Annotated in this window: 50 protein-coding genes (2 of these 50 cut by a window edge); 17 read left to right on the top strand and 33 right to left on the bottom strand. The window is 63.8% G+C overall.

The window, feature by feature from the left end; translation table 11 throughout:
• The 3 genes from QCM77_RS02950 to QCM77_RS02940 form a co-directional block, all read left to right on the top strand.
• A protein-coding gene (locus tag QCM77_RS02950; protein WP_279681921.1) for an NAD-dependent epimerase/dehydratase family protein crosses the window boundary here: on the top strand, nucleotides 1-99 show its 3' end. The gene continues 834 nt to the left of window position 1, outside the view; only the last 99 of its 933 coding nucleotides appear in the window; the start codon falls outside the window, past its left edge; the stop codon is at nucleotides 97-99.
• Nucleotides 92-1267 carry a glycosyltransferase family 4 protein gene (locus QCM77_RS02945; RefSeq protein ID WP_279681920.1) on the top strand — a complete coding sequence of 392 codons (1176 nt, stop codon included), beginning with the start codon at nucleotides 92-94 and terminating at the stop codon, nucleotides 1265-1267. Before QCM77_RS02950 ends, QCM77_RS02945 begins: the two co-directional genes overlap by 8 nt.
• A 294-nt stretch (nucleotides 1268-1561) precedes the next feature.
• Entirely contained in the window at nucleotides 1562-2731 is a 1170-nt protein-coding gene (locus QCM77_RS02940) for a hypothetical protein (RefSeq protein ID WP_279681919.1), read from the top strand.
• Between the two features lie 94 nt (nucleotides 2732-2825).
• On the opposite strand, the gene QCM77_RS02935 is transcribed toward QCM77_RS02940, so the two are convergent.
• From QCM77_RS02935 to QCM77_RS02885, 11 genes are all read right to left on the bottom strand, one after another.
• Entirely contained in the window at nucleotides 2826-3788 is a 963-nt protein-coding gene (locus QCM77_RS02935) for a UDP-glucuronic acid decarboxylase family protein (RefSeq protein ID WP_279663030.1), read from the bottom strand.
• 150 nt (nucleotides 3789-3938) lie between these two features.
• Complete coding sequence (locus QCM77_RS02930) at nucleotides 3939-4688, bottom strand: glycosyltransferase family 2 protein (RefSeq protein ID WP_279681917.1); 750 nt, start codon at nucleotides 4686-4688, stop codon at nucleotides 3939-3941.
• 11 nt (nucleotides 4689-4699) lie between these two features.
• Entirely contained in the window at nucleotides 4700-6103 is a 1404-nt protein-coding gene (locus QCM77_RS02925; RefSeq protein ID WP_279681915.1) for a capsular polysaccharide export protein, LipB/KpsS family, read from the bottom strand.
• Between the two features lie 4 nt (nucleotides 6104-6107).
• Nucleotides 6108-7496: a surface carbohydrate biosynthesis protein gene (locus QCM77_RS02920; RefSeq protein WP_279681914.1), complete on the bottom strand. Its 1389-nt coding sequence runs from the start codon at nucleotides 7494-7496 to the stop codon at nucleotides 6108-6110.
• 25 nt (nucleotides 7497-7521) lie between these two features.
• Nucleotides 7522-8454 (bottom strand): phytanoyl-CoA dioxygenase family protein, encoded by a 933-nt coding sequence (locus QCM77_RS02915; RefSeq protein ID WP_279681912.1) that lies wholly within the window; start codon nucleotides 8452-8454, stop codon nucleotides 7522-7524.
• Complete coding sequence (locus QCM77_RS02910; protein ID WP_279681910.1) at nucleotides 8451-9341, bottom strand: class I SAM-dependent methyltransferase; 891 nt, start codon at nucleotides 9339-9341, stop codon at nucleotides 8451-8453. The genes QCM77_RS02915 and QCM77_RS02910 overlap by 4 nt, the downstream gene beginning before the upstream one ends.
• Nucleotides 9342-10865 carry an MATE family efflux transporter gene (locus QCM77_RS02905; protein WP_279663036.1) on the bottom strand — a complete coding sequence of 508 codons (1524 nt, stop codon included), beginning with the start codon at nucleotides 10863-10865 and terminating at the stop codon, nucleotides 9342-9344. It lies immediately after the preceding gene.
• A gap of 10 nt (nucleotides 10866-10875) precedes the next feature.
• Nucleotides 10876-11697, bottom strand: coding sequence for an SDR family oxidoreductase (locus QCM77_RS02900; RefSeq protein WP_279663037.1), 822 nt, complete (start codon nucleotides 11695-11697; stop codon nucleotides 10876-10878).
• A gap of 13 nt (nucleotides 11698-11710) precedes the next feature.
• Nucleotides 11711-12412 carry an acylneuraminate cytidylyltransferase family protein gene (locus QCM77_RS02895; RefSeq protein ID WP_279681909.1) on the bottom strand — a complete coding sequence of 234 codons (702 nt, stop codon included), beginning with the start codon at nucleotides 12410-12412 and terminating at the stop codon, nucleotides 11711-11713.
• Nucleotides 12409-13317 carry a Gfo/Idh/MocA family protein gene (locus QCM77_RS02890; RefSeq protein WP_279681908.1) on the bottom strand — a complete coding sequence of 303 codons (909 nt, stop codon included), beginning with the start codon at nucleotides 13315-13317 and terminating at the stop codon, nucleotides 12409-12411. Before QCM77_RS02890 ends, QCM77_RS02895 begins: the two co-directional genes overlap by 4 nt.
• On the bottom strand, nucleotides 13314-14363 hold the full coding sequence (locus QCM77_RS02885; protein WP_279681907.1) for a nucleotidyltransferase family protein: 1050 nt from the start codon (nucleotides 14361-14363) through the stop codon (nucleotides 13314-13316). Before QCM77_RS02885 ends, QCM77_RS02890 begins: the two co-directional genes overlap by 4 nt.
• Before the next feature lie 198 nt (nucleotides 14364-14561).
• On the opposite strand from QCM77_RS02885, the gene QCM77_RS02880 reads away from it, so the two are divergent.
• The gene (locus QCM77_RS02880) at nucleotides 14562-15173 is read left to right on the top strand and encodes an acetyltransferase (protein ID WP_279681905.1); all 612 of its coding nucleotides are present in this window, start codon (nucleotides 14562-14564) and stop codon (nucleotides 15171-15173) included.
• On the opposite strand, the gene neuB is transcribed toward QCM77_RS02880, so the two are convergent.
• From neuB to QCM77_RS02850, 6 genes are all read right to left on the bottom strand, one after another.
• Nucleotides 15170-16240, bottom strand: a complete 1071-nt coding sequence (gene neuB / locus QCM77_RS02875; protein ID WP_279681904.1) for an N-acetylneuraminate synthase — start codon at nucleotides 16238-16240, stop codon at nucleotides 15170-15172. The genes QCM77_RS02880 and neuB overlap by 4 nt on opposite strands.
• Nucleotides 16237-17415, bottom strand: coding sequence for a UDP-N-acetylglucosamine 2-epimerase (gene neuC, locus QCM77_RS02870; protein WP_279681903.1), 1179 nt, complete (start codon nucleotides 17413-17415; stop codon nucleotides 16237-16239). Before neuC ends, neuB begins: the two co-directional genes overlap by 4 nt.
• A complete protein-coding gene (locus QCM77_RS02865; protein ID WP_279681902.1) occupies nucleotides 17408-18592 on the bottom strand; it encodes a LegC family aminotransferase in 1185 nt (394 codons plus the stop codon). The genes neuC and QCM77_RS02865 overlap by 8 nt, the downstream gene beginning before the upstream one ends.
• A gap of 19 nt (nucleotides 18593-18611) precedes the next feature.
• Entirely contained in the window at nucleotides 18612-19631 is a 1020-nt protein-coding gene (locus tag QCM77_RS02860; RefSeq protein ID WP_279681901.1) for an NAD-dependent 4,6-dehydratase LegB, read from the bottom strand.
• Between the two features lie 133 nt (nucleotides 19632-19764).
• The gene (locus QCM77_RS02855; protein ID WP_279681899.1) at nucleotides 19765-20967 is read right to left on the bottom strand and encodes an HAD-IIIA family hydrolase; all 1203 of its coding nucleotides are present in this window, start codon (nucleotides 20965-20967) and stop codon (nucleotides 19765-19767) included.
• 126 nt (nucleotides 20968-21093) lie between these two features.
• Nucleotides 21094-23592 carry a hypothetical protein gene (locus QCM77_RS02850; protein ID WP_279681897.1) on the bottom strand — a complete coding sequence of 833 codons (2499 nt, stop codon included), beginning with the start codon at nucleotides 23590-23592 and terminating at the stop codon, nucleotides 21094-21096.
• 287 nt (nucleotides 23593-23879) lie between these two features.
• Here QCM77_RS02850 and QCM77_RS02845 point away from each other — a divergent pair, with 287 nt between their 5' ends.
• Genes QCM77_RS02845 through QCM77_RS02835 form a run of 3 tightly spaced genes read left to right on the top strand, consistent with a single transcriptional unit; the run spans nucleotide 23880 to nucleotide 26782 of the window.
• Entirely contained in the window at nucleotides 23880-24620 is a 741-nt protein-coding gene (locus tag QCM77_RS02845) for a hypothetical protein (protein ID WP_279681896.1), read from the top strand.
• Nucleotides 24621-24679: 59 nt separating this feature from the next.
• The gene (locus tag QCM77_RS02840; protein WP_279681894.1) at nucleotides 24680-25555 is read left to right on the top strand and encodes a hypothetical protein; all 876 of its coding nucleotides are present in this window, start codon (nucleotides 24680-24682) and stop codon (nucleotides 25553-25555) included.
• Nucleotides 25556-25585: 30 nt separating this feature from the next.
• Nucleotides 25586-26782 carry a hypothetical protein gene (locus QCM77_RS02835; protein WP_279681893.1) on the top strand — a complete coding sequence of 399 codons (1197 nt, stop codon included), beginning with the start codon at nucleotides 25586-25588 and terminating at the stop codon, nucleotides 26780-26782.
• A 35-nt stretch (nucleotides 26783-26817) separates the two neighbouring features.
• Here QCM77_RS02835 and QCM77_RS02830 read toward each other — a convergent pair whose 3' ends face one another.
• On the bottom strand, nucleotides 26818-27756 hold the full coding sequence (locus QCM77_RS02830) for a glycosyltransferase family 2 protein (RefSeq protein ID WP_279681891.1): 939 nt from the start codon (nucleotides 27754-27756) through the stop codon (nucleotides 26818-26820).
• A 239-nt stretch (nucleotides 27757-27995) separates the two neighbouring features.
• On the opposite strand from QCM77_RS02830, the gene rfbF reads away from it, so the two are divergent.
• The 4 genes from rfbF (at nucleotide 27996) to QCM77_RS02810 (ending at nucleotide 32140) form a co-directional block, all read left to right on the top strand.
• Nucleotides 27996-28766: a glucose-1-phosphate cytidylyltransferase gene (gene rfbF, locus QCM77_RS02825; RefSeq protein ID WP_279681889.1), complete on the top strand. Its 771-nt coding sequence runs from the start codon at nucleotides 27996-27998 to the stop codon at nucleotides 28764-28766.
• Nucleotides 28763-29848 (top strand): CDP-glucose 4,6-dehydratase, encoded by a 1086-nt coding sequence (gene rfbG / locus QCM77_RS02820; protein ID WP_279681887.1) that lies wholly within the window; start codon nucleotides 28763-28765, stop codon nucleotides 29846-29848. Before rfbF ends, rfbG begins: the two co-directional genes overlap by 4 nt.
• Nucleotides 29849-29928: 80 nt before the next feature.
• Nucleotides 29929-31170: a class I SAM-dependent methyltransferase gene (locus tag QCM77_RS02815; protein WP_279681885.1), complete on the top strand. Its 1242-nt coding sequence runs from the start codon at nucleotides 29929-29931 to the stop codon at nucleotides 31168-31170.
• A complete protein-coding gene (locus tag QCM77_RS02810) occupies nucleotides 31163-32140 on the top strand; it encodes a Gfo/Idh/MocA family oxidoreductase (protein ID WP_279681883.1) in 978 nt (325 codons plus the stop codon). The genes QCM77_RS02815 and QCM77_RS02810 overlap by 8 nt, the downstream gene beginning before the upstream one ends.
• 10 nt (nucleotides 32141-32150) lie before the next feature.
• On the opposite strand, the gene QCM77_RS02805 is transcribed toward QCM77_RS02810, so the two are convergent.
• The 8 genes from QCM77_RS02805 to QCM77_RS02770 form a co-directional block, all read right to left on the bottom strand.
• A complete protein-coding gene (locus QCM77_RS02805; RefSeq protein WP_279663056.1) occupies nucleotides 32151-32990 on the bottom strand; it encodes an SDR family oxidoreductase in 840 nt (279 codons plus the stop codon).
• Nucleotides 32991-33003: 13 nt separating this feature from the next.
• On the bottom strand, nucleotides 33004-33765 hold the full coding sequence (locus QCM77_RS02800; RefSeq protein WP_279681881.1) for an SDR family NAD(P)-dependent oxidoreductase: 762 nt from the start codon (nucleotides 33763-33765) through the stop codon (nucleotides 33004-33006).
• Nucleotides 33762-34610, bottom strand: coding sequence for a sugar phosphate isomerase/epimerase family protein (locus QCM77_RS02795; RefSeq protein WP_279681879.1), 849 nt, complete (start codon nucleotides 34608-34610; stop codon nucleotides 33762-33764). Before QCM77_RS02795 ends, QCM77_RS02800 begins: the two co-directional genes overlap by 4 nt.
• The gene (locus tag QCM77_RS02790) at nucleotides 34607-35371 is read right to left on the bottom strand and encodes an SDR family oxidoreductase (RefSeq protein WP_279681877.1); all 765 of its coding nucleotides are present in this window, start codon (nucleotides 35369-35371) and stop codon (nucleotides 34607-34609) included. Before QCM77_RS02790 ends, QCM77_RS02795 begins: the two co-directional genes overlap by 4 nt.
• Nucleotides 35364-36053 (bottom strand): acylneuraminate cytidylyltransferase family protein, encoded by a 690-nt coding sequence (locus QCM77_RS02785; RefSeq protein ID WP_279681875.1) that lies wholly within the window; start codon nucleotides 36051-36053, stop codon nucleotides 35364-35366. Before QCM77_RS02785 ends, QCM77_RS02790 begins: the two co-directional genes overlap by 8 nt.
• Nucleotides 36053-37972 carry an N-acetylneuraminate synthase family protein gene (locus QCM77_RS02780; protein WP_279681873.1) on the bottom strand — a complete coding sequence of 640 codons (1920 nt, stop codon included), beginning with the start codon at nucleotides 37970-37972 and terminating at the stop codon, nucleotides 36053-36055. Before QCM77_RS02780 ends, QCM77_RS02785 begins: the two co-directional genes overlap by 1 nt.
• A gap of 21 nt (nucleotides 37973-37993) precedes the next feature.
• Nucleotides 37994-39370, bottom strand: a complete 1377-nt coding sequence (locus QCM77_RS02775; RefSeq protein ID WP_279663062.1) for a GHMP family kinase ATP-binding protein — start codon at nucleotides 39368-39370, stop codon at nucleotides 37994-37996.
• 248 nt (nucleotides 39371-39618) lie between these two features.
• Nucleotides 39619-40842 (bottom strand): phenylacetate--CoA ligase family protein, encoded by a 1224-nt coding sequence (locus QCM77_RS02770; protein ID WP_279681871.1) that lies wholly within the window; start codon nucleotides 40840-40842, stop codon nucleotides 39619-39621.
• Between the two features lie 86 nt (nucleotides 40843-40928).
• Here QCM77_RS02770 and QCM77_RS02765 point away from each other — a divergent pair, with 86 nt between their 5' ends.
• Nucleotides 40929-42080, top strand: a complete 1152-nt coding sequence (locus tag QCM77_RS02765) for an AGE family epimerase/isomerase (protein ID WP_279681869.1) — start codon at nucleotides 40929-40931, stop codon at nucleotides 42078-42080.
• Nucleotides 42081-42145: 65 nt separating this feature from the next.
• Here QCM77_RS02765 and QCM77_RS02760 read toward each other — a convergent pair whose 3' ends face one another.
• The 6 genes from QCM77_RS02760 to QCM77_RS02735 all read right to left on the bottom strand — a co-directional run bounded on the left by QCM77_RS02760 (nucleotide 42146) and on the right by QCM77_RS02735 (nucleotide 49264).
• On the bottom strand, nucleotides 42146-42985 hold the full coding sequence (locus tag QCM77_RS02760) for an ABC transporter ATP-binding protein (protein WP_279681868.1): 840 nt from the start codon (nucleotides 42983-42985) through the stop codon (nucleotides 42146-42148).
• Nucleotides 42986-43131: 146 nt separating this feature from the next.
• Complete coding sequence (locus tag QCM77_RS02755; RefSeq protein WP_279681866.1) at nucleotides 43132-44415, bottom strand: ABC transporter substrate-binding protein; 1284 nt, start codon at nucleotides 44413-44415, stop codon at nucleotides 43132-43134.
• A 46-nt stretch (nucleotides 44416-44461) separates the two neighbouring features.
• Entirely contained in the window at nucleotides 44462-45535 is a 1074-nt protein-coding gene (locus tag QCM77_RS02750) for a branched-chain amino acid ABC transporter permease (protein ID WP_279681864.1), read from the bottom strand.
• Between the two features lie 3 nt (nucleotides 45536-45538).
• Nucleotides 45539-46432: a branched-chain amino acid ABC transporter permease gene (locus tag QCM77_RS02745; protein ID WP_279663068.1), complete on the bottom strand. Its 894-nt coding sequence runs from the start codon at nucleotides 46430-46432 to the stop codon at nucleotides 45539-45541.
• Between the two features lie 82 nt (nucleotides 46433-46514).
• Complete coding sequence (locus tag QCM77_RS02740) at nucleotides 46515-48446, bottom strand: long-chain fatty acid--CoA ligase (protein ID WP_279681862.1); 1932 nt, start codon at nucleotides 48444-48446, stop codon at nucleotides 46515-46517.
• Nucleotides 48443-49264, bottom strand: a complete 822-nt coding sequence (locus QCM77_RS02735; RefSeq protein ID WP_027519023.1) for an ABC transporter ATP-binding protein — start codon at nucleotides 49262-49264, stop codon at nucleotides 48443-48445. Before QCM77_RS02735 ends, QCM77_RS02740 begins: the two co-directional genes overlap by 4 nt.
• A 334-nt stretch (nucleotides 49265-49598) precedes the next feature.
• On the opposite strand from QCM77_RS02735, the gene QCM77_RS02730 reads away from it, so the two are divergent.
• The 4 genes from QCM77_RS02730 to QCM77_RS02715 all read left to right on the top strand — a co-directional run bounded on the left by QCM77_RS02730 (nucleotide 49599) and on the right by QCM77_RS02715 (nucleotide 56061).
• A complete protein-coding gene (locus QCM77_RS02730) occupies nucleotides 49599-50276 on the top strand; it encodes a Crp/Fnr family transcriptional regulator (RefSeq protein WP_279682070.1) in 678 nt (225 codons plus the stop codon).
• Between the two features lie 143 nt (nucleotides 50277-50419).
• Entirely contained in the window at nucleotides 50420-53743 is a 3324-nt protein-coding gene (locus tag QCM77_RS02725; RefSeq protein WP_279682069.1) for an adenylate/guanylate cyclase domain-containing protein, read from the top strand.
• Between the two features lie 21 nt (nucleotides 53744-53764).
• Complete coding sequence (locus QCM77_RS02720) at nucleotides 53765-54445, top strand: redoxin domain-containing protein (RefSeq protein ID WP_279663073.1); 681 nt, start codon at nucleotides 53765-53767, stop codon at nucleotides 54443-54445.
• A gap of 170 nt (nucleotides 54446-54615) precedes the next feature.
• Complete coding sequence (locus QCM77_RS02715) at nucleotides 54616-56061, top strand: adenylate/guanylate cyclase domain-containing protein (RefSeq protein ID WP_279663074.1); 1446 nt, start codon at nucleotides 54616-54618, stop codon at nucleotides 56059-56061.
• Between the two features lie 33 nt (nucleotides 56062-56094).
• On the opposite strand, the gene QCM77_RS02710 is transcribed toward QCM77_RS02715, so the two are convergent.
• The gene (locus QCM77_RS02710; protein WP_279681861.1) at nucleotides 56095-56937 is read right to left on the bottom strand and encodes a uroporphyrinogen-III synthase; all 843 of its coding nucleotides are present in this window, start codon (nucleotides 56935-56937) and stop codon (nucleotides 56095-56097) included.
• Nucleotides 56938-57077: 140 nt separating this feature from the next.
• Between QCM77_RS02710 and purU the strand changes: the two genes are divergently transcribed.
• Nucleotides 57078-57435: the start of a formyltetrahydrofolate deformylase gene (gene purU, locus QCM77_RS02705; RefSeq protein ID WP_279681859.1), read on the top strand. It continues 506 nt past the right edge of the window; only the first 358 of its 864 coding nucleotides appear in the window; the start codon lies at nucleotides 57078-57080; its stop codon lies beyond the right edge, outside the window.

The following is a 57435-nucleotide window of genomic DNA, read 5'->3' as shown; positions in this document are numbered from 1 at the left end:
GACGGGCGCTTGCGCGAGATGAATTTCGATTGGCGCCTTCCGCTGGAACGCGGTCTCGCCGACTACGTCGAATGGTTCAGGAGCGTGGCCCGTGCCTGAGCGCGCGCCGCTGCGGATCGCATTCACCAACATCCCGCGTCGCCTGTGGGCGGGCGGTCACAACTATCAGCGCAATCTATTCGAGGTTCTGAACCGGTACAGTCCGGGGACGGTCACACCGGTGCTGTTCGCCGGAACGAAGGACGATCCCGAGGAGATCGCGGCGCTCGCCAGGATCCCGGCGGTGGAGCTCATTCAATCGCCTGCGTTCGATCGCTCCGGGACGGGACTCTTCGGTGCGCTCGCGCTCGGGCGCGATGGACCGGCAGTGGCCGAGTTCCGCGCGCGGCGAATCGACATGGTGTTCGAGTCCGCCCGCTTCTTTGGCTGGCGCCTTCCGTTTCCGGCCATCGCCTGGTTCCCGGATTTTCAGCACCGCCTGCTCCCGCATCTCTTCTCCAGGAGTGCATATTGGCGGCGCGATCTCGGCTTTCGGGTTCAGATCGCGTCCGGCCGGCACATCATGCTGAGCAGCGCCAGCGCGCTCGGCGATCTCAGGAGGTCTTTTCCGGGCATTTCGAACGGCGTTTCGGTCGTCCGGTTTGCGACGGAGCCTCCGGTCAGTCTGCTCGCCACGCAGCCGTTCGAGGTGACTGCACATTATGGCCTTCCGCCACGGTATTTCTACCTGCCAAACCAGTTCTGGCGGCATAAGAATCACCAGATCGTGGTCGATGCGCTTGATCTGCTGAAATGCCGGGGGCTCGACGTCGTCGTCGCGGCATCCGGAAGCACGCAGGACTTCCGTGAATCCGGCCTTTTCGAGAGGACCATGAGTGACGTCAGGTCGCGCGGTCTCGAGATGAACTTCAGGCATCTCGGAATGATTCCACTGGATCATGTCTACGCCCTCCTGCGCGCATCGATGGCTCTCATCAATCCTTCGGAGTGCGAGGGGTGGAGCACGACTGTCGAAGAAGCAAAGTCGTTTGATGTCCCGATGATCCTGTCCGACATCGATGTCCATCGCGAACAGACCGAGGGCAGCGCGCGATACTTCGGCATCCGGGACTCGAAGTCGCTGGCCGATCAGATGTTGCAGGTTGTGCAAACCGCCGGGCCTGCGACCGTCCGCGATTTGTTGCCGAACCTGGAGCAGCGCGTAGAGGCGTTCGTTGCGGATTTCATCCGACTGACTCGGGATGTGATGGCGTCACGGCGCGGCTAAGCCTGATTGGAAGCGTGGATGCGCGCGGCCTGGTCGCATGGCCACGATTGTCGGAGCGACCGAACCCTTCGGTGCTCGACGAACTCGCGCCGATCCAGGCCTGCTCGGTTGAGGTTTGGCAACGATATTTACAAGTTTATGCCGCAGTGCTAGCAGATACGCGCAGTAACGCGTCGGTGCTTGCTCAGTTGTAGTCATGATTGATATCGATGCCATTGGGCTTTTTGCACCTCTCGTCACAACGACAGGCTTATTGATCGTCTCGGCGGCGATCGGGTGTCAGCGATCAAACCGATGACGAAGACCTGGTTGACGAACGCAGCCATAGCGGTTTGGATCTCAACTAACTCAGTCCTTATCCTCTTGTATGGCATGAGTGGCACGAAGGGCCATGCAGCCATAACAGCGGCTGTCATGATCGCGCCGCTACTCGTCATATCGAGGAAATTTCGTCCGCTACCAGCAGACTATTTGTTCGCTGCATTGGCAGCGCTCATGGTGGCGTCGGTTGTGGTCAACGGTCGAACGACGAATGATCGCGACTATGCGCTGCTCGCCCTTTCGATGGCCGCCTATCCCGCGTTCCGGGCCGTGGGTCCTCGTTTTGATCTCTCGCGCTTCTCTTACATCACGGCAGCGCTCGTTTTGGTCGGGACCCTGTTGACGGCTTGGGCGGTGGTTTACGACCGGAGCGGCGAGTACAAGCCGCTGGTTCTGGGCTTCCACGAAGGTCCGACCGTGTTTTCGCTGACGTGGTGCTTCCTGGTCTTTGCTTTCCTTTCGATGAACTTATCGTCGCTGCAATGGCGTGTTGTCGGCGGATTGATCGCCTTGCCTGCGTTCGTGTTTGCCGCAGCAATGGTGCGGCACCCTTTCATCGCCCTGGCTCTCACGCTGGTTGCGACGGCCAGGATGGGCAGCCGGCGCCAGATTGCGGTAGCCGGCGTAGTGTGTCTGAGCATTGTCATTGGTTTGGCTGCTCGTCCCGCGATGTCCGGCAAGATCATCGGGCTTGTCCTGGAGAACGCGCAGAAGCCGGTCGTGGCGTGCGATACCGAGGATACCTTTGCGATTCGAATCATACTCACAAAGGAAGCCTTGAATCTGTTGCCGAAGGTTGGTCTTCTCGGCCAAGGTATCGGAACGTTCGCTCAACAATCTTGCTATAAGACGGAGCCGCACAACGTTGTACTGCAAGTCGCAGTCGAGGTTGGTGTTGCTGCAGCGCTGCTTTTGGCTGCTGCGTTTATTTCGGCTTTGATGTCGGTAGCAAAGCGTGCGCGCTCTGATGCCGCCGCGTCCTTTGTGTTTGCTGGCCTGGTATTCGTCGGGATTGAGTTTTTGATGAGCGGCTCGATGACGAACTCGGCGCTACTGTTTGGATTTATGGGCTGGGCGGTTGGGCTGCCGCAGAATGATGGGCACGAGATAAGCGGTCAACCGCATCCTCTCGCCGGCCCGTAGCCGATGCCCCGGCCGTAAATCAACTCCAGATCCGGACCTGGTGGTGCGCTCGTTGCGGACGCTCGCTTGCGGCCGACGAAAGGTGTGAGCGGGATCAGGCCAGCTCAAGCGTACGCTTGAAATAGGCGATCGTCTCCTTCAGCCCGTCCTCGAGCGCGACCTTCGGCTCCCAGTCCAGTGCGGCCCTTGCCTTGGTCAGGTCGGGCTGGCGCTGGCGCGGATCGTCCTGCGGCAGCGGCTGGAAGATCAGTTGCGAGCGCGAGCCGGTGAGCTTGATCACCTTCTCGGCGAGCTCGCGGATGGTGAACTCGGAATTGTTGCCGATGTTGATCGGTCCGGTGATGTCCTCGCCGGTCGCCATCAGCCGCATGATGGCCTCGACGAGATCGTCGACATAGCAGAACGAACGGGTCTGCCCGCCGTCGCCGAACACGGTGATCGGCTCGCCCTTGAGTGCCTGGACGATGAAGGACGACACCACGCGCCCGTCATTGGGCTGCATGCGTGGGCCGTAGGTGTTGAAGATGCGCGCGACCTTGATCGGTAGGCCGTGCTGGCGCCAATAGTCGAAGAACAGCGTTTCGGCGCAGCGCTTGCCTTCGTCGTAGCAGGAGCGGATGCCGATCGGGTTGACGTTGCCCCAATAGTCCTCGGTCTGGGGATGGATCAGCGGATCGCCATAGACCTCGCTGGTGGAGGCCTGGAAGATGCGCGCCTTGAGCCGCTTGGCGAGGCCGAGCATGTTGATGGCGCCGTGCACCGAGGTCTTGGTGGTCTGTACGGGATCGCGCTGGTAGTGGATCGGCGAGGCCGGGCAGGCCAGGTTGAAGATCGCGTCGACCTCGATGTAGAGCGGGAAGGTGACGTCGTGCCGGACCGCCTCGAACAGCGGATTTGCGATCAGATGGGCGATATTGCGCCGGCTGCCGGTGAAGTAATTGTCGGCGGACACCACCTCGGCCCCCGTATCGAGTAGCCTCTCGCAGAGGTGCGATCCGATGAAGCCGGCGCCTCCGGTCACGAGGATGCGGCTGTTCTTGTAGCTTTCAAACGGCATGATCGGTTCCAGATTATCCGCGGCGGAGCGCGCTGAGTGGTATCGGCAACGGCCGGACTCGCCAATAGCCAAATGGCTTGGTCCAAGGTATCTAAATACCTATACTGTGCATGGGGTTGTTTTCGCGATTTTTGTGGGGGGGGGCGCTGGCTAGAATTCCCGCCGTTTCAGCCAGGCGCGCGCACCCCAATGGGCAAAGCACCAGGCCGATCTGATCACGGAGAGGCGTTCGACATTGCGGTAGATCTGCCAGACCCATTTGGCGGAGCGCGCCGGGCGGCTGGAGACCGACGAGCCCCTGACGCGGTAGCGCGCAAGGTCCTCGTTGAGGCCGTATGCGGTATGGCCGCGCTTGAGGATCGAGAGCCACAGGCAGAAATCGTCGTAGCCCTCGTTCTTCATCGCGATGGGACCGACGATCTCGCGGTCGACCATCGCGGTCAGCGTCGCGATCGCGGTGTTCTCCAGGAGCTGGCCATAGGTGAGCGAGGCCGGCACCTCGATCAGCCGTCCCGTGACCGTGTTGCTCTCGTCGATGCGGCGGAACGCGGTGTAGCTGAGGGCGGCCTGCTTCTCCCGGGCGAAGGCGAGCTGGCGCTCGAGCTTCCCCGGCAGCCACAGATCGTCGCTGTCGAGGAAGGCCAGATAGCGGCCCTGCGCGGCGTCAATCGCGGCCTGGCGGGCGAGCGCCGGGCCGCCATTTTGGGCCTGCCGGAGCAGCTTGACGCGGGGATCGCGCTCGCCGATCGCCGCGATGATCGCCGGCGTCCCGTCGGTCGAGCAGTCGTCCGCGATCAAGAGCTCCCAATCGGCGAATGTCTGGTCCTGCACCGAGCGGATCGTCTCCTCGATCAGGCCTTCGACGTTCCAGGACGGTGTGATGATCGAGACGAGCGGCATGATGGGTCCGTTCAGTTCGTACCGGCGGGCTCGGCGATTGCCGCGCGCAAGGAGGCCGCAAACGTGTCGAGCAGATTGGGATCGCCGATATAAAGCTCGCCCGGATATGACCGGCGCCAGGCAGACTCGAAATAGGGCGCCCCCCTGGCCGGATCGAACGGCCCGGCGGAGAGCGCTTCGCGCAGCCGCGCCGGCACGTCGGCCAGTCGGTCGACCGCATATACCAGCGGGCAGGATCGGTAGAACGCATCGCCCATCACAACGACAGGCTTGCCGAGCAGCAGCGCTTCGGCGCCCGACTTGCTGTTGACGGAGATGACGGCGTCAGCGCGATTGAGCACGGTGTAATTGTTGGTCTGCGGCGGCAGCAGCACGAAATTGTCGAACCGGCGCGCGAGCTCGAACAGGCGCGAAGCCGCGATCGCGCCGATCTGGGCGGGATGTTCCTTGACCACGAGCACATGCGAATCCGGGATCGTGCGCAGCAGGAAGTCGACGGTGGCGACCTGGTCGAGATAATCCGGCGAGCGCAGCGTCAGCGCCATGTCGGCCGGGACGTGGAAGGGATAGTAGACGAAGGGCGTCTCAGGGAGCGGGCGATAGAGCTTGCGCAGCCGCGTCGCGTTGAGCGCCATTGCCGCATGAACACGCGCGTGGCGCAGATTGTGCCCGAACTCCTGGTGCTTGCCGAGCGCGAACTGGTCCCAGAGTTTTTCGGCAAGACGATGGGCATTGCGCAGGTTGACGACCTTCTTGAAGGCCGCCGAATAATGGTGCTGGTCCTTCTTGGGGATGACGATCGCACGCTGCGTCAGCGTGTCGTCCAGATAGGCGCGCACCTCTGATGATACCGTGTCTGCCGCCGCCGGCATCACGTCGGGAGCTGCGAGACTGTCGGGCGTAAAATACATCCGGCCGCGGAAGAACGACGGCTCGATGAACCAGTTGCGGATGTTGCGGCGCCTTGCGGCGTAGAAGCTCGCGATGACGGAGAGAAAGCCGCCGAGCTCCTGCACCAGCTCGACGCGCGTGCCTTGCGCCTCCAGCCGGTCGAGTAGCGCCTCCATGGCGTTGGCATAGATCATGAAGCGCCAGCGCAACGCAGCCGTGTCTCGGATGCCGAAAGTGAAACGCTCATGGCTAAACAGGAAATTTGTCCCGTCGAGCCCGTAGGCAGCAACGCGCGCGTCGAACGCCTTGCGGTTGTCGGGTGCAGGGCCGGCCTTGAGGCCGTCGCGGTACATGTTCGTGACCGGCACGCCCGCAGCGGCCGAAATCTCGGCGCTGCGATCGTCGAAGGCGAGCAACTCGACATCATGGCCTGCCGCGCGCAACCGCTGCGCGACCGGAATCCAGAACCGGGTCTGGTATTCGGCAAGCGTGGTGATGAGAATGGTCTTTGCAGATGTGGTCATGGCTCTATTGGACCTGTTCGATCGCAATGCTCGCGAGCGGCAAGCCCGTCGTCGCGCAATGCGCGCGTCGCGCCGCGAATTGCGACGGGCTCGTGCGATCATGAGCTGCGATCCGCTGAAGCAGGGTTTTGACGAAGGCCGGCTCGATCCGCTTGTCGCGCCGGGCTGGATTGAACCGGCTGCGCAACCGCTCGGTGACGGCCGAGCCGAGCGCGGCGCTCGCGGTGCCCTTGACGATCTGACCGAGGCTCGGATTGGCGCGCGTGCCCTTCACGGTCGCAAGCAGCGACACGTAAGGCCGGCGGGAGCCGGTCGCGCGGGTCAGGACGTCGGCTACTCGTTCAGCGGCCTGTCCATCGTTGCGATGGAAGAAAGCCTCGATGTCTGCGGCGTGAACGCCGGCGAAGTCGAAGGTCCCGGTCTCGCGCTCGACGTGGTCGATCGCACCAAGCAGCTCGTCGAACGAGGTCACCTGCCGGCTCACGCGCGCGGGCAGGCCGGCATGGCCCGCCGTGGTCGGTGTGTTCAAATATTCGAGCTGGAGCGGCAGCTTTCCGAGCAATACCGATTCGACGGCCGTCCCGCAGTTGAGATGGACGACCGCGGCCGCATTGCGGATGCGGTCGAGCACGCTGCCGGTGCCGTCGATCACGACGTTGGCATGGCGCGAGAGCGCATTGCGATAGACGTCGTCGCTCTCGAAGGGATGCGGACGGACGAGAATGTGCCGGTCCGGCCGCGCTGCGGCGAGCCGCTCGATCTCGGCGAGATAGTTCGTGAAGACCTGCTTCAGGTCCGCAATGAAGCGATCGACATAAGCGCCGTCCCAACCGGCCCGCACCATCGCCTCGCGCTCCCCGCCCGGCTTGCCGGTGAAGCGCGAATTGACCAGCGGAAAGTTGGCGTTGACGAGCAGATAGCCGTGCGGCTCGCCGTCGAGCAGCGCGCGCCAGCGTGGCGCCGCAAAATCGAAGCGCGGGCAACCGGTGAGGTGAAGCTGCTCAGGCGGCATGGTTCCGGCCGTCAGGAAGGCGTCGTGCAGCCGGCTGCCCCAGAAGAAATAGCCCGCCAGGATGTCGGCGTAGCCGCTGTCCTTGATGTGCGCGGCCATCGCCGGCGGCGAGTTGCCGCCCTTTTCCGCGAGCACGCCGCCTTCGGTATCGAGCACGTACAGTGCTAGGCCGGCCTTGGCGAAGCTGCGCATCAGGTCGAAATTGACCGGACGTGCGTAGTTGACCACCAGCGCGTCGAGCCCGAGCCGTGGCACATCGACCGCCTGCTCGTACATCGGTACCAGCACGACGGAAACGCCGCGCCGCGCGAGTTGATAACCGAGCATGACTGCGCCCGGCAGGTCACGCTTGGGGTGATCGACCACCAGGCCTATGCGCAAGATGTGAGCTCCCGGCAGGTCCGTGTCAGAGCCGCATCACGCTGCGCTCGAGGTCCGTCAGGGCGCCCGCCGCGCGGAAGCGCGCCGGCGGTTCGGGATAGATGCGCGGCTGCTGAATGTAGGTTGCCGTGTACAGCAGGCGGCTGCGATCCGACTGGATCCGGCTTCCCATGTGCAGGCAGCGGGCCGTGTTGACGATGAAGCACGACAGGCGCGGCGCGATCATTTCCTTGACCGCGTCGGGACCGGTCTTGGCGAACACCCGCGCGTCGCTCATGTGGCTCTTGAGCGTGTTGCGGAATGACTTCGACGGTCCGGCCGGAATGAAAGTGAACGGGCCGTCGGCGGTGTCCCTCACATCGGTCAGGTAGATGAAGAGCTTGCAGACGCGCTTGTCGTCGTGATCGAGATGCCACAACTGGGAGAAGCTCAACGCCTGGTTCGGACTCGGTTGCGACAACGTCAGCACCACGTCCGACAATTGCGGCAGGTCGTGCATGAAATCGCCGATGATGCGCAGCGCAGCCGGCTGCAGGGCGTTGCGCACGAAGGGATGGTCGGTCGCAAAGGCACCGTTGACGAGGTCCTCGTCCAGCAGGCTGACCCAGAACGATTTGTGCCGTTCCTTCTGCTGGCCGACGAGCTCGTTGAGGCGGTTCACCTTGCCGTCGGCGAACGACGCGACGGCTTCCGCCAGGCTGCGATCGACCAGCGCGGACACGTCGACGTAACCGTCCTCGTCGAGCTTGCGGCTCGCCTCGGCCCATTCGGGCTTGGTCGGAAGCTGCTTCAGGAGCGCGACACGCTTGGCGCGTGCCGGCAATTGCAGACTGGTCAGGGCCGCCTTGAGCACCCATCCGAGATCGGTGCGGTTGACGTGCCACAACAGGCGGCGGAACTGGCTGATCTTCGCCTTCTTCGGCGCAGGCCGATCAGCCGTCGTGTTGATGGTTGTCATGTGGGCTCCCAGCAATACAAAAAGCCATCATTGTGGATCGTCGGCGCGAACGGCATCCGTTCACGTGCCAAAATGCGGACGCGGCCCTGCCGCTCGTAATCGTCGAGCGTCGAGAACAGCTTCGTCTGGTAGTCAACTGAGCGGATGTAGAGGAAGCTGACGATATCGCGCGGACTCGACAGATTCAGCAGCTCCGTCGTCGGCTCGATGTTGATGATGCGCTTGGGCCTCGCCGCGATGATATTGTCCACCACCTTGCGCACGTCGTAAGGAATCTGCTCGATGCAGAAATAGGTGAAGACGACCTGATCCCTGACGGCGGAATAGTTTGCGTCGTTGCCGTCGGTCAGATCAATCCTGTCGAGCGATATCCGGTCTGACAGGCCATAATGCGCCGCGATCTCGCGGCCCGCGGCGATGCCGTTCGGTGCGATGTCGAAGCCGCGCAGCTTCCAGTCGGGATGGTTGAGGTGAAGCGACAGCAGATTGACGCCGCAGCCCGCGCCGAGCTCGACGATCTCCGTGGCGCCGCCGGTGTGCCGCGCGAGCAGTTCGCCGAGAGCTCTGGCGCGATAGCGGTAATAGTCATCGGCCGCGACCCTGCAGATCCGATTGTCGACCTTGCGAAGATCCCGCGCGCGATTGTTCGGGACCAGGAATTCGTCGATGCTTGCAGCCGTTGTCCAGGCCTTTTCCGACAGGGTTCGCTGCCAGTGCGTCAGATTGTACTCGGAATCAACGACGTCGGCAGTGCGCTTGATACGGCGCATTGCGAGACGGCCGATGCTCCTGGCCGCATCGAGCGCATAGGTCGCCGTCTTGTCCGACAACGACGCCGGAGCGAAACTTGTGATGACGGCTTTCGTGTCTGTCGCGTGGATGTTCATTCAACTGCTTTTGGATGTCAGTCCCATCAGTTGTCCGACCGCGGGAAATACAGTCCGGTGCCGCTTTTCGAGGACCAGGAAGTATTGGAGCGCCCAGGTGATCAGACAGAAAACCATGGAACCGAGCGCGAGCTTTAGCACGCTGTCGAACTGAATGTAACCTGCAATTATTGCTAGAGAAATGCTCGCCAGGACAAGAATTGCGAACTGGGTTCCGACCACCTTCGCGAAGCGATTGCGGTCGAGTTCGAGTGCACTGCGCAACTCCCCAATCTGCCAGGGCAGGATAGCGATGCTGCCGATGACCTGGCCAAGAATCAGGGCGCGTTCCGCGAACAGATGCAAGGTCGCGGCGGAGACTACCGCCCAGATCAGAAGCTGGACGGCCATCAGCCGGTTGAGCCGGGCTTGCACCTCGGGCCGCGTCAGGAAGATCAGGCTGCCGATCGCTACGTATTGGGCGCAGATCGGTACCAGGAAGCTCAGGCCCATCCAGAACGCATAGGGGGCAAGAAGAGGACCGATCCAGATGTTCATGATCTCGGGCGAGAGGATCGCGGTCGCGGCAAGCGGCGGCACTACGAACATGGGCATCATGACGAGGCCGAGGTCGCCCAGGCGCTGGAACGACGTTGCGCTGCCGCGCTCATCGAGACGGCTGGCAACGGGAAGCAAGGCGGATGTCAGAAGGCTGACAACGACTTTGGAGACCCGCGACAATCGCACCAGCGCGTCGTAGATGCCGACGGCTTTGGGCCCGAACAGCAATCCGATCAGGAACGGCTGAAGCGGCCCGGAGATGCCGCCCAACAGTTTGCCTTGCAGGAGCAGCAGGCAGCGATGCAGAATATCCTGCCGGATGTCCGGGGTCCACGGCAGCAGTCGCACATGCTTGTGCCGCAGGGCGGCGAACGCGGCAATTCCGATGACGACGGCGCGGGCCACCAGCGTGGCGAGATAGATGTAAGCCACCACTTCAAAGCCTGTCGCCGCCCACGAGGCCGCGAATGTCAGGCCGACATAGGCAGCCGTTGACGTGACCTCCGCGAAGCGGAGCAGGTTGTAGCGCTCGAAGCCTTTGACAATACCTTCCCACACCAGCGCCGGAACGAAGATCAGATTCGCGAGTGCCGTGTAGTGCATGATCCGGGTGAACGTCTCCAGATGTGCGGCGTCAATCCTCATCACGATGACGAGCAGCGGGGTCGCGAGCCAAATGGCGGCGCTCAGGATCAAGGTGAGCGCGATGGAGACCACTCCCAAAAAAGCGATCTGGCGGCTCGCCTGCGTCCAATTGCGGTGCTCTCGCGCGCGCGCGACGATTTGGGTGGCGACCTCGGACAGGCCGAGATCCAGCACCGCCATCATGCTGCCGGGCAGCAGCAGCCGCGAGATCACGATGAGGCCGAACTCGGTCACCCCCCAGGTTCGGATGATCAGTGGAATGACTGCCAGGCCCAGCAAGGCGGCCACGCCGAAGGCAAACGCCGAAATCACCGTATTCTGGATCAGGCGCTTGATCATCGAAGTTTTGCTACCAGGCGCTCAGGCCGCCGTCGACGGCGATGTTCTGACCAGTCACGTAGGACGCGGCATCCGACACCAGGAACAGCATCGTCCCCACCATCTCGTCCGCGCGGGCCATGCGGCCGAGCGGAATGCGGGCAGCATAGCGCGCCTTGAAGGTCTCGTTCTGCCCGCTCTCCACCCCTCCCGGGGTGAGAGTATTGACGCGAACGCCTTTCGCCGCCCAATAGGTCGAGAGGTGCTTGGTCAGTCCGATGACGCCGGCTTTGGAAGCCGTGTAGACCGCAGGCGTGTTGATGGCGCGGCCGAGATATTCGGAGCCTTCGTAGATACGCTGGTCGGGCGCCATCAGGCCGTAGATCGAGGCGGTCTGCACGATGGCGCCGTAGCCGCGCTCAGCCATTCGACCGCCGAAGGCCTGGGCGACGTTGAACATGCCGTCGAGATTGACCGCCATGATCTCCCGCCAGGTCGCCAATGAAAACTGCTCGACCGGCGCGAAGAAGGCGTCGACGTCGCGGGTCTTGCTCGCGGCGTTGTTGAGCAGGATCGAGACCGGTCCGAGGTCGGCTTCGATCGCATCGGCCGTGTTGCGGACGGAGCTGGGCTCGGTGATGTCGCAGCCATAACCCCTGGCGCGGACGGCATGGCGTGACGTGACGTCGGCTGCCGCCGCATCGGTCGCGGCCTGGTCGAGATCGACAATCGCGACATTGGCGCCGAACTCGGCGAGGCCTTCGGCGAAGCGACGGCCGAGGATGCCGCAGCCGCCGGTGACGACGGCCGTGCGGCCGGTGAGATCGAACAGAGCCTTGAAGCTCGTGGTCATTGTTTAAGCCCCCTCAGGCCGGCAGTCGCTGGCGCAGCAACAGCTCCACCAACGCAAAGTCGAGATCGGAATCGATGTCGATCGAGCGTTCTTCCGGCATCTCGAACAGGCGCGTGTCTGGATAGAATACCGCAGGCTGCGCCAGGAACGGCGCGACGCGCCAGACATAGATCGACGCGTTCATGTCGAAGCAACGCGGCGCATCCTGCCGGCGCGTGATTGGAGGATTGGCGGATTTGGAGAGGCCAACGCTGCCATCGGTGCGCTGCTCGACCAGGTTGAAATAGGGCGAGCGGCGCGCCGGCGCGCCGGTGATGACATTGCGGGTGCCGCTCTCGCGCAGCAGTGCCACCGCACCGGCGATGTCGGAGGCAAGCCTGAGCGGTGAGGTGACGTCGAGATCGACGAAGATCTCGGGCGTCTTGCCTGTTTGCGCGATGGCCTGCTCGAGACAATGGCGGATCGCCGGCAGCTTCGGTGCGGTATCGGTCGCCATCTCGTCCGGACGCTTCACGGCGATGTCGGCGCCGGCCTTCAGCGCCGCGTCGAGCAGAGCGTCAGAATCACTGCTGAAGGCGATCGCGTCGAACAGGCCGGTCTCGCGCGCCTGCTCGATGCTCCACGCGAGCACAGGCTTGCCCAGGAGATCGCGCGCATTCTTGCCGACAACCCCTTTCGAGCCACCTCGCGCGCAGATCGTGCAGAAGAGACTCATGGCGATATCCAGGTCTTGGTGCGCAGAGCGCGCTCGCTGGCATCGATCAGATGTACGACGCCGAGCGCCTCGGGCAGAGAGCAGGCCGGGCTCGCGCCACGCATCGCCGCGACATGCATGTCGCGATAGGTTTGGTCGCGCTCGCTGGGGATCTCCGTCGCCTTGCCGTTGACCGCAAGACGGTTGCCGACGAGATCGGCCTCGATGGTGTCGTCGTCGACGTTGACGCGAATGCGGCGGATTCCCTGACGGTCGAGATAGTCCATGTGGACGTGGACCGATGGCGCCCGCTGCATATCGAGCAGCAGGTCGAGGTGGTCGTCGACGTCGATATCGCGCGCGCCGGACGCGCCGCCGAGCGCTGCGACGCGATGCCACGGTCCGAACAGCCACAAGAGATAATCCAGTTCGTGGCTGAGATCCCGCAGCACGCCGCCCCCGGCGTCAGCCGTGGCGGATGCAGTCGCTCGATGATCGCGGCCGGGGCGCCAGTCCCTGATGTCCTGGCCGACATAGGCGGCGACCGTGATCACTTCGCGCCCACGTAATCTTTCGGCCAGCGCCGTCATCACGGGGTGAAAGCGCAGATTGTATCCAACGCTGACATGGGAAAACGGATATTTCGGCGGCGGTGCCGGTGTTGCGAATAGCGGTTTTTCGACAAGGACTTTGCCATGGAAGCCGGCCTGCGCGAGCTCTTGCAGATCGTCCGCATGGCGCGCCGTCTCGGTGGCGATCACTGTATAGTCCGGATGCGCGCCGGCGACGGCCTGCGCGATCGACCCGTAGTCGCCGCCTTCGCGGCGGCTGACGGTCGCGACCCGAAGGCCAAGCTCGCGCAGGACGCGTGCATGCCTTGTGCCGATCGAGCCGAGGCCAACCACGACGGCGCTAGTCGATGTCACGGGAAGACCTCGTGAAACTCCGCATGCGCTTGCTCGAAATCCTCCAGGCGGCCGATGTCGAGCCAGTATTCGCGGATCGGATAGACCGCGACGCGTCCCTTGCCGGCGATCACGCGCTCCAGCACGGTCGGCATATCGATCCTGACGCCGGGCGCGACATGGCTAAAGACGGAGCTGCCGATCACATAGATGCCGGCACTGACGAACCAGCTCTCGGTCGGCTTCTCGCGGATGGCATCGAGAAAGCCCTCCGACGTGGAAACCACGCCATAAGGTACGTGCACCTTGTGCTCGCGCACGGCCATCGTCGCTTCCGCCGGTGTTCCGTTGTGGAAGTCGAGAAGAGCCCGGTAGTTTATCGTCGTGAGAATGTCGCCGTTGGTGACGATCATCGGCAGAGCCGGCGGCGTCGGGAAGAGCCCGAGCGCGCCTGCGGTCCCCAGGCGTTCCGTTTCGTGCACGTACTGGATACTGGCGCCGAAGGCGGTGCCGTCGGCAAAGTAGTCTTTGATTGTCTCGGCCTTGTAGTTGACCGAGATGAAGATGTTGCCAAAACCCTGCTGCACGACGTTGCGGACGATCGTCTCGAGCAACGGCCGGCCGCCGACATTGAGCATCGGCTTCGGCACCTCGCGCGTCAGCGCGCCCAGGCGTTCGCCAAGGCCGCCCGCCATGATCAGGACCGGATTGGGATAATGGCTCGGTTCGAGCAATTCATCGAGCGTCTCGACCAAGACCAGATGGCCGCCCTCGTCGACGAGCGGAAGCTGCTTGATCGACTTCTGTCGCATCAGCTGCAGGCGATCCTCGCGCGGCAGCGTCGCAGGAGCCGACACCGGCGCACGGCTCATGATGTCGGTCGCAAGTCCGGCGAGCGGGATGCCGCGCAGCAGGCCGCGCCTCACGTCACCGTCGGTGACCACGCCGAGTAGGCGATTCTGGTCGTCGAGCACGAGCGCAATCTGAATGCTTCCGCTCTCGATGGCGGCAATGGCCTCGCCCACGGTCGCCTGCGTTCCAACGACGGCCTTACGCCAGGATTTCATGGCAATCTGCCTCGTATACGCCGGATGTCGGGGGCCGCCCACGGCTTAGGTCTGCTATATCGCGGCTGCGAGACGCGGCGTCAACCCCAACCGCGTTTCCTCGGGCAGCCCCGTTAACCTCAGCTTTTCGCGGTCCAAATCAACGGTTTGAAGACCCGCCCTCCGGCCGCTAAGATTGTCCCGCGCAGGGGAATCGGCATGGACGATCTCATCATCATAGGCGGCGGCGAGCATGCCTTCATGGTCTACGAGGCGGCGCTGTTGTCCGGCCAGTTCAAGGTTGTCGGCTTCCTCGATCGCCAGCCCGCAGCACTGGGCGGCATCAGCTATCTTGGAACCGACGACGCTGCGCCGAAGTATCCGGATGCGGCGTTCGTGATGGGGATCGGAACGATGCAGGCGGGGCCCGCGCGCCGGCAGATGATCGGTCGCATGCAGGTCAAGCGCTGGGCGTCCGTGATTCATCCGCGCGCGATCGTCTCGCCCTCAGCCGGGATCGGTGCAGGCACCGTCATCATGCCGGGCGCGATCGTCAATGCGCGAAGCCGGATCGGCAATCACTGCATCATCAATTCCGCCGTTGTCGTCGAGCATGACGTGCGGATCGGCGACTGCACGCATCTGTCGCCGGGAACGGTGGTCGGCGGCGGTGCAGAGATCGGCGCGAACTGCTTCCTCGGTCTCGGCAGCCGGGTCAGGGACCACATCGCGATCGGCGACGACACGCTGGTTGCGATGGGATCGGTGGTCACGGCCCGATGCCCGCCGGGGTCTGTCCTTCGCGGCATTCCGGCAAAGCCGAAAGGTTAGACCGGATCGTCCGGCTCGAGCGCGCGCGGCGCCGCCGTCCCGATCAGCGACCAGTAGTCGATCGGCGGCCGGCCCGCGCCGGGCCGCTTGGCGGTGATATCGGCCGGGCCGATGGTCTCGCCGGCCTTCAGCGCACGCGCCGCCACGATGCTCTTGCGCGCGACCGGAACGTTCCTGATCTCGGACTCCTTCGGCGCCTTCACGCCGTCGCCGAGTGCACGCTCCACGTTGCGGATGGCCGCAACCATTTGCTGGAAGTCGTCCGGTTCCAGCGAGGCCGCGTGGTCGGGGCCCGTGGCATTGCGGTCGAGCGTCAGGTGCTTTTCGATTGTTGTGGCACCGAGCGCGACCGCGGCCACTGAAACCTCGAAGCCGTCGGTGTGATCGGAATAGCCGACCGGGAGCAGGAACGCGGAGCGCATTGTCGCCAATGCGGCGAGGTTCACATCCGCGATGGGGCAGGGATATTCGGTCGTGCAATGGAGCAGGCTGACGTGCCGCGCGAGCGCTGTTCGTGCCGCCGGATCGCGCCAGGCCGCTCGGAAGGAGGCAATGCCGGGCGGATCATTGCGCTGGCCGTAGCCATGAGCCAGTACGCCGAGCGCTTCCTCGATCTCGCCGAGCGTCGCCATGCCGGTCGACAGGATCAGCGTCGCGCCGGCCTCCGCCGCCGCATGCAGCAGCGGCGCATTGGTGAGATCGCCAGATCCGATCTTGATGCGCGGCAGTTTCAGCGACAGCAGGAAAGCGAGCGAAGCGTCGTCGAACGGTGTCGACAGGAACTCGATGCCGCGCTCCTTGGCGCGCGCGATCAGCGTGTGGTGCGCGGCTTGCGGCAGCTCCAGCCGTTCCAGCATGGCAAGCTGGCTCTCCGCGGCGTTCGTCGTGCGCTGCTGATACTCGGCCTTCTTCGCCGCATCGCCCGCCAATGCCTTCGCATTGAAGGTCTGGAACTTGACGATGTCGGCGCCGGCGTCGGCGGCCGCGTCGACCAGCGCCAGCGCCTTTTCCAGGCTGCCGTCATGATTGACGCCGGCTTCCGCGATGATCAGCGTGTGCGTCGTCATGGCCGCGCTCCACTTGCCGGAAGTTCGTAAAAGCCCTTCGCCAGAAGCTGCCTGAAATCGGGGATGCCGGCGACGATGTCGGCAAATCGCCGGCTGGATTCGCCGTCGCCGTAAGGGTTGACGGTGGCTTGAGGGCCGCGCTGGAGCCCCGCCGAGATGGCGGCTTCTATCGAATCGCGCTTGGGCGCTGCGTGAAATACCGAGGCCGCACCTTCACGTCCCTTCTGACGATCGCCGATATCGATCGTGGGAACTCCGAAGGAGGGCGCTTCGAGCACGCCGCTCGAGGAATTGCCGATCACCAGGTCCACCTGGCTCATCAGGCTGAGATAGCGAAGCTGCCCGAGCGAGGCGACCGCGATCGTGTTCGGCCGGCCAGCCGCAAAAGCCTCGATCCGGGCGTTCAATGCGCGGCCCTCGGCATCGGCGTTGGCGAGGGTGAACACGAAACGAAAGGCGGGATCGAGCGTCGACAGTGCCGCGAACAACTCGTCCAGTTCGGCCACCGAGCGCCCGGCCTCGACCGTGACGGGGTGGAACGTGATCAGCGCATTGCGCTCGCCGAGCGGCATCCCGACCGCGCGGCCGATGCCGTCGCGGTCCATCAGGACGAGATGCTTGATGGCGTCGATGCCGACCGAGCCGATGGTGTGAATGCGCGACGGATGCTCGCCGAGCTGAATCAGCCGCTGCGTCGAGCCCCGATTGCTGGTGAAATGCAGATGCGACATCTTGCTGATGGCGTGACGAATGGACTCGTCGACTGCGCCCTCGGTAACGTCGCCGCCGAACAGATGCGCCATCGGCAGCCGCATGAACATCGCCGCCTGCGCGGCCGCGAACATCTCGAAGCGGTCGCCGAGGACGACCACGAGATCCGGTCCCAGCCGCGTGAAAGCATCGGCAAAGCCGATTACACCGAGCCCGACGGATTTCGCGACGCCGGCCCCGGTGTCGCTGCTGAGCAGCGTCTCGACACGCTCGTCGACCTCGAACCCCTCGTCGCGGATGGCGTTGAAGGTGTAGCCGAACTCCGGTGCGAGATGCATGCCGGTGGCGACGAGCTGAAGTGTCAACCCGGGCGTCTCGCGGATTGCTCGCATCGGCCAGACCAGCAGCCCGAAATCAGCGCGGCTGCCGGTGACGAAGCAGATTTTTCGCGCAACGCTACTCATCGCGGACCCTGATGCTGGCGCTGCTGGGCAGGTTGATCAACCGGCGTTCGATGGACTCGGCGGCTGAGAGGTCGCCGCGCGGATTTTGCGCGAACATCGGCAGCTTGTGCATCAAGGTCCAGGCCGGCCGCGCGCCGAAGCCGGCGTCGTTGAGCGCGGCGAGCAGGTCGTCGCGCCGACCGGAATGGGCTTCGTCAAGCAGGATTGCATTCAGCCAGTAGTTGCTCGTCGTGTCCTTCGGCTCGCGCGAGAATCGGATCCCGGGAATATCCGCGAAGGCGCGCTGATAGGCTGCAGCTAACTTGCGCTTGCTCGCAAGAAAGCCCTCGAGCTGCTCGAGCTGGGCGCAACCGAGCGCCGCGTTCAGGTTGGGCAGGCGATAGTTGAAGCCGATCTCGTCATGCACGAACGCCCATTTGTGCGGTAGCTTCGCGGTGGTGGTGAGATGCTTGGCGCGGCGTCCCAGTTCCTCGTCATTGGTGAGGATGGCGCCGCCGCCGCCGGTGGTGACGATCTTGTTGCCGTTGAAGCTCAGCGCCGCGAGCCGCGTCTGCGATCCGACCGCGTGCCCCTTGTAGGTCGAGCCTAGCGATTCTGCGGCGTCCTCCACCAGCGCAATGCCCCAGTCGCGGGCGGTCGCGGCAATCTCGTCGAGCTCGACCGGATGCCCGAACGTGTGCATCGGCGTGATCGCGGCGATGCGGCGTCCAGTCTCGCGATTGACCGCCCCCTTGGCGGTTCGCTCGGCGATCTCGTCGAGCCGCGTGGCGAGCGCGCGCGCATCCATGCCGAGCGTGACGAGCGAGCTATCGACGAAATGCGGCGTTGCGCCGCAATAGGCGATCGCATTGGTCGTCGCGATGAAAGTCAGCGCCGGCGAAATGACCTCGTCGCCGGGCTCGACGCCGGCGAGGCGGAAGCAGGCATGCAGTGCGGCCGTGCCGTTGACGACGGCCACTGCGCGCCTGGCGCCGGTGACCTCCTCCAGCATGCGCTCGAACCGATCGACGAACGGCCCGACCGAGGAGACGAAGGTGCTCTTGATGCATTCTTCGAGATAGGCGATCTCGTTGCCGGCAAACACCGGCTCGTGCAGGCCGAGGATTCCGTTGGGCGTTCCGACGGCGCGCTGTACGGCATCGACGATCGTCTTTGGTTCGAAGTCTGACCTGGTCACTGGACTGTCCACTATCGCCTCAGACGTTGTAGACGTCAGCCTTGTAGCGGCTGAGGTTTGCAGGATTGGTGAACCAGTCGACCGTCTTGATCATCCCGCGGCGCATGCCGTCGACACCGCCGAATTCAGGGCTCCAGCCGAGCTGCCGGCGTGCCTTGGAATTGTCGGCCCAGAGCCGTTCGACCTCGCTGTTGGCGGGACGCAGGCGCGCCTCGTCGGTCTCGATTTCGATGGTTGTCCCCATGACATCGGCGATCATCTGCGCGGTCGCGCCGACCGAAATCTCAAAACCGCTGCCGAGATTGATGGTCTGGCCGACGACCTGCTCCGCAGGCGCCGTAAGGCCCGCGATCAGGCCGCGCGCAGTGTCGGTGACGAACGAGAAATCGCGCGTCGGGCTGACGGCACCGAGGCGGATGTTCCGCTTGCCGGTCGCGATCTGGCTGATGATCGTCGGGATCACCGCGCGCGCCGACTGTCGCGGGCCGAAGGTGTTGAATGGGCGGATCACCACGACGGGCATGTCGAACGAGGCCTGGAACGACAGCGCCATCTGGTCGGAGGCGATCTTCGAGGCGGAGTAGGGGGACTGTCCGACCAGCGGATGGCTCTCCTTGATCGGAACGGTCTGCGCCGTGCCGTAGACCTCGCTGGTCGAGGTCTGCACGAAGCGGCGCACGCCGGCCATGCGCGCGGCCTGGAGCACGTTCACGGTGCCGCGCACGTTGGTTTCGACATAGGAGTCGGGCGCGACATAGGAGAACGGGATCGCGATCAGCGCCGCCAGATGCAGCACGTCGGTGCAGCCGCTCGCGGCCGCAATCATGAAGTGCGGATCGCGGATGTCGCCGGCCACGACCTCCACCGACGTCATGATGTCGGCCGGCACCGTGTCGAGCCAGCCCCAGGAGTTGAAGGAGTTGTAATAGACGATCGCCTTGACGCGGGCACCGGCTTTCACCAGTTCCTCGACGACATGCGAACCGATGAAGCCGTCGCTGCCCGTAACGAGGACGCGGGCGTCCCTCAGATCTGCCATGCCGGACCCCAAAGGGCGATTAAGCCAGTGTTCGCAACAAGATGGCGCTATAGCACACTGGCGCTCGCGTGCAACAGAGCACCGTTCGATATCCGCCAAATCCCCAGGGATGCTGCGCTTTTGGGATCTGCGCCTAGGCCTTCGGGGCTGGGGCCAGGCGTTGCTTCACGAATGCTTCCAGATTTCCGCCCTCGAACAGATGGCCCGCAAGGCCTGCGCCCAGCGCCGCCTCCATGTCGCTTTCCTTGTCTCCGATCACCATGCTGCGCGTCATGTCGACTGCGAAACGCTGCGCAAGATCGGTAATCATGCCGGGCGCCGGCTTGCGCCGGTCGCTCGTGCGGCAATAGTGCGCGACGGTGCCGTCGGGGTGATCGGGGCAATATTCGAACGCGTCGATATGTGCGCCGACCAGCGCCATTTGGTCTGCCATCCAGCGGTGCAGGGCGACGACATGATGCTCTTCGTAGTAGCCGCGCGCGACGCCGGATTGATTGGTGATGACGAAGGCGAAGTAGCCGGCGTCGTTGACGGCCTTCACGGCCTCGCGTGCGCCCTCGATCCATTCGAGCTTGTGCGCCTCGAAAGTGTATCCCGAATCGTGGTTGAGCACGCCGTCGCGGTCGAAGAACACGGCCGGCCGGCGCAGTTTCTCCCTCAATTCGCGATCGGCGCGCGCGAAATCATCGGGAATGCCGATGTCGATGAAGTAGCCGCGATAGGCCGTGCCGCGCAGCGCACCGGACTTGACGAGGCCGGGGAACACGTCCTGCTCGAGCGAGGCGGGAAGCGTCGTGATGTCGGCGAGAACGGACCTGTCCACGACGTAGATGCCGGCGTTGACCGGCCCCGTGGCGCCGGCACCCGGAGCGATGAAGTCACGCACCACGTCACCGTCGAGCACAACGCGCCCATAGCGATCGCCGACGACGCCGTCGCGCAGTGCCATATGAACGCGCCCACCCTGCGCGCGCGCGATCAAATCGAGCAGGTTAAAGTCGAACAGCGAGTCGCCGTTGAGCAGCAGGAACCGGTCGTGCAGCAGATCGCGCGCGTGCACGAGCGCGCCGCCGGTGCCGAGCGGCTCGGTCTCGCGCGACACGACGATTCGCGCCTGCCCCCTGGCAGCCGCAGCGTAGTGCGTCTCGACGATCTCCGCCTTGTGGCCCGCAAGCAGGAGAATTTCATCAAACACGCCATAGCGTACGAGCTCGTCGATCAGCGTGTCGAGAAACGGGCGTCCGCCGATATCGAGCATCGGCTTCGGCACCAGTCTGGTGCGGTCGCCGAGCCGGGTGCCGAGGCCGCCGACGAGGATGACGGCCTGTCTCAACATGGAGGGGTTGTTTTGCGACATCGGTCAAGCTGCCGGTGAAAAGCAAGTATCATTCCCAATGTCCATACCGCGACACCGATCCCGGCGCCAGATGCGCTTTCAGCGTGACGGATAATGCCGAAGAGGTCAGCGCTCGCATGGAATGCGAACGACAGCAGTCTGCTTGTTGGCGAACAGCACCTGGAATGGCCGCCCTGCGCGGAGCGACTGGACGAGGGCGGAATCGAGCGGCTCTGTTGGCGGAAAGTAGCTGAGCCGCTCACCGGCATCGAGATGAATCCATTCGATCGTACGAGGATTGATCACGGCGACGAGCTGCCAGGTATCAGTGCCGGTATGGAGCAGACCCTGGATCGTGTATTTATTCGATTCTTCCGTTGCCTCCCTGTCTTGCGGAGCCGTCGCCGATGGCGTCGTCGTCTCCGGCACTTTGGTGGTGCGGACAGGCCGTAGAATCCCACCCAGGACGTCGGCCCTCCGCATCTGGAAATACGTCTCCTGATTGATCTCTTGCAAGAGTGACCGGACGGAGGCGCAGGCTTCGGCAATCCGCTGCGGTCCGCCATTCGGCTCGACGATTGCGGAAATGACAACGCGCGCCTGTCGGGCGGTGCCCTCGTTCAAGGTATCCAGATTCGAGAACACATAGGCAGCCGGAGCACCTGTCAGGGACTGGATTATGCCGAGCGTGTAGGGATCGGACAGCAAGATGCCCTTCTTTAGGTTGCTGTGCACCCAGAGCGCGGCGTCGAGGTCGCTGGCATTATAGTGCGTGATGGCGGCGGCGCCGTTCGGAAGGGCTCCGTAGCTGTAACTCTTGAACATGCCAGCCAGTCCGGCGCGGTCGAGAGCGATGCCCAATCCGACGATCGCCGCGAGCGCGCAGACGTGAATCCATTTCGACCGGATGAGCGTCATCGGCACGAGTGCCACAAGGAGAACCGCTCCCGCGATCTCGGTGGGCCGAAGGAAGTCCTGGTACCGCGCAAAGGGCAGGTCGGGCCGCCAGGTGAAAGTATAGACCGACAGCACGAGGCCGGCAACGAGCAGAGCAACCGTGATTGCCGCCGAACCTCTCCGGCGGAAGGAAGCGGGGGAGGGGTCAATGAGCAACTGGCAGAACGCTTCGGTCGCCGTGACAGTGAGCAGGACCAAGACGATCATGGTGGTGCGATACAGGAACGGAAAGCCTGACAGCACTGCGACGATGAGCGTACAGCCGATCGTCCACGACCACAGCAATTTCGACACGCGTGGGGTTTGAGCAGGGTTGGAAGCAGTGTCGAAAGTAGCGGTGGAGCGATCGATCCACCACCAGGCCATTGCCAGCGCGAGGCAGACGGCGAATAACGGGCCCACGGCCCGTCCGAGTTCGATCACCGCGACTTGCGGGCCGGCGCCGAGGAACAGCTCTTCGCCACTTTCAATTTTTTTCCCAAGCACCAGCCCGGTGATGTGGGAGAACACGATGTTGGCGTTTGCCGCCTGTAGATAGCCGAGGCGCATCGCCACGATACCGCCGAGGATTCCTCCTATGACCAACGGCAGCGCGATGGACAGGGCGCGTAGAATCCTGAGGGTCTGCGCCGGCCGGCGTGATGTCTCGCGCAGGATGAGCAGGTAGCTCAACCAGGCGGCAAGCACGGCGGGGATGAACAGATAGGATCCACGGTGCGCCAGCAGCAGCGTCGCGGGCCATATGCAGCCGACGAAAACGATGCTTGCGCGCCGATTGGCCTTGCCCCGGACCCTGAGCACGAACAGCCCGCCCGCCAGGAGCGCAAGCACCAGCGCGTTGCTGTTGAGCACGAAGGCAACGAGAAGCGAGGTCGCCACGCTCAGGATCAGCAACGCGACCGAGCTCGCCCGGATATCCTCCTTCACATCCTGCCCGGCATTGCCGAGAAGGACACCCAGAAAAGCCACGCTTCCGGCAAGCGCCAGGCTCCCATTCGTCAGCAGCCCGACGCCGTTGCCTGCTGCGGCGAAGAAAAACGCGATCCATTTCCGCCACGGTTCCGCGTAGAGGCCTTCTGCGAAGGCGTAGAAGGCCAGAAGGAAAAACAGAAGCGAGAAGTAGCGGTAGGTCCAACCGAAATGCAGGAGATCGAGGCCTAACGTTCCAGACAACGCGCCTGCCAGCGCCGAGCGAAGGTCGACGTAGGATTGCGACGCGTAAGGGTTGATGACGCCACTGTCGGCGTATTCCTGCGCCGTCTTCATCCAGTGAACGTCGGCGCCGATGTCCGAGTAAGGGAAGTCGGAAAACGCACCGAACGTCCACCACCACGTCATGAGCGCGATCGGCAGTGACAACAGGCCCCACAGCACGATCTGTCCGGCGTCGTCGCTGCGCGGGCGCCAGACCGGCCAGGTCCACGCCAGTCCGAAGGCGGACAGCACAATCGCGATCGCCAGATGAAGCCGGATGTCACCAACCGCAACCGAGCAGATTCCGAGGAGAATGCCCACGGCGGAGGCGCCGATTGCATATCCCAGCACGACGAACTGGACCTTTGTCAGCCGGCTCGTCTTGATCAGTTCCATCGGTGCGATCGCCAAGATAGAGAGACCTGTGCCGAGCTGAATCAGGAAGAACACGAACGTCAGAAGAAATGTACTCATCCACATTGCAACATCTCTAAAGCTCTTCCGGCTCAGCCAGGCAGCTGTATAGGACAGGCCGGCCTCGACGCGACGAATGACTTCCGGTCATTTCGGATGGTGCGTTGTGCAGGGTTTCCGAAGGCCCGGCACAGCTCTATTCACAGTTGCTTCCGCGTGCGGCTGAGCGTAAACATCCGTCGAATTGTGCGGGGTTTTTAGCATGCGGGCGAGAACATCCGGGCGCAATTTCCACTATCCGCCGGCCAATCCGGCATGATTGTTGCCCTCCCGCCGAGTTTCGCCGCATGCCCGGTGAATTGCAGATTAGCGAGGTCGTCGCAAGGGGCTATCCGCCTGCGGTGCTCTACCTGCGTAACGACGAGACCGTCACGACGGAAGTCTGTGCGTTCAACTACTTCTCGGTTTTCCTGAAGGATAATCCGGAGGTGGATGCCCATGTCTGGTTCTTCGACGGGGCGGGAAAGCCGGTTGGATATTTCCACAAGGAACTCGGCGTCAACGGACAATTGCAATTGCAGACGTCGGAGCTGTGCCCGCACGTGTCGGGAACGGTGGCGATGTCACTAGTACCGAAACACGAGACCAAGCTCCGCCCCGGGCGGAAGGTGACCACCGGCTATTACGCACAATATTTCTCGCAGCATGGCGCGGTAACATTGTCGCACGAGCGCGAGCCGGTCGCGGCAGCGCCGTTCCCGACTTCCGCCTGGATGCAGTCCTATCTCACGCGCTTCCTGAAGGAGTCTGGCGCGGTGCTCGTGAACTCCTGCATGGCGTCCGAAGGCGCTTCGGTGGGGACGGCCAGACTCATGGCTCTGAACGGCACCGCATTGGGCGAGCGCGCGCTTCCGGAAATCGCGCCGATGGGCGCGGTCCGCATCAGCACGCTGGATCTCTTCCCCGAGGCCGAACGACTGGTCGGCGCGAGCGAGGGTTTTGCCCTGGAGTTCAAGGGCACGAACATCGCCAGTCCGTTCAGCTACTATGAATTTGCCAACGGCAAGTTCAGCTTGCACCATTTTTAGGGGCCGCGTCCGTGACACGTTTCTCGTCCAGTCCTTGGAAGCCTTACGAGCCCAGATTCATGTTTCCGACTTTTGCGGGTGTCGAGTCGCGCATGGGTTTCTCGATTCCCGCCTGGTATCGTCCGGTAGACATCAGGTATCTGCGCAGCCTCATCGCCGGCAGCCTGCGCAAGAACTTTCGCGAGACGGTCAAGGATCTCGTGCCCGAGCTTGCCAGCCTGGTCGCCTCGGGCTTCAGCAAGAGGCTCAGGTTCAAGCTGCACATCCTGTCGCGCCAGGGGGACTACCGGGCGACCTACGAGTTCCCGGAAAACTATGCTCCGGGCGCCACCGTCGAGGTCGAGCTGTCGCGTCTCTTCGCGACACTCAAGCTGCCGCAGGACGACTATGTGGTCATCGCCGTGATGTCGCGCGGACGCATGGACGGCTTCCGTTCCTCGCCTGCCAGCTATTCGATGACCTATGTCGATCAGGACAATGTCGCGATCTACCGCACCGGCGCGTTTGCCCGGCCCTTGAACGAGGGCAGGCTCAAGGCGCATGTCGGCTTCACCGGGATCAATCCGAAGATCATTGCGACCAGCGACATCGTCAGCAGCCTGATGCTGATCAATCACTCGTCCGATCCCGAATATGCTCATGCGGCGCGGCCGACGTCGAAGCTGATCCGCGAGGACGGCGAGCACATCGAGGGCGACTTCGGTGAGATTCCGCCGCTCGGTGCGCGCGAGATGTCGGTTGTCGACATGTTCGGCAGCGGCGTTTTCGATTTCCTCAAGCCGTTCGGCGGTCGGGGGACGACGGTCACCACCTGCACCGGGGTCACGCTCGCGAGCCTGCATTTGCAGCGCACGAACGACAACCGGCGGACGCTGCTGGGCATCGAGCACTCGCGCCCCGCGCACATGAACCTCGCCGGCATTTTGCAGCACTAGATGGACAATCAATTGTCGGAGCGTGGGTCAATGCTGTCATCGTCCGGCGGTCTTGGCCGATTGCTGAATTTCAACGATCGCATGAAGACCCCTTCCCTCGGCCTCGTGCTGGGGTTCTGGGGAATCTCGAACGTTTTGGTCATCGCCTGGTGGTGGGCAGACATATCCGACAGGTTTCTGCCGGGAGCGCTGCGGTATGCCGGAATAACCTTCTTCGTGGGCGCATCGCTCGCTCCGCTGGTGCTGCTCTTCAAGGTCAGAAGGAAGTTCTTCAATCCGGTCGTGCTGGGGTTGCTCGTCAGTTGTTGTCTCGCGCTGTCCATCACCGCGCACGAAGCCAATCTGCTGCGCGAGCGGCTGCAATTCAGCCTCGATCACGAGCGCGAGTTTGCCCATGTCGATGCCGTCGAAGGCGTCATCCGGCCGTTGATTGCCAGGATCACCGAGGCTTACGTCCAGATCCTCGGCGACGACCACACCCGAGGAGGCTCGACGTTCCATACCCATATCGTCGTCAACTACGTGTTCGATTCCCTGTCGTTTCTTGCGGTGTTCGCGCTGGCGACATTGCTGCTTTCGCCGACCGCGACGTGGCTATGTCTGCTAACCTTTGCGTTCTACACGCAGATCGCGATTTACCCGGGACGCATGGGCCCCGTCTTTATCGCGGGCGGATTGTTCTGGCAGCTCTTTCTGCTGGTGTCGCGTCGATATCCCGCGGCGATCATCTCAGGGCTGATCATCAGTTTCGGGCGGACCGATGTCGTGTTCGCCTCGGCGTTCGTCCTTCTGAGCCTCGCGGCTTTTGAGCGACGATGGCCAACGCCGAAGGAATGGGCCTTGTTCGGCCTGCTCGTCGGCATTTCGATGGCGGTGCCGAAGATGCTCATCTGGATGCATCCCGGTACGGATTTCAAATCATTCCTGATCACTCATGGCGACTACTTCAGCAAGCTCGTCGGTAACCTCTTGACCATGAAGCTTGCGGTTGCGATCGCCAGCCCCGTGCTTGCAATCGCGGTCGTGCGGACGTTTGCGCTGACCCGGACGATCGCCGTCGTCGTTCCGGCTGCCCTGGTCCACGTGGGAATCGTCTTTCTGATTGCCGATTTTTCCGAGACGCGACTGATCATACCTTCGCTGGGTGCGCTCGCTTTCGTCGCCAGCGAAGCACTCGGAAAGGCACTGGAAGCGGATGACGCTTGCCGGGACGAGACCTCCGCGTAGCACGCCTTTCGGCCACTCTGCCCCTAAGGACTCGGTCAAAAATTGACGCGTTCGCGCTCGACGACGATCGGCCGCCGCCGGACCTGGTTGAAGATCGCGACGATGTACTCGCCGAGCACGCCGAGGAAGAAGAGCTGCACGCCGCCGAAGAAGAACAGGCCGATGACGATCGTGGGGATGCCGCGCGGGCCGATGTCGAAGCCCGCGATCTTGAGCAGGAACACGATGAACGCGTAGGCGAAGCTCAGCGATGAGATGATCAGCCCGAAGAAGAATGCCGAGCGCAGCGGCACGGTGGAAAAGCTGATCGCGCCGAGCAGCCCCTGGTCAATCAGGCTCGACAGCCGGTTGCGTGATATGCCGTGCTTTCGTGCGAGCCAGGTGTAGGGCACGCCGATCGAGCGGAAGCCGCATTCGAACGGCATCATCCGCATGAAGGGCTGGACGTCCTCGAACTGCTTCATGGCGTCGAGCACCTTGCGGTCGACCAGCTGGTAGTCGCCGACGTCGGCAGGATAGTCGACATAGGACATCCGGCTGATCATCTTGTAGTACAAGTGCCGCGCCGTGCGGCTCAGGAACGGCTCCTCGCGCCGCGCCCGGATACCGAACACGATCTCGTAGCCGTCCTCCCAATGCTTCACGAAGGTCGGGATCAGCGCCGGCGGGTCCTGCAAATCGGCCGGCAGGAACAGCACCGTGGCGTCGCCGGTGGAGGCCAGCACCCCGTTGTAAGTGTTCCTGAGCACGCCGAAATTCCGGGCGTTCACGATGACCTTGACCGAGGGGTCCTGGGCCGCGATTTCCTTCAGGATCTCGACCGTCCGGTCGGTCGAGGCGTTGTCGCAGAAGATGTGCTCGCGCTCGTAGCCTGGAAGCTCCCGATCGAAGATGTCCTTGACCACGGCGTAGCACTCACGGATGCCCGCCTCCTCGTTGTAGCAGGGGGTCACAAGGCTGATCTTCTTCGGCATCACTCCTCCAGGCGTCCCATCGAAAGAGATCTGTCCCGCGCGGCTTGGAATCCGGCGGATGGCGGCCGCCCGAGGCGGGTTGGCGCGCCGGTGGTGGGGTTGCCATCTTTCAATCGTTTCTTTAGCAGGTAAGCCGACAACTTCAACCGCTCCCAGAGTGGGGCGGCACGGGCCAGATATTGTTGACAAGATTGGTCTATTCGTTCTGATGTGACGTTTTCTGCTGGATGGGTATGAGCATGAAGGCCGTGATTCTGGCGGGCGGCTTCGGGACACGCATCACCGAAGAGAGCCACGTCAAGCCGAAACCCATGATCGAGATCGGCGGCAAGCCGATCCTGTGGCACATCATGAAGATGTTCTCGTCGCATGGCATCGACGAGTTCATCATCTGCTGCGGCTACAAATCCTATGTCATCAAGGAATACTTCGCGAACTACTTCCTGCACATGGCGGACGTGACGTTCGACCTCGCCAACAATTCGATGGAAGTGCACAACAAGTTCGCCGAGCACTGGAAGGTGACGCTGGTCGACACCGGTCTCAACACCATGACCGGCGGACGGCTCAGGCGCGTCAGGGACTATGTCGGCAACGAGACGTTCTGCATGACCTATGGCGACGGCCTCGCGGACGTCGATATCGGCGCGCTGCGGGCGTTTCATCAGGCCCATGGGCGTCATGCGACGGTTACCGCGATCCAGCCGCCGGCGCGGTTTGGTGCGCTCGACATCGGCGACGACGTGGTCCGGCAGTTCGAGGAGAAGCCGCGTGGAGACGGCCGCTGGATCAATGGCGGCTTCTTCGTGCTGGAGCCCGCGATCTTCGACTATCTCGGCGACGACGCCACCATCTGGGAACAGGAGCCGCTCAGGCGCCTGTCGCAGGACGGGCAGCTTGCGGCCTACCGTCACGCCGGCTTCTGGGAGGCGATGGACACGCTGCGGGACAAGCTGCACCTCGAACAGCTCTGGGACAGTGGGCAGGCGCCCTGGAAGAGCTGGCCATGAACGCCGGTTTCTGGACGGGCAAGCGCGTTCTCGTCACCGGGCATACCGGTTTCAAGGGTGGCTGGCTGGTCGCGTGGCTGCGCCATCTCGGCGCCGAGGTCGCGGGTCTCGCGCTGCCGCCTGCGACCACACCGAACCTGTTCGATCTGGCGCAGACCGAGCGGGATATCGTATCGGTCTTCGCCGACATCCGCGACCCCGCTGCCGTCAAGGCGGCATTCGACCGATTCCAGCCCGAGATCGTCTTCCACATGGCGGCGCAGGCGATCGTGCGAGCGTCCTACGAGGATCCGGTCGGCACCTACGCCACCAACGTGATGGGCACGGTGCACGTGTTCGAGGCGGTGCGGAATTCGGGCGTGCGCGTGCTGGTCAACGTCACCAGCGACAAATGCTACGACAACAAGGAATGGGTGTGGGGCTACCGCGAGACCGATCCGCTCGGCGGCAAGGATCCCTATTCCAACAGCAAGGCCTGCGCGGAACTGGTGACGCAGGCCTACCGGTCGTCATTCTTTAGTGGAACCAGCCGGATAGGATTTGCCAGCGCCCGGGCCGGCAACGTGATCGGCGGCGGCGACTGGGCGCAGGACCGCCTGATTCCCGACGTGATCGCGGCGATCCGCAGCCGCCAGCCGGTGCCGGTCAGGAATCCCGAGGCCGTGCGGCCGTGGCAACATGTGCTCGAGCCGCTGTCGGGCTATCTTCTGCTCGCCGAGCACCTATGGCGAGACCCGGCTGCGTTCTCCAGCGAATGGAATTTTGGTCCCGATGCCGACAGCGTGCGCACCGTGCGCTGGCTGGTCGACCGCCTGGCTGTGCTCTGGGGTGTTCCGCCGCAGCAGATGCCGCAGCCGGGACAGCATCCGCATGAGGCGCGACTGCTGTCGCTGGACAGCTCCAAGGCCCGGGCTCATCTGGGGTGGGCGCCGCGCTGGGACCTCGATCGTGCGGCATCCGCCGTGGTGGAATGGTACAAGGCGTTCGAGGAGGGCGCCGCGATCAGACCGGTGATGGTTGACCAGATCGATGCTTTCATGAACACCAAGCGGGATCAGAGCATGATCCGGAAAAGTGTGTAGCGGTTTTCCGAAAAGATCATGCTCAAACAATAGGCTTTCTTTCTCTCGGCCCGTTTGGGCCGCAAACTGGATTCAATCTGATGACCACCACGTCGACGCGACCGCTCACCGAGATCAAGAGCTGCGAGGTCTGCGGCAGCGACAGGCTCGTGCCGGTGCTCGATCTCGGCCTGCACCCGCTGTGCGACGATTTGGTGACGGTTGGTGATTCGCGTCAGTGCCGCGAATACCCGATCAAGATCGACTTTTGTCCGACCTGCGCCACCGGCCATCAACGTTTCCAGGTCCCGAAGGAGGATCTGTTTCCCGGGGATTATCACTACCGCTCGCGCTTCACCGCCGACGTGCTCTCCGGGATGAAGAGCCTCGTGGCAACGTGTGCGGAGCGGATGGGGTCCTTGACCGGCAGAATCGCGCTCGACATCGGCTGCAATGACGGCAGCCTGCTCGACTTCTTTCGCGAGGCCGGCGCCAGGACGGCCGGCATCGAGCCGACCGGCGCGGCGCAGGATGCCGCGGCCAAGGGCCATTTCGTGGTGCAGAACTACCTCAGCACCGAGACCGCGTCCGAAATCCGTCGCGGCGTCGGTACGCCCGACATCATCACTTTCACCAACGTGTTCGCCCATATCGAGGATCTCGAGGGCGTGCTCGCGGCGCTGAAGGTGCTGCTTGGGCCCGACACGGTGATCGTGATCGAGAATCACTATCTCGGCGCGGTGCTGGACCGGCATCAGTTCGATACTTTCTATCACGAACATCCTCGCACCTATTCGTACAAGTCGTTCAGCTTCATCGCGAAGTCGCTCGGCCTCGACATCGTCAATGTCGAATTTCCCGCGCGCTATGGCGGCAACATTCGCGTCATCCTCGGGCACGCGGCGAAGAGCGATGCCGTCGCCGCCGATGTCGTTGCCCGCGAAAACAATTTTCAGGTCGAGTTTGCACAGCTCGCGCGCGACGTCGAGCTCTGGAAGGCCCGCAAGGGCGAAGAGCTGAAGAAGATCATCGCGGCCCACGGACCGATTCGCGCCAAGGCATTTCCCGGCCGTGCCGCCATCCTGGTCAAGCTGCTCGGCCTGACGGAGAAGGAGATCGTCGCGGTGCACGAAAAGCCAGGCTCGATCAAGATCGGACATTACGTGCCGGGCACTCGCATTCCGATCGTGTCCGACGACGAATTGTTCGCGCATGGCGACCAGAGCAAGCCGCTGCTCAATCTCGCCTGGCACATTTCGCGCGAGATCCGCCAATATCTCTCAGACAACGGCTACAAGGGCCCGGTGATCGACGTGCTCGGTGCCGACGATTTCCATGCCTGAGGCACCCGTCTTCACGATCCTCGGATCGGGTTTCGGGATGTACGGATATCTGCCCGCGCTGATCGAGTGCGGGATCAAGGTGGCGCTGCCGGAGCGCTACCGTGCGGTGGTCGGCGGGCGGAGCGAGCTCGCTCAATACGTGCCTGACGTCATCTGGTGTGCGAACGCCGACGAGCCTGTGATGCGCGCGACCGGTGCGGTCGTGGCGCTTCGCCCGGCCGACCAGGCCGACCAGATTCCGCGGCTGGCCGCGATGCCAGCGCTTCGCGACCTCATCCTGGAGAAGCCGGTGGCGCCGTCGCCGCAACTCGCGGCGCAGCTTCTGGACACGCTCGACCGCGCGGGCAAGCGCTATCGCGTCGGTTACACCTTCCGTTTCCTGCCATGGGCAGACCGGCTGCGCGCGATCCTCGCCGAGGGCGCCGGCAGGCTGTCGCTGGACTGGAGCTTCATGGCGCATCACTACCGCGCCAATCTCGAAAACTGGAAACGGTTCGACGCCAGCGGTGGCGGCGCGCTCCGCTTCTACGGCATTCATCTGATCGCGCTGCTCGCGGAGTTCGGCTACGACGATGTCTCGTCGTCGGTAGTCGCGGGCCCCTCCGATGCCGAGACGGCGTCCTGGGAGGCTGTGTTCACCGCAAAAGCCCTGCCGCCGTTCGCGCTGCGGGTCGACAGCCGCGCGACGCAGACCTGCTTCAGGATTGCAGCAAACGGGCGCGGCGAAGTCGGCCCCGTCATCGTGGACCAGCTCGATCCCTTCGCGTCCGCGAAGCAGGCCTCGGTGAACGTCCGCGATCCCAGGGGCGCACGCGATCCCAGGGTGGCGCGCGATCCCAGGGTGGATGTGCTCGCGCGTTTGTGCCGATCGCTCGGCGAGGACGACGCCGATCATGCGTCGCGTCAGCGTGCCATTGTTGCGTTGTGGACGCGGATCGAGGCGGTGTCCCGGCGGTTATCTGCGACGTGAGTTGCGCGCGCTACCACACGCTCCGTCCGCCATCCATCACCAGATTCTGCCCGGTCATGTAGCTCGACGCGTCCGAGCAGAGAAACTGCACCGCCGCCCGGTATTCGTCGACGTCGGCCATGCGGCCCATCGGGATCAGGCGCGTCAGTCGTTCGACGAAGGCGGGATCCTGGTTGTTGAAGACACCGCCCGGCGAGATCGCGTTGACGCGCACGCCGTGAGAGGCCCAGTAGGTCGCCAGATATTTCGTCAGCCCGATCAAGCCGTGCTTGATCACCGAGTAAGTCACGGGTTTCACCGGCTGTTCTTCTTCACGCGTCACCTGCGGCTGGCGATAGAGCCGCTGATCCGGCGCGATCACGCCGAGATCGGAGGCGATGTTGAGGATCACGCCGCGTCCGCGTTTGGCCATCTCGCCGCCGAACACCTGCGCGCACAGCATCGCGCCGGTCAGGCCGACGGCGATCTCGGTCTGCCATTGCGGCACCGGGAATGCCTCGAAGCGCGAAGAGTGCATGACGCCTGGGCTCGACGTCACCTTCGGGTCGATGGCGGCGTTGTTGACGAGGATGTCGACAGTGATTCCGCGGTCTGCAAGCTGTTCGTTCGCGGCGCGCACCGAGTCGAGCGAGGTGACGTCGATAGCAAGCGCAATCAGATCGGCTGAAGCCGCGACCTGCTTCAGCGCGGCGACGGCAGCTCCGGCCTGCGTCAAGCCGACATCGGTGACAACCACGCGCGCGCCGGCTTCGCTGAGCGCTGCAACATGCTGCTTGCCCAACAGGCCGCCGGCGCCGGTCACGAGCGCGGTCCGTCCGGTCAGGTCGTAGCGGGAGGAGGGGTTTGCCATCGAAGGCTCCTGTTCAGCTTCTGAGCTGGCCGCCGTCGGCCACCAGCACGCTGCCGGTGATAAAGGCGGCGCGGGGCGAAGCAAGGAAGGCGACGACGTCGGCGATCTCCTCGGGAGTGCCGAGCCGGCGTAGCGCCACTTCGCGCTGGAGCATGTCGTCGATCGCTTGCTTGTTTTCGGCGATCTTGCGCGCCCAGGTGCCGTCCGGGCTCAAGATGTTTCCGGGCGCGACCGCATTGATCCGGATGCCTTCCAGCGCCAGCGGGCGCGCCAGACCGCGCACGGTCGCATTCAGCGCCGCTTTGGCGGCGTAGTAGGTGACGGGCGCGCCGAGTGCGGCCATGCCTGCGATCGAGGAGATGCAGACGATGGCGCGGTCGCCGCTGCCACACGCCATCAGCGGCCGGGCGGCCTCGATCATGTTGGTCGTGGCGAAGAGATTGAGGTCCATCACCCGCGACCATTCCGCCGCGGTTTCCTCCCCCGGGGGTACGGACGCGCCGTTGCCGACGTTGCAGACGAGGATGTCGAGCCGGCCCCACTGCTTTTCGACGTCCTGAACAAGGCCCGCCGCGGCGGCGGGATCGGTGACGTCGGCAACGTAAATCGAGCTCCGTCCGCCCACCGCCGCGCGCGCGGCGTTCAGCGCATCGGCGCTACGCGCCGCGAGCGTGATCTTGGCGCCCTCTGCCGCGAGCGTCGTCGCGATCGCAAGCCCGATTCCGCGGCTGGCGCCGGTGACGAGAGCAACGCGATCGTTCAGCTCGAGCTTCATCGCGCGGCGTCCTCGATCCAGCGAACCGTCATGTCGCGGTATTTCGCCAACGCGCCGGCGTGGTCGCCGTCGATGGCGCGCGCGGTTTGCAGGATGTATTGGCCCTTGTAACCGGATCGCTCGATCAGCCGGATCGTCTTGGCAAGGTCCGCGTTGCCGGTGCCGAGTGGCACGGTGGTGCCGCCGCGAATGCGGTCCTTCACGTGCACATTGAGGATGCGCTGTGCGTACGCGCCGACCTCCTCGTCGCTGTCATAACCGAGCGAAGCGCTGTTACCGCTGTCGTAGTTGATGCCGAAGACGTCGGCTGGATACGCCTCCATGAACCGGGCGAGCTCGCGCGGCGGCAGATCGGATTCGAAGACGATCTTGAGGTTCCGTCTTGCAAGCTGCTCGGAGCGAGCGAGCAGCACGCGCTTCAACGTATCGCCCTCGCTCTCGCGCTCGATCTTGCCGTTGTCGACCAGCGGAATCACGACGAATTCGATGCCGATGCGGCTACAGGCGGCGATCAGGAGATCGAGGTCGGCGACAAGCGCGTCGCGCACGACGGCATCGACCTTCCAGAACGGCGCCTGCATGAAGCAGTCGCCGGTCAGGCTCGGAACCCGCACGCCGTTCTCGCGCGACAGCGCCAGAATGTCCTGTTGCCCCGGCTCGGTCGTCAGCGGGTTCTCGCGCAGCCGTTCCTGATCGATGGTCCATTCTATCCGCGTCAGGCCGAGCTCCTTCGCACGCGAGAATTCCTCGCGCCATTCATTCCAGGGGAATGCCTGGATCTTGCCGTCGACGAGGGCCGAAAGCCTGCCTTGCATGAAGCCGATGCGTTCGAGCGTTGCGGTCACGGTTGCTTGTCCGAGCTGATGGCGAGGCCCTTTGTGGTCCAGCCGCCGTCGATGAAGAGTTCCTGTCCGGTCACATAGGCGGAGGCTTCCGACGCCAGGAAGACGGCGGCTCCCACCATGTCGGCGGGCTGTCCCCAACGGCCGAGCATGGTGTGGCGGCGCCTCGCCTCGTGCATGTCTGGATCGGCAAAACTCTTCGCGGTCATCTCGGTCGCGACATAGCCGGGCGCGAGCGCGTTGACGCGGATGCCGTCGGGCGCATAGTCGGCGGCGAGCGCTCGCGTCAGCCCGGCAAGACCGGCCTTCGCCGCCACGTAGCCGGGATTGCCGGGAAAGCCGCGGACCGAATTGATGCTGGTGACGTTGATGATCGCAGCAGAGCCCGCGTTCTTCAGAAGCGGATGGGCGGCAAGGATGGTGGCGTAGATGCCGGTGAGATCGGTTGCGATCGTGGCCCGGAAGCGCGCGAGTTCGCTCTCGACGCTTCGGGCAGGCAGACTGATGCCGGCGGCGTTGACCAGCGCGTCGATGCGTCCGCCTTGCGCGGCCACTGTGCGGAATGCGCTCTCGATGGCGTCATCGTCGGACAGATCGCAGGCAATCGCGATCACGCCCTCTGGTGCGGTCCCGGAACGGCTGAGGCCGAACACCGTGGCACCGGCATCTTGCAGGCCGGCTGCAATCGCAGCGCCAATGCCGCGGGAGGCGCCGGTGACGACCGCGATTTTGCCGGCCAGAGAGAAGGCGCTGAGGTCAGGCATAGCCGTAACTACGCATGATGGCGGCGCAAAGCTTGACGTCCTCGGGACGGTCGATCTGGAACATCTTGTGACGCTCCATCAGGTGAAAGCCGATTTTTCCACCGAGACGATTGTTCTGCTCGCGCAGGAGTGATGGGATCAGGACGTAGAACGAGCCGTTCTCCAGGTAGCGCTTCTCGATCTGCTGCCGCATGCGGCGGTTGTGATAGTCGTAGTTGATCGGCTCCGGGCCACTCCCGCCGATACGCCAGTTGAAATAATCTTCGACCTCGCAGACCGAGAGCAGGCTGTCGAGATGCTCGTGGTCGAAGGTCGCAAGTGCGTTCTCGATGTCGCCGGACTCGCGGATCGGCGAGGTGGCCTGGAGCGCGACGATCCGCTCGAACCGTCCCATCCGCTCGTCGGTCGCATTGAGCGCGTGCAGCCAGGCGGATTCGGAGGAGGCGAGGTCGCCCGAAATGTCTTCGGGGCGTCGCACGCCGATGGCGCCGGCGGCTTCGGCCGCGGCGAGGATATTGTCGCTGTCGGAAGAAACCGCCACCACGTCGACGCCGCGTGCCGCGCGTGCCTGCTCGACCGTCCACGCGATCAACGGCTTGCCGCAGAGATCGAGCAGGTTTTTGTGCGGAATGCCCTTGGAGCCGCCGCGCGCAGCGATCACGGCCAGCGTCTTGCGCGCCATCAGATATGCCTCTCGAGACGCTCGAGCGCGATCCAGAAGCCTTCGCCCATATTCTTGTGGCCCTGCCAGATTTCGGGGATGAAGGACGCGGTCGGCGCATGCTTGCGCAGCACCCGCCCGATCTCGTCGAAATCGATTTCGCCTTCGCCGACCTGGAGCCCTTCGCCGTCGAGCCCCTTGGCGTCACCGAAATGCAGATGCGCGGTGTACGGCCCGAGTTGCGCCAAGCCTTGTGCGAAGTCGAAGCCGAAATGGTTGGCAGCGAGCTTGGTGTGGGAGATGTCGACGCACATCCGCAGATCATGCTTGGCGCAGAACGCGGCGGATTCCTCCGGAAAGATAAAGATGTTCTGGTGGCGCTGGCCGCCGAAATGCCAGGGGAACGGCGCCATGGTCTGCGGCGTCAGCTCGACGCCGTCCATGTCGAGCTCCTTCAGGCTCCGGGCGAAGATGCGATAGCGCTCGGCCTTCTCCTCCGGCGACAATGGCTCGTCCATGGTGAAGCCGCCGATATTGGCGACGATGGGCGGGCGCTTCGTCTTTGGGAAGAATTTCTTCAGATCGCGGGTGATGTCGATCACGGCCTGCGTCTGCTCCAGCGAGTACCGCCGCAGCGCCTCGTCGGGGGTTGCGAGGTCCATCAGCTTGGAGCCGGCAAACAGCTCCGGCGCATGCACGACGAAGCCGAGATCGTAGGTGCCGGAGAGATACGTCGCGGGATCGCGCTCCATGTCGCTGTAGCTGAGATGGAACTCGATGATATCAGGCTCGCAGATCTCCAGGAAGCGCTCGGTGTCGTGATAGCGCACTGGCACGCCCCAGGGCCGGTCGAAGTGGAAGCGCCGCGCTTTTGCGGTACCTTCGTCGAGGTCGCTCTGGAAGAAATAGTCGTCGGTCGCCATCGTCCGCGTCAGCTTTCGGCCGAGCAGCGCCGGCATCTTCAGCGGCGACAGGCCCTGTCCCGGGCTCTTCACGGCGACGTCGCTCTCGGAGATCACGGTGCCGGCCGGAAGGTCGCGCGCAGCCACCAGGCTCTTGGCGAGGTTTTCGCGGTTAATCAGCTCACCCTGGCTCAGGGCGCGCTCGGCCAGTTTCTCGCCGCGCGCCGCTTCCACCTCGCGGATGCCCGAGACCAGCGTCTTGAATTCCTCCGGCTCCAGGCTCGCAGCATGGTCCGGACCTTCCATCTCGCGGTCGAGCGTGATGTGGCGTTCGATGACGACGGCGCCAAGCGCCACCGCGGCCGTTGAAACGGCAACGCCGCGCTCGTGGCCCGAATAGCCGACGACCGGATGGATTTCGCGCAGCGTTTCCATGAAACGCAGATGGATGTTGTGGAGCGCGGCCGGATAGGTGCTCTGGCAGTGCAGCAGCACGTAACTCGCATCGCGGTCGTCGAGGAATTTCGCCGCGGTCTTGATTTCGTCCGTCGTGCTCATGCCGGTCGAGACGATCAGCGTCTTGCCGGTGGCGGCAAGGCACGCAAGCAGCGGCAGATTGGTGAGGTCGGCCGAGGCGACCTTGTAGGCCTGCACGCCGAACCCTTCGAGCACGGCGACGCTCTTTGCGTCCCAGGGCGTGCAGAGATACTGGATACCCTTTGCCGCGCAGTACTCTGCGATCTTCTTCTGCTGCGCGGTCGGGAGCTCGAAGCGGCGCAGGAGATCGAGCGTGTATTCGACGGCGAGGTCGTCGTCCTTCCCGGACAGGCTCGAAGCGCGATAGACCTCGTCGAGCTTGCGCATCTGGAATTTGGCGCAATCGGCACCGGCCACGACCGCAGCATCGACCAGCGCAATGGCGCGATCGAAGTCGCCATTGTGGTTGTTGCCGATCTCGGCGATGACGTAGCAGGGTTCGCCATCGCCCAGAAGACGGTTGCCGATGCGGACCGGGGCGGGCTGTTTGGGCGATGTCATCAACATTCTCGTCTCATATCGTCAGGCGAATCGTGCGGGAAAGCGCGACTTCCACGTCCGCAGCCCGTTTTCTTCGAACATGATGCGCGAACAGCTGTGTCCCTGCTGTTCCAGTGCGGCAATGAGCTGGTAGCGCTCGAACGGACGCACGAAGAACATGAAGTAGCCGCCGCCACCGGCGCCCAGCAGCTTGCCACCGACCGCGCCGTGCTGCTTGGCGAAATCGTAGATCGCATCGATCGCGTCCGACGAGATCTTCGAGCTCAGCTTCCGCTTGGCGTGCCAGGCGTCGTCGATCAGCCGGCCGCATTCCAGCAACTGGCCGCGCAGCAGATGTCGCCGGATGTCGCGCGTCACTTCCTTCTGCTTGGCGGCCGCGGCCACGGCGTCGCTGGTCTCGTGCTGCGCCTTCTGGTCGCGGTGGATGGCGCCGGAATCGCGGCCCGAGCCGGCGTAGCAGAGCACCAGGCTCTCCTCGAGCTCGGCGATGATGTTGGGATCGAGACGAAGCGGCACGATGGTGTTCTGGTCGGAAAAGAACTCCATGTGATTGAAGCCGCCGAACACGGTGGCGTACTGATCCTGCCAACCGCCGGGAATGTTGAGCATCAGCCGCTCGGCCTGGAACGCCATCTCCGCGACCTCGTGACGGTCCCACTGGTCGCCGCGGAATTCGTTGAAGCAGCCGATGATGGCGGACGAGACCACCGCGGAGCCGCCGAGGCCGGAGCCGACCGGGAAGTCGGCCGACACTTCGAGCTCGAATCCATAAGTCGGTTTGATCAGGCGCACCACCGACTTGATCAGCGCGAGATCACCGCCCGTGCCAAGTTCTGCGAGATCGTCGGCCTCGATCGTGCAGCGGAAATCATGCGAATAGATCCGGATGCTGGGATCGTTCCGTCGCCGCAGCGTCGCGTGAGCGTACATCTTGATCGTGGCGTTGATGACCGCGCCGCCGTCATTTGCCACGAAATAATGCGTCAGGTCGGTGCCGCCGCCGGAGAAGCTGATTCGCACCGGCGAGCGCGCGCGCGCGAACACTTCGCTCTCTTCGGACAGGTTGAACAGCTCGCGGCTGAACACGTCGACCAGCCGTCCCTCGCCATCGAGGATTGGCACCACGTGCACGCGCTGGTCGAGCAGCTTGAGGATCTGCTCGCGCGGACCGCCGCTCCGGGCCCAGACGAAATTGCGATTGATGCAGGTCGCCACCCGGTCCTGAATCGTGGTGCCGGTCAGCATGCGCCTGCGGATGTCGCCGTCGGTCACCGCGCCGACGATTCGTCCGCCCGCGTCCTGCGCGAACAGGATCCCGAGCATGTTGGCATTGAGGCGCCGGAAGGCTTCCTCAATGGTCTCGGTCTCGGCGATGGTGACGAGGGTTCGTTCAAGCACGTTTTAGGGTCCAGGAAGGGCCAATTCCAGGCCATACCGTAAGCGGGGTTGGTATTACGGGAGCAGCAGGGACGATGCAAGGTTCCTGCGCCTTGGGGGGCATCGCGGCCGGTCCAGATCAACCCCAGCCTCAACATCAACGAGCAGCCGACGGTGAACGCGCCGCTGGAGGCGCTCCATACCTATTTCTGCTCGGGACTCGACGTGCTGTATCTGGGCAATGACCGGCTGTCGAAGGCGAACGGAGGTTACCGCTCGTCCGCGATCACCTTGCCGTCGTTCGGCAGCGCGCCGGGCCTCACCAGTTCAACGTCGCCTCCGAGCTTCGTCACTGCGCGCAAGGTGCCTGCAATCTCCTCGCGCAACGCGTCGCTCGCGGCCGCCGTTTCCGCTTTCAGCGTCATCGCGTCGGTCTCGCCCCGGCGCGCGACGACGAGGCGTAGTCTTCCGAGCGCGGAATGGCGCTTGCCGATCTCGGCGATCTGCTCGGGGCGGACGAACATGCCCTTGACCTTGGTGGTCTGGTCGGCGCGGCCCATCCAGCCTTTGATGCGCATGTTGGTGCGCCCGCAGGGGCTCGGGCGCGGCAGCGCCGCGGTGAGGTCGCCGAGCGCAAGCCGAATCCAGGGATGGTGCGGGTCGAGCGAGGTCACGACGATCTCGCCGACGTCGCCGGGCGCCACGGGATCGCCGGTACCGGGCTTGACGATCTCCATGATCAGGTCCTCGTTCACGACCATGCCGTCGCGCGCGCCGGTCTCGAAAGCGATGAGGCCGAGATCGGCGGTGCCGAAGGCCTGGTAGGCGTCGATGCCGCGCGTCTTGATCTCCGCCTGGAGCGAGGGCGGGAAGGCCGCCCCCGAGACCAGTGCGCGCTTGATCGAGGAGACGTCGCGGCCCGAGCTTGCGGCAGCATCGAGCAATATTTTCAGAAAGTCCGGCGTGCCGCTGTAGCCGACGGGACGGTAGGCCTCGATCAGCTCGAATTGCTGCTCGGTATTGCCGGGACCTGCGGGGATCACGGCGCAGCCGAGCGCGCGCGCCGACGCATCGAAGATGAAGCCGCCGGGGGTGAGATGGTAGCTGAAGGTGTTGAGCACGATGTCATCGGGCCGGAACCCGGCCGCGAACAGCGCCCGTGCGCCGCGCCAGGGGTCGGACTGTCGCCCCTCCGGCTCGAAAATCGGCCCTGGGGAGGTGAAGAGCCGGGCGAACGAGCCGGGCGCCGCCGCGACGAGGCCGCCGAAGGGCGTGGAGGCCTTGTGCAGGGCCGGCAGTTCCGACTTGCGCAGCACCGGCAGGCCCGCCAGGGCTGCCCTGGAGGTCACAGCGGCCGGATCGACGCCTTTCAGCCGATCGGCATAGGCGGGCGCGGTCATCGCACAGCGCAGCACGCCTGGCAGGCGGGAGAACAGATCGGCTTCGCGCGCGGCTTGTTCGCGCGTCTCGAGGGCGTCGTAATGGGCGGTCATGGCTGATCTTTCCGGGTTGACGTCCGTTGCGCGCCGCCGCCGGCATGGGTATCAGACGCCCATTGGCGAGGTTTGAAGAGGACGCGATGGCGGACGAAGGAATCATTGCGGCGGACGAGGCGGCGGACGTCGTCGCGCGCCTGAAGCGCCGCATGATCGACGAGGCGTTGCCGCTGTGGTCGACGGTCGGCTGGGACCATGGCGCGGGTGGTTTCATCGATCGGCTGCACCGTGACGGCACGGCGGACGTGGCCGCGCCGCGGCGCGTGTTCGTGCAGGCCCGCCAGATCTGGTGCTATGCCAAGGCCGCGCAGATGGGTTGGTACCCCGAGGGGCGCGCCATCGCGCTGAAGGGGCTGGAGCATCTGCTGGCCAAGGCAAAAGCGCCCGACGGCCGGCCCGGCTACGTGCACCGGCTGACTCCGGAGGGCGCGGTGCTCGACGGCCGGCGCGATGCCTACGACCACGCCTTCATTCTGTTTGCGCTGGCGACCGTCTATTCGCTCGACCAGGACGCGCAGGTTCGCGTCGAGATCGACGCGCTGCTCGCCTTTCTCGACGGTCATTTGCGTTCGCCGCATGGCGGCGTCCACGAAGGCCTGCCGGTCACGCTGCCGCGCCGGCAGAACCCGCACATGCATCTGTTCGAGGCGATGATCGCGTGCTTCGACGCGACCCACGATCTGTCGTTCCAGAACCGCGCCGGCGAGTTTTTCGCGCTGTTCCTCGGCAATCTCTACGATAAGCAGACGCGCGCGCTGGGCGAATATTTCGAGGAGGACTGGTCGAAGATCGCGCCGGTCAGCGTCGAACCGGGTCACCAGGCGGAATGGGTCTGGCTGCTGAAGGGGTTCGAACGCATCACGGGCTGCCCAACCCGACAGCGGCGCGCGGAGCTGCTGGAGACCGCGTTGCGCTATCGCGACGAGGCCACCGGCTGCCTGATCGACGAGGGTGACGACGCCGGCAACATTCGCCGCAGCACGCGCCGGCTTTGGCCGCAGACCGAAATTGCGAAGGCGTGGATCGCGCAGGCCGAGTCCGGGGAGGCGGGCGCGGCGGATGAGGCGCGCATGGCGCTGGTGCGGCTCGAACGGTATTATCTCAGCCATCCCGTGAGGGGCGGCTGGTACGACCAGTTCGATCGCGACGGCAAATCGCTGATCGACACCATTCCTGCGTCGTCGTTCTATCATGTTCTCTGCGCAGTCGCGGAAGCGGAGCAGGTGCTGGAGTAAGAGTCTGTTGTTTTGACGCGTTTTCTTCACGCGAACCGGTTCCCACTTCGCTTGAAAACGCTATGTCAAAGCCACCGCTTGCGCCGCTTGAAGCTCTTGAGGTTCTTGAAGCTCTTGCGCTGGTCGCCGGCGCCGCCGAGGTAGAATTCCTTGACGTCCTCGTTGTCGCGCAATTCGTCCGCGGTGCCGTCGAGCACGACCTTGCCCTGCTCCATGATGTAGCCGTGGCTTGCCACCGACAGCGCGGCGCGCGCGTTCTGCTCGACCAGGAGGATGGTGACGCCGAGGTCGCGGTTGATCTTCTGGATGATCGAGAACACCTCTTTCACCAGCAGCGGCGACAGGCCCATCGAGGGCTCGTCCATCAGGATCATCTTCGGGCGCGCCATTAGCGCGCGGCCGATCGCGAGCATCTGCTGCTCGCCGCCGGAGAGATAGCCGGCAAGCCCGGTGCGCTCCTTCAGGCGCGGGAAATAGTTGAAGACCATGTCGAGATCGGCCCCGACCTCGCGATCCCTGCGGGTGAAGGCACCGAGCTTGAGGTTTTCCAGCGAGGTCATGTCGGCGACGATGCGCCGGCCCTCCATCACCTGGAAGATGCCCCGGCGGACGATCTTGTCTGGATCGATGCCGTTGATGCGCTCGCCCTCGAACAGGATCTCGCCGCGCGTGACCTCGCCGTCCTCGGTCTTGAGCAGCCCCGAGATCGCCTTCAGCGTCGTCGATTTGCCGGCACCGTTTGCGCCGAGCAGCGCCACGATCGCGCCCTTGGGCACGTCGAGGCTGAGGCCGCGCAGCACCAGGATGACGTCGTCATAGACGACCTCGATGTTGCGCACCCCGAGCAGCGGCGGCGCGGGCACGATGCTGGGGGAGGGACGCTCGACGTTAACCGCTTCACTCATGGTCAGTTACTCTCTCGATGTCGTCACCCGCGAAGGCGGGTGACGCAGTATTCCAGAGACGCCGGAGATTCACCGAGAAGCCACGGCGTACTGGATCCCCCGCTTTCGCGGGGGATGACAGTTGTGCGTGGGGCGAAAGCGGGGGCTCACCACCCAAGTAATTCCGGCTTGCGCGGCAGCTCGACGGTCTTGACCTTCTCGAGCTTGATGGTGCCCTTGGCCATCAGGTCGTTGAGGTCGCCGTCGGTCGCACCGGTGATCTTGGTCCGATAGAGGTCGACCTTCAGCGTGCCGCGGTGGTCCTTGTCGGTCCAGGTCGAGGGATTGCAGACGCCTTCCATGCCTGAAGGCACCCAATCCTTCTTCTGGTAAAATCCCTTCACGACGTTGTCGCCGGTCGCGCCGCCGTTCTTGGCGGCCCAGTCGAGCGCTTCCTTCATGTAGAGCGCCGAGCAGACGGCGGCGATGTAGTGCACCGGGCGATAGACCTTACCGGTGGGGTCGGACATCTTCGAGATCTCCATCACCGTCTTCATGCCGGGCGCATCGCCGCCCCAACTCACAGCGGTGCGCAGCGGAAAGATCACGCCATCGGCGGCATCGCTCGCGGTCTTGGCGGCGTTCTCGTCCATGCCCCAGACATTGCCAAGGAACTGAATGTCGACGCCGGCGGTCTTACAGGCCTTCATCACCGAGATGTTGGAAGCGGCGGTATTGCCGAGATAGGCATAATTGGCACCCGAGGATTTCAGGCTCAGGCACTGCGCGCTGTAGTCACCCGGCGCGAGCGCGAACACCAGCGGCGGCAGCACCTCGAAACCGAGCTCCTGCGCCATGGCTTCGCCGGCGGCCTTCGGCGCGTTCGGATAGGGATGGTTGGCGCCCATGTGCACGAATTTCGGCTTGCCGGGCTTGCCTTTCGCCTTCCAGTCCTCGGCCGCCCACATCAGCATCGCGCGCAGCGAGTCCGAATAGCTCGGGCCGTAGAAGAAATTATAGGGCGCGGGCTTGGCCTTGCCGCTGACGCCTTCGGGATCGGTGAGTGCGGCGGCGTAGGAGCCGGACATGTCGGGGATCTTGTCCTGCGCGAGGAAGCCGGTCAGCGCCTCGGTGTCCGCCGTGCCCCAGCCCATGATCGCCGCGACCTTGCTGTCGGGCGCCGACCATTTCTTGTAGAGCGCGATCGCGCGCGGCACCTGGTAGCCGTAATCGTTGGTGTCGACGCTGAGCTGCTTGCCGCCGACGCCGCCGTTCTTGTTGACCCAGGCGAAGGTGTCGGCGACGGCCTGGCCGTAGGGCGTGCCGACGTCGGAGGTGCCGCCGGAATAATCGGCGAGATGGCCGATGGCGATCTGTGCCTGCGCGCTCGCGGAGAATGCTGCGATCGCCAGTGCAATCGATGCCGTGCTCAAAAGGGATTTTGTCTTCATTGGTTGCCTCCTCCTGTTTATTTGTTGGTTAGAGAGTTGCCCGCGCTCAATGCGAGAACGGGTAGAGTTTCCAGTACGCCTTGATCTGTCGCCAGCGATGGGCGAGCCCGTCCGGCTCGAACATCAGGAACGCGATGATGATCACCCCGATCGCGATCTCGCGCAGGAAGGTGATATTGTTGTTGAGCGACAGCGCCTTGTCGATCGCGCCGCCCTTCAGCGCCACGCTGAGGAACTCCATCGTTTCCGGCAGCAGCACCACGAAGGCGGTGCCCATCAGCGTGCCCATGATCGAACCGGTGCCGCCGATGATGATCATGGCGAGAAACAGGATCGAGCGCTCGATACCGAAGCCCTCTTGCGACACCACGAGCTGGTAGTGCGCATAGAGCGCGCCGGCGATGCCGGCAAAGAAGGCGGCGAGGCCAAATGACAGCGTGCGGTACTTGGTGAGGTTGATGCCCATGATCTCCGCGGAGAGATAATGGTCGCGGATCGCCACCAGCGCGCGGCCGTCGCGCGTACGCATCAGATTGGTGACGAGGACGTAGCTCGCGATCACATAGGCGAGCACGACATAGAAATATTGCCTGTCGCCGCGTAGCGTGTAGCCGAAGATCGAGAACGGATTGGCGCTGGCCGGCACCGAGCCGCCGGTGAACCACTCCGCGCGCGAGAAGAAGTCGAGCAGGATATACTGCGCCGCGAGCGTCGCGATCACGAGGTAGAGCCCCTTCAGCCGCGCTGCCGGGATGCCGAAGATCAGCCCGACCAGCGCGGTGACGACGCCCGCGAGCGGGATCGCGAAGAACACCGGGATCGGTGCGTTGTTGGAGATGTAGGCCGAGGTGAAGGCGCCGAGCAGGAAGAAGGCCGCATGCCCGATAGAGATCTGGCCGGTGAAGCCGACTAGGATGTTCAGCCCGAGGGCTGCGATCGAAAAGATGCCGATCTGGATCAGGATGCTGAGCCAGTAACCGCCAAGGAATTGCGGCACGAGACAGAGCAGCAGCACGCCGACGATCGCAAAGTTGCGGCTGGTCGTGGTCGGAAAGATCGTGGTGTCGGCCGCGTAAGAGGTGCGGAAATCACCAGCAGGGATGAGGGCAGGGCCGGCCATGGGTCAGATCCGCTCGATGTCGTGGGTGCCGAACAGGCCGTAGGGCTTGATCATCAGCACGATGATGAGGACGTAGAACGGCGCGATCTCATAGAGATTGCCCCAGTGCAGATACTCGCTGTCGACATATTGCGCGATGTTCTCGAGTAGCCCGATGATGATGCCGCCGAGCACGGCGCCGCCGACGGAATCGAGCCCGCCGAGGATCGCCGCCGGAAACACTTTGATGCCGTAGGCGGCAAGGCCCGAGGATACGCCGTTCACGACCGCGACCACGACGCCCGCGACCGCCGACACCGTAGCCGAGATCGCCCACGCCATCGCGAACACGCTTTTGACGGAAATGCCGAGCGACTGCGCCACCTGCTGGTTGAACGCGGTGGCGCGCATCGCAAGGCCGTACTTTGACGCGCGGAAGAACCAGGCCATGCCGATCATCATCGCGACCGAGACCACGAGGCTCATGACATAGACGGTCTGGATCTGGAGCCCGAACAGGCTGACGGACTGGCTCTCGAATACGCGCGGGAACGGCTGCGGATTGACGCCGAACATCCATTTCAGCGTCGCCTGCAGCACGGTGGACAGGCCGATCGTGACCATGATGACCGAGATGATGGGTTCGCCGATCATCGGCCGCAGGATCAGGACCTGCACCGCGATGCCGAACACGAACATGAACACGAGCGTCATCGGCATGCCGATCCAGAACGGCACCTGGTATTTCGCGAGCAACGTCCAGCACACCCAGGCTCCGACCAGCAAGAGCTCGCCCTGCGCGAAATTGACGACCTGGGTGGCCTTGTAGATCAGCACAAACGACATCGCGACCACGCCATAGAGTGTGCCGACCACAAGGCCGTTGACCAGGAGCTGGATGAGGAAGGCGGTGTTCATGTGATATGCTGTCCTTCGCCTCTCCCCGCCTGCGCAGGAGAGGGTTCATCGATTGGCAACGCGCTCTGTGTCGGAAGCGTGCTCACTCCGCGGCCTCCGCCAGATGCCCCGGTCCGGCCAGATCCACCACCCGCAGCGTCGTCCGCACCCTTTGCGTGGTGCCGTCCTGGAAACGGATCACGGTGTCGACGGGGATGTCGGCGTCGCCGCGGTAGATCGCGTCGATGATGCCTTCGTATTTTTCGTTGATGACACTGCGGCGCACTTTTCGCGTGCGGGTGAGCTCGCCGTCGTCGGCGTCGAGCTCCTTGTAGAGCAGCAGGAAGCGGGAGATGCGCTGCGCCGGCGGCAGCGTGACGTTGACGGTCTCGACCTCCTTGCGGAGCAGTGCGTAGACCTCGGGCCGCGAGGCGAGGTCGCTGTAGGTCGTGAACGAGAGCCGGTTCTTCTCCGCCCATTTGGAGATGATGGAGTAGCGGATGCAGATCATCGCCGCGAGCGCGTCGCGGCCAGCGCCAAGCACCACGGCTTCCGCGATATAAGGCGAGAATTTCAGCTTGTTCTCGATGAATTGCGGCGAGAAGCGCTCGCCGCGCGAGGTCTCGGCGAGATCCTTGATGCGATCGATGACCACGAGCTGCTTGTTGTCGTTGAAATAGCCGGCGTCACCGGACAGCATCCAGCCTTCCCGGATGTCGGCGACGCTCGCCTCCGGGTTCTTGTAGTAACCGAGGAACATGTGGGGATGCCGCACCACGATCTCGCCGACGCCGTGAATGTCGGCGTTGTCGATGCGGATTTCGACGCTGTCGGCCATCGGCACGCCGGTGGTGTCAGGATCGACCTTACCCTCGGGATGCAGCGTGTAGGCTCCGAGCAATTCCGTCTGGCCGTAGAGCGTGCGCAGCGGTACGCCCATGGCCTGGAAGAACTTGAAGGTCTCGGGGCCGAGTGCCGCGCCGCCGGTCGCGGCCGAACGTAGGCGGGTGAAGCCGAGGCGGTCGCGCAGCGCGCGGAACAGGATCGCGTCGGCAAAGCCGGAGGGCTTGCCTTGTTCGAGCGCGGCAAGCCCGCTCTTCATACCGATATCGAACAGCCGCTGCTTGAACGGCGTTGCGTCCATCACCTTGGCGCGGACGTCGGCGGCGATCGATTCCCAGACCCGGGGGGCGAAGAGCACGAATGTCGGCGCGATCTCGCGCAGATCGTTCATCATGGTGTCGGGCTCTTCGACGAAGTTGATCTTCATCCGGCACAAGAGGCCTTTGCCGAGCACATAGACCTGTTCCATGATCCAGGGCAGCGGCAGCACCGAGACGTATTCGTCGTCCGGCCCTTTAGGGTCGAAGGCGAGATAGGTCGCGCAATGGCCGAGCACGCGGCCGGCGGCGAGCATCGCAAGTTTTGGATGCGAGGTGGTGCCTGACGTCGTGCAGAGGATAGCGACGTCCTCGCCCTTGGTCGCGTCGACCAGCCGATCGTAAAGTTCCGGTTCGCGCGTAGCCCGCGCCCGGCCGAGCTCGGTAAATTTCTCTGCCGACATCAAACGCGGATCGTCATATTTCCGCATGCCGCGCGGGTCGGAATAGATGATGTGCTTCAGCCTCGGCACACGCTCGGCAAGCACAAGCAGCTTGTCGACCTGCTCCTCGTCCTCGGCGAAGACGAGTTGGGCTTCACCGTAGTTGAGCAGATAGGAGGCCTCTTCATCCAGCACGTCGCGATAGAGCCCGAGGCTCAATCCACCAACCGCATGGGTGGCGATTTCCGCCGCGACCCAGTCCGGCCGGTTGTCGCCGATGATGCCGATGACATCCTCGCGCCCCAGGCCCAGTTCGACGAGGCCGAGCGCGAAGTCGCGCACCCGCGTCTGGTAGTCGTTCCAGGTGAACGGGCGCCACAGCCCGAGATCCTTCTCGCGCAGCGCGATCTCATTGCCGTACTCCTTCGCGTTGAGCCGGAGCATTTTTGGGTAGGTGTCGGCCTGCGCGACGCGCCCTGCGTAATCCATCATGCCGCGCTCTCCTGCGCCGGCGGAGCATCGTCCGGATCGACCAGCACCTCGTCCTCCTCGCCGAGATAGGCGCGCCTGACGTGGGGATCGGCGAGCACGGCGGCCGGATCGCCCTCGGCGATCTTGCGGCCGAAATCCAGCACCATGACGCGGTGGGAGATATCCATCACCACGCCCATGTCGTGCTCGATCATCACCACCGTCATCCCGAACTCCTCGTTGAGATCGACGATGTAGCGGGCCATGTCCTCCTTCTCCTCGAAGTTCATGCCGGCCATCGGCTCGTCGAGGAGAATGAGGCGCGGCTCCAGCGCCATGGCGCGCGCAAGCTCCACGCGCTTGCGCAGGCCATAGGAGAGGGTGCCGGCCTGCGCTTTTCGTACCGATTGGAGGTCGAGGAAGTCGATGATCTCTTCGACCTTGCGGCGGTGCTCGAGCTCTTCCTTGCGTGCGCCAGTGAGCCAGTACAGCGAGCCCGTGAGGAAATTGTTCTTCAGGAGGTGATGGCGGCCGACCATGATGTTGTCGAGCACGCTCATATGGTGGAACAGCGCCAGGTTCTGGAAGGTGCGGCCGATGCCGAGCGAAGCGCGCGCGTTGGGCGTCAGGCCGGTGATGTCGCGGCCCTGGTAGAACAGCTGGCCTTCGGTCGGCTTGTAGCGGCCGGAAATACAGTTCACGATCGAGGTCTTGCCGGCGCCGTTGGGGCCGATGATCGAGAACAGCTCGCCCTCCCTGATGGCGAAGCCGACATCGGTCAACGCACGAACGCCACCGAATCGCAAGGACACGCCGCGCACTTCAAGACTGGTAGCCACCAAACAAATCCCTCCCGGTGATGGCGCATTCAGTGGCGCTCTTCGTCCGTTCCTGTCGGGCGATCCTAGTACGGCCGTGCCGGTGAGGCCATGCAGCAGATGGTCTCGACCGGAGCCGCGCCACTCTCATTCCTTTTGGGATCAAAAGCCGCATCGTCCGAGGTGGTCCTCAATAGGGGAAAGCGCTATTTTGAAATGTCTCCCGCCTGACAATTCTGCGACAAAGTTTTTCGGGCGGGAGCAGCCTCCATCTTTCGTCGGATGGTGGTCGAAACCGTCATGCTGCAATGCAGCAGAGCAAGGAGTGACGAACGGTGCGGCTGGCTTCGGGATCATGATTTCAGAGGATCAACTGAAGCGAGTCGCTGCCTGGTCGCGCGAGCTCACCGAAAGGGAGATCGAGGTCGCGCGTACCGGGATCACCGAGCGCTCCTACGGCACCGGCGAGACCGTGTTCATGCGCGGCGACACGTTCGACTATTGGGCCGGCATGGTCTTTGGGCTTGCCCGGATGGGCGGGGTCTCGCGCGACGGCAAGGAGACGAGTCTTGCCGGGCTGACGGCAGGGGCCTGGTTCGGCGAAGGCAGCGTGCTCAAGAACGAGCCGCGCCGCTATGACGTGGTCGCGCTGCGCAACAGCCGCGTCGCACTGATGGAACGTAGCGCCTTCATGTGGCTGTTCGAGAACAGCGTTGGCTTCAACCGCTTCCTGGTGCGCCAGCTTAACGAGCGGCTCGGCCAGTTCATCGGCATGCTCGAGGTCAACCGCACGCTGGATGCTACCGCGCGGCTTGCCCGCAGCATCGCCTCGCTGTTCAATCCGATCCTCTATCCGGAATCCACCGCGCATCTGGAGATCACCCAGGAGGAGATCGGCGCGCTCTCCGGAATGTCCCGCCAGAATGCCAACCGCGCGCTGAACCGGCTCGAGAAAGAGGGGTTGCTCCGGTTGGAGTATGGTGGCGTGACTATTTTGGATATCGAACGGCTAAGGGGATACGGGGAGGAGTGAAGCTGCGTTCGCGGCCGCAACTGCGAGCGCCGCAACCCACCGCTTGCTCTTCCGGCGCGACGAGCCCATCCTTGCCGGGATCCTGGCCTATTTGGCCGGGTCCAGCAGACCGCGCCATCGCGGCTCCCGCGGGGTCTCGACCCATGAACTGCTCTTGTTGCGGTTCCGAGGTTCAGAGCGGCTTTGCTTTCTGCCCGAAGTGCGGCACGAAGCAGCCGAACGCGTGCCCCGGTTGCGGCCATGCCTGCGCACCGGATTTCGCGTATTGCCCAAAATGCGGCGCCCTCGTCAGTGAGGCCTCCAAGACCGACGGGCTGGCATCAATGCAGGCGAGCCGCGTGACATTCCCGATCCGGGCCTCCTCGCCACCGCTGGCGCCGACGGCCGACTCCCAATACGCATTTCGACCGCAGCCGGACAAGATCGACAGCGAAGCCAACCGCCGCACCATCACCGTGCTGTTTGCCGATCTCAGCGGCTTCACGACGATGAGCGAGCGGCTCGACCCCGAGGTCGTGCAGACGCTTCAGAACGAATTGTTCGAGGAACTGACGGCAGCGGTACAAAACTTTGGCGGCTTCGTGGACAAGTTCATCGGCGATGCGCTGCTTGCGCTGTTCGGTGCGCCGGCTGCGCACGAAGACGACCCCGAGCGGGCGGTTCGGGCTGCCCTTGACATGATCAGCCGGACGGCGCGCCTCGGCGAACATGCGAAGGCGTACGCCGGCTCACCGCTCCTGCTCCATATCGGCATCAACACCGGGCACGTGGTTGCGGGCGGACTTGGTGTGGGCGCTGCCAAATCCTATTCGGTGACCGGAGACACGGTGAATACAGCGCAACGATTGCAGTCGATGGCTCCCCCCGGCGATGTGTTCGTGGGGCCGCTGACCTGCCGCCTGACCCGGCACGCGTTCTCGTATGAATCCCTCGGCGAGGTTGCGCTCAAGGGCAAGATGGGCAGTGTCCTGGTCCATCGCTTGACGGGGCCGCTCGAGACACCGCGTGCCGCACGAGGCCTCGACACGCTTGGCCTCAGCGCCCCAATGATCGGCCGCGACGCCGAGCTTGCCCGCTTGGTCGGCAGCCTTGACCGGGCCTGTGGCGGCGCGGCGCAACTGGTAAGGCTGGTCGGCGAAGCCGGCATCGGCAAAACGCGTCTGGTGGACGAATTCGTCACACGCGCCGGCGACGAGGACCGCTTCACGGGCGTGGCGATCCGGCGCGCGGTCTGCTCGCCGCTGGGCGAACAATCCTACGGCACCCTCGCCGCCGTGCTGCGCAGCGCTTACGGCATCGCACCGAAGGCCACTGTTGCGGAGGCCAAGGCCAAGTTGGTTACCGCGCTGTCGGAGCTTGGCCTCTCGGCCGAAGAAGCCGACCGCCTGATGCCCCTCTATGTCCACGTTCTTGGCCTCGGCGATCCCGACGCCGTGTTGCAGCATGTCGAGCCCGAACAGCTCCGCCGGCAGATATTCTTTGCGATCCGCACCGTCTTCGAGCGGCGCCTGATCCTGTCGCCGCTTCTGATCATTGTCGAGGATCTGCACTGGGCCGATGCCGTGTCTCTTGAAGCGCTGCGATTCCTGATGGACCGGCTGGAGCGTACACGTCTGATGCTGTTGTTTACGCATCGACCCATGCTGGAACTGGATCAATTCGGTTCGGGTCGGATCAGCCATACAACCCTTCGATTGCTTCCGCTCAGTGATGCTGACGGACAAAGGCTGCTCGCGGCCTACTTCAGCCACGGCTGGAGTGAACCGCCGGGAAATCTGTTCAGTCGAATCCTTGAGCGCGCGGGCGGCAATCCGCTCTTCTTTGAGGAAATCATCCGTGGTCTCATCGAAGCTGGCGCCTTGGGGCGTGACGGCTCACGGTGGCGGATCAAGTCGGATGAAGCCGCCGCCGATATCCCGGCAAGCATTCAGGCCCTGTTACTGGCGCGCCTGGACCGGCTGCCGCATGAAGTACGCCGGTTGGCCCAGGAGGCCGCGGTGATCGGCCCGCGTTTTGATGCGGCTCTTCTCGGTGCGACGGCATCCGAGCGGACGAAGGTGGAAGCGGGGCTCGAACTCCTGTGCGATGCCGAGATTGTCGAGGAGGTCGCGGGCGCGAACCCGATCTCGCTGCGATCCTATCGCTTTACGCAAACCATGCTTCAGGACGTGATCTATCAAAACCTGCTCTTGCAGCGCCGGATCGAGCTCCATGGACGGATTGGTGCCGCGCTGGAGCGGCTCTATGGCAACGAGCCCGAGCGGCTCGAAGACCTCATCCTGCTCGGACATCATTTCAGTCTGAGCGCGAGCAAGCCGAAAGGTGCGCGTTATCTGCGCGCGGCCGGCGATCGCGCCCGCGCGACCTATGCCAATGACGATGCCATCCGCTTCTACCAGCAGGCGCTCGCCGTGTTGTTGGCCGGCGGGGAACGGGAGCCCGAACGCCTGGTTCTGTACGAGCGGATCGCGGAGCTGTGTGCCGCGGCAGGCCGGAGAATCACTGCCGAGGAGCACTACCAGAGTGCACTGGAAGGTCATCGCAATGCGAAGGACCGCATCGGCGAAGCGCGAATTCTCCGCAAGCTTGGCCGATTGTTGTGGGACGCCGGCAAGCGGATCAAGGCAGAGGCGCATTACGCCGAGGCGGCCGAGCTGCTTGGAGGGGCCGACGCGCCCATCGAGTGGGCGCATCTGCTGCAAGAGCGCGGCCGTCTCGCGTTTCGCACGGGCGATCACGTGGCCGCCGCGAGATGGGCGGACGAGGCGCTTGGCTATGCCCGATGCGTGCCGGCGGACGCCGACAGGCAAGCCCGACTCGAGGCGGCGCGCGCCATTGCGGAGGCGCTCAACACCAAGGGGGTTGCACTGGCGCGGCTTGGACGACACCAGGAGGCGGTGCGCGAGGTGGAGCAAAGTGTCGCAGCAGCCGAGGCCGCCGGTCTCCTCAACGTGACCTGCCGCGGCTACACCAATCTCGGTGTGCTCTACACGATTGTCGACCCGGCGAAAGCCGTGGAGGTTTGCCGGCGCGGACTCGATGTCGCGCGTCGGATCGGCGATCTCGGGTTCCAGGCGCGCCTTCTTGCCAATTTTGCCGTTGCCTGTTGCACCTTCACGGACAAATGCACCGAGGAGGGGGTGCCGGCTGCCGAAAAGGCGATCGAAATCGACCGTGCGCTAGATCAGCGCGAGCATCTCTCCGTGCCCTTGATCGTGCTCGGGCAAATCCATCAATGCCATTTCCGGCCCGATCAGGCCGCCCGCTGCTACAATGAGGCCATCGAGGTCGCGAGCGAAACCGGCGAGCCGCAGCAGCTCTTTCCGTGCTACGATGGTCTCGCGACGCTGAACCTTGATCGCGGCAACATGCCCGAGGCCGAGCGGTATTTCGCACTGGCGGATGACGTCTGCACCAGGCACGGGCTTGATCCCGCTGGATTGATCGTACTGCCATTTCTTGACTAGGCCATGTGAAGGAGTTCAATCATGTCAGAACGTCATGTCGATGGACTGCTCCAACCGGGTGATCGCGCACCGAACATCGTGCTGGACGCCATCACGCGCGAAGGGAAGATCGCGCTCGAGGATTTTCGCGGGCAGAGTCCGATATTGGTCGGCCTGTTTCGGGGCCTGCACTGCCCGTTCTGCCGCCGCCATATTGCGGCACAGGCGCAGCTTGATACGGCTCTGCGCGACAAGGGTGTCGAAAGTCTTACGGTCGTCAATACGCCGATCGAGCGTGCGCGGCTCTACTTCCGCTATCATCCATTGCCCAATCTGCTCGCCGCGTCCGATCCCGAGCGGGTCTCGCACCGCGCATTCGGCCTACCCAATCTAGAGTTCACGGAGAAGGAAACCGAATGGCCGCGCAAAGTGGGCATGGACGTGGTCATGAGCATGCAAGTCGACATTCCCGGCGAATTGTCCGGGCCGATGAATCGTTTGGCGGCTGCCGAGCAGCTCAACAACAAGGATGGCTACCAGATGATGGAAGCCGATCAGCGCATGGCGGCAACCGGCCAGGGCCAGCTGTTTGGCCAGTTCTTGCTCGATCGGGAAGGGATCGTGCGCTGGACCTTTACCGAGGTTCCTGAAGGCGGCCAGCGCATGTTCGGCATGCCGAGCCCGCAGGAGTTGATGTCGGCCGCCTCGCAGGTGGCAGGCTAAGCATCGTTGCTTGGTTGGCGGCGCAAATGCTGCGCTCAACGCGCTGCAATCCGCGGCTTCCTCTCCGCCGGCGCTGTTGCCATCGCGGAGATCGGTGGCCGCGTGACATGCGCATCAGTTTGAACCACGGCCATTCCTGCTCATGACATTGCAATGACCCAGGGCGCACAATGACCAACATCCAGGAGCGGCTCCTCGAAAGCAAGATGACCGAGATTGAGCAGGCCCGATCCTGGAGCCCACGCGTGATCTCGAAATTTGAAACGCTCATCAGGAGCGGTGACGATCTCTCCCTCTACCGGATCAACCCTCTTGCGTTCGCGCGTGATCGGACCATCACCGAGGCGGAAAGCATCGACCTGTTTCTCCACGCGACAAGGAGTGGGTTGTTCGAGATGAGTTGGGACGTTGTTTGTCCCCAATCCGGCATGGTGCTCGACAGCTTTGGCGCTCTGCGCACCCTGAAGACCCATTACGTTTGCGGCCTATGCGACGTCAGCGGTGAAACCGACCTCGACGATTTCATTGAGGTTACGTTTACGGTCTCGCCGCAACTCCGGCGGCTTCCATTTCATGATCCTCATTCCCTCTCGGTCGAGGATTTCCACTGGAAGCTTCGTTTCTTGGGCGACGCGCGCTTGCCCGGCCAGCAGGTCCGATTTCTCGATTTCCTGCAGGGATTGGTTCGCGGACTCGCGTTCTTGCCGCCCGGCTCGACCACCACTCTTCGCGCCGAGCTCGGTCCCGGTGCCCTGGCCGGCGTCAACGTCCAAACGCAGGCTGCATTCCTGGTCTCGGTCGCAGGCGAACCCGCAACTGCGCCGACCGTCCTGCGAGTCCGATATGATGGGCGGCGTTTTTCGCCTTCTCTGTCCGCCGTCCCACCGGGCCCCATTGTGATCGACGTGGAGAACTCCGGCGCAGTGCGTGGCTCATTGCTCCTGATCAATTGGCCGGCCGAAGTCCTGGCCCAGACGACCAAGCCTGCGCTCGAGTTCGAACCGTATATGTCCGGAGGCATGTTGCTTGCGCGGCATACCTTCCGCCGCCTGTTCCGCTCGGAACGCGTCGACGAGCGGGAAGGCCTGGGCATCCGGCAGGTAACCTTGCTGTTCACGGATCTCAAGGGTTCGACCGCAATGTACGAGCGTCTCGGCGATCTGAATGCCTATGCCCTGGTCCGCGAGCTTTTTGCCTTGCTGGGAGCGACCGTCCAGGAGCATTCGGGCGCCATCGTCAAAACGATCGGAGACGCCGTGATGGCGGTCTTCTCCCGCCCGACAGACGCGGTCTCCGCGGCGCTGCATATGCTCGGAGAAATAGAACGCTACAACAGCGAGCACGGTGATCCGAGCATCATCCTCAAGATCGGAGCGCATTGTGGTCCGTCGATTGCCGTGACCCTCAACGAAAATCTGGACTACTTCGGGCAGACTGTGAATGTTGCGGCGCGCGTGCAAGCGCTGGCCGATGCCGGCGAAATCTGTGTCTCGGAAGCGCTTTATTCGGCGCCGGGCGTCAGCGGTCTCCTCGCCGGTCACGCCGTCATTGAGTTCGATGCACCTCTCCGCGGCGTCGAAGGAAATGCGTGCGTGTATCGTGTCGTGCGTGGATAGAATCCTGCTCCCGCACGACCCTGCTGAAGATTTTCACTTTACCGACACTTTCGGCTTCTTCTCCGCCAGCGCCACGGCCATCGCCGAGATCAGCGGGCGCATGAAATAGGCGTCCTCCGCCGGCACGATGTCGGGTTGCAGGCCATGCGCCGCGAGTTCGCCTGAGACCGCAGGTCCGACCGACGCGATCAGCGTGCGCTCGAGTCCTGCGCGCAGCTTCGCCTCGCTGCCGTGGGCCTTCGCGGCTTCGATCAGCCGGCGGACCTGGCCGAGATTGGTCAGCGCGATGGAATCGATCCGCCCTTCGGCCATGTCGTCGATGGCGGTGACGATGCTGGTGTCCGCAGCCTTTGGATCGTAGACGTAAGGCAACACCGTATCGACCTCGGCGCCTTGCGCCGAGAGCGCGCCGATCAGCGCTCCGTGGTCCTTGTCCGGATAAAGCTGCAAGCCGAGGCGCCGCCCCTTCAGGTCGAGCTTCGCTAGCATCTCGATCACGCCTTCGGTTGTCGGCTTCTCTGTGGTCTGCTGCGCCTCCAGCCCAACCTCGCGCAGCGCCTTGCCGGGCTTTGGCCCGCGGGTGAATTTTCGCGACTTGGCGAGTGCCGCGACAAAGGCCTGGTCGGACCCGCACTCGCGTGCGAGCTTCATGATCCGCCGCAGCCCTTCGCCGGTCATCAGCACGAGATCGTCGAAGGGCCTGTCGATGGCGCGGCGGATCCAGGCCTCGACCGGGGCGGGGTCCGGTGCATCCTGGATGGTGAACATCGGGCACTGCACGACCTCGGCGCCTTGCTCGGCCAGCAGCTTCGAAAACTGCGCCTCCTCGCGCGTTTCCAGGATCAGGATGCGGTAGCCGTTCAAGCGGTCGGCCATGGGTGTGCTCCGGTGATAAATCGCAATGGTACGTTCATCCTGACTCTGTGGCCGGGATTGGCGCAAGGTGGGGTCGGTGATAGAGCAGGGCGCAAATCGCGGTCGTTCCTCAGCCGCTGCCCAAACCTTCATCAAGGCCCATGCCCGATCATCAATATGTCCTGACCCTGTCCTGTCCGGATCGTCCCGGCATCGTCTCGGCGGTGTCGACCTTCCTGGCCCATAACGGACAGAACATTCTCGACGCCCAGCAGTTCGACGACGTCGAGACCAAGAAGTTCTTCATGCGGGTGGTGTTCACCGCGGCCGATCTCGCCGTGGAGCTGTCGGCGCTCCAGACCGGCTTCGCCGCGATAGCCGAGCGTTTCGGCATGGAATGGCAGATGCGCGACCGCGCCGCGCATCGCAAGGTGATGCTGCTGGTGTCGAAATCCGACCACTGCCTGGTCGACATCCTCTATCGCTGGCGCACCGGCGAGCTGCCGATGAATTTGGCTG

Source organism: Bradyrhizobium nivariense (assembly GCF_029846695.2).
Lineage (GTDB): Bacteria > Pseudomonadota > Alphaproteobacteria > Rhizobiales > Xanthobacteraceae > Bradyrhizobium.
Note: the sequence above shows the minus strand (reverse complement) of the source record. Positions and strands in the feature narration are given on the sequence as shown.

Excerpts from the sequence above, each read along its gene's own strand:
- QCM77_RS02885 (WP_279681907.1), bottom strand. The coding sequence starts at position 14,363 with ATGAAATCCTGGCGTAAGGCCGTCGTTGGAACGCAGGCGACCGTGGGC.
- QCM77_RS02880 (WP_279681905.1), top strand. The coding sequence starts at position 14,562 with ATGGACGATCTCATCATCATAGGCGGCGGCGAGCATGCCTTCATGGTC.
- QCM77_RS02855 (WP_279681899.1), bottom strand. The coding sequence starts at position 20,967 with ATGTTGAGACAGGCCGTCATCCTCGTCGGCGGCCTCGGCACCCGGCTC.
- QCM77_RS02925 (WP_279681915.1), bottom strand. The coding sequence starts at position 6,103 with ATGACCACATCTGCAAAGACCATTCTCATCACCACGCTTGCCGAATAC.
- QCM77_RS02935 (WP_279663030.1), bottom strand. The coding sequence starts at position 3,788 with ATGCCGTTTGAAAGCTACAAGAACAGCCGCATCCTCGTGACCGGAGGC.
- QCM77_RS02840 (WP_279681894.1), top strand. The coding sequence starts at position 24,680 with ATGTTTCCGACTTTTGCGGGTGTCGAGTCGCGCATGGGTTTCTCGATT.
- QCM77_RS02895 (WP_279681909.1), bottom strand. The coding sequence starts at position 12,412 with ATGAGTCTCTTCTGCACGATCTGCGCGCGAGGTGGCTCGAAAGGGGTT.
- QCM77_RS02760 (WP_279681868.1), bottom strand. The coding sequence starts at position 42,985 with ATGAGTGAAGCGGTTAACGTCGAGCGTCCCTCCCCCAGCATCGTGCCC.
- QCM77_RS02790 (WP_279681877.1), bottom strand. The coding sequence starts at position 35,371 with ATGCCTGACCTCAGCGCCTTCTCTCTGGCCGGCAAAATCGCGGTCGTC.
- neuB (WP_279681904.1), bottom strand. The coding sequence starts at position 16,240 with ATGACGACGCACACGCTGATCATCGCGGAAGCCGGCGTCAATCATGAC.
- QCM77_RS02940 (WP_279681919.1), top strand. The coding sequence starts at position 1,562 with ATGACGAAGACCTGGTTGACGAACGCAGCCATAGCGGTTTGGATCTCA.
- QCM77_RS02810 (WP_279681883.1), top strand. The coding sequence starts at position 31,163 with ATGCCTGAGGCACCCGTCTTCACGATCCTCGGATCGGGTTTCGGGATG.
- QCM77_RS02845 (WP_279681896.1), top strand. The coding sequence starts at position 23,880 with ATGCCCGGTGAATTGCAGATTAGCGAGGTCGTCGCAAGGGGCTATCCG.
- QCM77_RS02745 (WP_279663068.1), bottom strand. The coding sequence starts at position 46,432 with ATGAACACCGCCTTCCTCATCCAGCTCCTGGTCAACGGCCTTGTGGTC.
- QCM77_RS02915 (WP_279681912.1), bottom strand. The coding sequence starts at position 8,454 with ATGACAACCATCAACACGACGGCTGATCGGCCTGCGCCGAAGAAGGCG.
- QCM77_RS02730 (WP_279682070.1), top strand. The coding sequence starts at position 49,599 with ATGATTTCAGAGGATCAACTGAAGCGAGTCGCTGCCTGGTCGCGCGAG.
- QCM77_RS02770 (WP_279681871.1), bottom strand. The coding sequence starts at position 40,842 with ATGACCGCCCATTACGACGCCCTCGAGACGCGCGAACAAGCCGCGCGC.
- QCM77_RS02765 (WP_279681869.1), top strand. The coding sequence starts at position 40,929 with ATGGCGGACGAAGGAATCATTGCGGCGGACGAGGCGGCGGACGTCGTC.
- QCM77_RS02785 (WP_279681875.1), bottom strand. The coding sequence starts at position 36,053 with ATGGCGCGCAAGACGCTGGCCGTGATCGCTGCGCGCGGCGGCTCCAAG.
- QCM77_RS02750 (WP_279681864.1), bottom strand. The coding sequence starts at position 45,535 with ATGGCCGGCCCTGCCCTCATCCCTGCTGGTGATTTCCGCACCTCTTAC.
- rfbG (WP_279681887.1), top strand. The coding sequence starts at position 28,763 with ATGAACGCCGGTTTCTGGACGGGCAAGCGCGTTCTCGTCACCGGGCAT.
- QCM77_RS02805 (WP_279663056.1), bottom strand. The coding sequence starts at position 32,990 with ATGGCAAACCCCTCCTCCCGCTACGACCTGACCGGACGGACCGCGCTC.
- neuC (WP_279681903.1), bottom strand. The coding sequence starts at position 17,415 with ATGAGTAGCGTTGCGCGAAAAATCTGCTTCGTCACCGGCAGCCGCGCT.
- QCM77_RS02720 (WP_279663073.1), top strand. The coding sequence starts at position 53,765 with ATGTCAGAACGTCATGTCGATGGACTGCTCCAACCGGGTGATCGCGCA.
- QCM77_RS02930 (WP_279681917.1), bottom strand. The coding sequence starts at position 4,688 with ATGCCGCTCGTCTCGATCATCACACCGTCCTGGAACGTCGAAGGCCTG.
- QCM77_RS02715 (WP_279663074.1), top strand. The coding sequence starts at position 54,616 with ATGACCAACATCCAGGAGCGGCTCCTCGAAAGCAAGATGACCGAGATT.
- rfbF (WP_279681889.1), top strand. The coding sequence starts at position 27,996 with ATGAAGGCCGTGATTCTGGCGGGCGGCTTCGGGACACGCATCACCGAA.
- QCM77_RS02830 (WP_279681891.1), bottom strand. The coding sequence starts at position 27,756 with ATGCCGAAGAAGATCAGCCTTGTGACCCCCTGCTACAACGAGGAGGCG.
- QCM77_RS02860 (WP_279681901.1), bottom strand. The coding sequence starts at position 19,631 with ATGGCAGATCTGAGGGACGCCCGCGTCCTCGTTACGGGCAGCGACGGC.
- QCM77_RS02835 (WP_279681893.1), top strand. The coding sequence starts at position 25,586 with ATGCTGTCATCGTCCGGCGGTCTTGGCCGATTGCTGAATTTCAACGAT.
- QCM77_RS02800 (WP_279681881.1), bottom strand. The coding sequence starts at position 33,765 with ATGAAGCTCGAGCTGAACGATCGCGTTGCTCTCGTCACCGGCGCCAGC.
- QCM77_RS02850 (WP_279681897.1), bottom strand. The coding sequence starts at position 23,592 with ATGAGTACATTTCTTCTGACGTTCGTGTTCTTCCTGATTCAGCTCGGC.
- QCM77_RS02780 (WP_279681873.1), bottom strand. The coding sequence starts at position 37,972 with ATGACATCGCCCAAACAGCCCGCCCCGGTCCGCATCGGCAACCGTCTT.
- QCM77_RS02900 (WP_279663037.1), bottom strand. The coding sequence starts at position 11,697 with ATGACCACGAGCTTCAAGGCTCTGTTCGATCTCACCGGCCGCACGGCC.
- QCM77_RS02740 (WP_279681862.1), bottom strand. The coding sequence starts at position 48,446 with ATGATGGATTACGCAGGGCGCGTCGCGCAGGCCGACACCTACCCAAAA.
- QCM77_RS02910 (WP_279681910.1), bottom strand. The coding sequence starts at position 9,341 with ATGAACATCCACGCGACAGACACGAAAGCCGTCATCACAAGTTTCGCT.
- QCM77_RS02710 (WP_279681861.1), bottom strand. The coding sequence starts at position 56,937 with ATGGCCGACCGCTTGAACGGCTACCGCATCCTGATCCTGGAAACGCGC.
- QCM77_RS02905 (WP_279663036.1), bottom strand. The coding sequence starts at position 10,865 with ATGATCAAGCGCCTGATCCAGAATACGGTGATTTCGGCGTTTGCCTTC.
- QCM77_RS02755 (WP_279681866.1), bottom strand. The coding sequence starts at position 44,415 with ATGAAGACAAAATCCCTTTTGAGCACGGCATCGATTGCACTGGCGATC.
- QCM77_RS02725 (WP_279682069.1), top strand. The coding sequence starts at position 50,420 with ATGAACTGCTCTTGTTGCGGTTCCGAGGTTCAGAGCGGCTTTGCTTTC.
- QCM77_RS02815 (WP_279681885.1), top strand. The coding sequence starts at position 29,929 with ATGACCACCACGTCGACGCGACCGCTCACCGAGATCAAGAGCTGCGAG.